This window comes from Albidovulum marisflavi, assembly GCF_025751435.1.
Taxonomy (GTDB): Bacteria; Pseudomonadota; Alphaproteobacteria; order Rhodobacterales; family Rhodobacteraceae; genus Albidovulum; species Albidovulum marisflavi.
Map to the genome: position 1 here is coordinate 1 of NZ_JAOWKY010000003.1, position 52944 is coordinate 52944.

Below are 52944 nucleotides of genomic sequence, written 5' to 3' on the forward strand. Positions count from 1 at the left end.
TGAAGTTCGAGGTCGAGCTGATCGCGCCGATCGCCATGGAAGAGAAGCTCCGCTTCGCCATCCGTGAAGGCGGCCGCACCGTCGGCGCCGGCGTCGTCTCCAAGATCATCGAGTAATCAAGACCGGGTTCGAAGCAGGCCGGGCATGAGGCCCGGTCTGCCTCTCAACCTTAAAAGAAGCCTGCGAGAGGCAAGACAATGACTGGTCAAAACATTCGCATCCGGCTCAAGGCCTTCGATTACCGCGTGCTGGACGCCAGCACCGCGGAAATCGTCAGCACGGCCAAGCGCACGGGCGCACAGGTGCGGGGCCCGATCCCGCTGCCCAACAAGATCGAGAAGTTCACGGTTCTCCGTGGTCCGCACATCGACAAGAAGTCGCGCGACCAGTGGGAGATCCGCACGCACAAGCGCCTTCTCGATATCGTCGATCCGACCCCGCAGACCGTGGACGCGCTGATGAAGCTCGATCTCGCTGCCGGCGTCGACGTCGAAATCAAGGTCTGAGGAGGGCACCAGAAATGTTGCGCTCTGGCGTTATCGCGAAAAAGCTGGGCATGACCCGGCTGTTCATGGAAGACGGCAAGCAGGTTCCTGTGACCGTTCTTCAACTCGACAATCTGCAGGTCGTTGCACAGCGCACGACCGAGAAGGACGGCTACACCGCCGTTCAGCTCGGCGCGGGCTCTGCCAAGGCCAAGCGGACCACGGCTGCGCAACGCGGCCACTTCGCCAAGGCGAACGTGGCACCCAAGCGCAAGATCGCCGAGTTCCGCGTGAGCCCGGAAAACCTGATCGAAGTCGGCGCCGAGATCTCGGCGGCCCACTATGCCGAAGGGCAGTTCGTGGACATCGCCGGCACCTCGATCGGTAAAGGCTTTGCCGGTGTCATGAAGCGTCACAACTTCGGCGGTCTGCGTGCCTCGCACGGCGTGTCAATCTCGCACCGCTCGCACGGCTCCACCGGTCAGTGCCAGGACCCCGGCAAGGTGTTCAAGGGCAAGAAGATGGCCGGTCACCTCGGTGCCGTCCGTGTGACCACGCAGAACATCCAGGTCGTCCGCACCGACGCCGACCGTGGCCTGATCATGGTCAAGGGGTCGGTTCCCGGTTCCAAGGGCGGCTGGGTGACGATCAAGGACGCGGTCAAGAAGCCGCTGCCGAAAGACCTGCCGACGCCGGCCGCGCTGAAAGCCGCCGCGTCCGCTGCTCCGGCCGAAGAAGCGCCCGCTGAAGGGGGTGAAGCATGAAACTCGATGTGATCAAGCTCGACGCCGGCAAGTCCGGATCGATCGATCTCGCGGATGAGATCTTCGGCCTCGAGCCGCGCGCCGACATCCTGCACCGCGTGGTGCGCTGGCAGCGGGCGAAAGCCCAGGCCGGCACGCACTCGGTTCTCGGCAAGTCGGACGTCAGCTACTCGACCAAGAAGATCTATCGCCAGAAAGGCACCGGCGGCGCCCGCCACGGTTCCCGCAAGGCGCCGACCTTCCGTCACGGTGGCACCTACAAGGGCCCGACCCCGCGCAGCCACGCCCACGACCTGCCCAAGAAGTTCCGGGCGCTTGGTCTGAAGCATGCGCTGTCGGCCAAGGCCGGCGCAGGTCAGCTCGTGATCCTCGACTCGCTCGACATGCAGGACGCCAAGACCAAGGTTCTCGCGAAGGCCGCGAAGGAGCTGGGTTGGAAGCGCGTCCTGATCATCGACGGCGCCGACATCAACGAGAACTTCGCCCGCGCTGCCGCGAACATCGAAGGCATCGACGTGCTGCCCTCGATCGGCGCCAACGTCTATGACATCCTCAAGCGTGACACGCTCGTGCTCACGAAGGCGGCTGTCGAAGCACTGGAGGCTCGTCTGAAATGAGCGTGAAGCCTGAACATTACGACGTGATCGTGAAGCCGGTCATCACGGAAAAAGCGACCCTTGCCTCGGAAAACGGGGCGGTGGTCTTCCGTGTGTCGAAAGACGCGACCAAGCCGCAGATCAAGGAAGCGGTCGAGGCCGTCTTCGGTGTCAAGGTCAAGGCGGTGAACACCACCGTGACCAAGGGCAAGACCAAGCGGTTCCGCGGTATCGCGGGCACCCGCTCGGACGTCAAGAAAGCCTATGTGACGCTCGAAGAGGGGAACACTATCGACGTCTCCTCTGGCCTCTGATAGAAGGCCCGCGAATCTCGCGGCCCCGGGCTTCCGGGGCCGTGACATTTTTTGAAGCTGGGGACCTACGGGGCCCTTAAATCGGAACGGACCGACAGGTCCAAAGCAACGGAAGACAGAGAGCATGGCACTCAAGTCGTATAAACCGACGACGCCTGGCCAGCGTGGACTGGTTCTGATCGACCGTTCGGAGCTTTGGAAAGGTCGCCCGGTCAAGTCCCTCACAGAGGGTCTGACCAAGTCGGGCGGCCGGAACAACACCGGACGGGTGACGGCGTGGCACAAGGGCGGTGGGGCGAAGCGCCTTTACCGCATCGTTGATTTCAAGCGCAACAAACTGGACGTCCCCGCGACGGTCGAGCGGATCGAATACGATCCCAACCGGACCGCGTTCATCGCGCTCGTCCGCTACACGGATGGCGAACAGGCCTACATCCTCGCGCCACAGCGCCTGGCCGTGGGTGACAGCGTCATCGCCGGCGCCAAGACCGACGTGAAGCCGGGCAACGCGATGCCGTTTTCGGGCATGCCGATCGGTACGATCGTTCACAACGTCGAGCTGAAGCCCGGCAAGGGTGGCCAGCTGGCGCGCGCCGCGGGCACCTACGCCCAGTTCGTCGGTCGTGACGGCGGTTACGCGCAGATCCGCCTGTCCTCGGGCGAGCTTCGCATGGTCCGCCAGGAATGCATGGCGACCGTTGGCGCGGTGTCGAACCCCGACAACTCGAACCAGAACCTGGGTAAAGCGGGTCGCAAGCGGCACATGGGCGTTCGCCCGACCGTCCGCGGCGTCGCGATGAACCCGATCGATCACCCGCACGGCGGTGGTGAAGGCCGCACCTCGGGTGGCCGTCATCCTGTCACCCCGTGGGGCAAGGGGACGAAGGGCAACAAGACCCGCAAGAACAAGTCGACCGACAAGTTCATCGTCCGCTCGCGCAACGCCAAGAAGGGTCGTTAATCCATGGCACGTTCTGTTTGGAAAGGCCCCTTCGTCGACGCCTATCTGCTGAAGAAAGCAGAAAAGGCGCAGGCTTCGGGCAAATCGGAAGTGATCAAGATCTGGTCGCGCCGCTCCACCATCCTGCCGCAGTTCGTCGGCCTCACCTTTGGGGTCTACAACGGGCAAAAACACATCCCGGTCAACGTGACCGAAGAAATGATCGGCCAGAAGTTCGGTGAATATTCGCCGACGCGGACCTATTACGGTCACGCCGCCGACAAGAAAGCCAAGAGGAAGTAAGCCATGGGTAAGGAAAAGAATCCGCGCCGCGTGGCGGACAACGAGGCCTTCGCCAAGTCGAAGATGCTTCGCACCTCGCCGCAGAAACTGAACCTCGTGGCTGCGCTGATCCGTGGCAAGAAGGTCGAAAAGGCCCTTTCGGACCTGACCTTCTCGAAGAAGCGGATCGCTGGCGACGTGAAGAAGTGCCTGCAATCCGCGATCGCGAACGCCGAGAACAACCACGGTCTCGACGTTGACAGCCTGATCGTCTCGGAAGCCTATGTCGGCAAGAACCTGACCATGAAGCGCGGCCATCCCCGTGCCCGCGGCCGGTTCGGCAAGATCGTGAAACCGTTCAGCGAGCTGACCATCAAGGTGCGGCAAGTCGAGGAGCAAGCGTAATGGGTCAGAAGGTCAATCCGATCGGCATGCGCCTCCAGGTCAACCGCACCTGGGACAGCCGCTGGTACGCCGACAGCAAGGACTACGGCAATCTGCTTCTTGAAGACCTCAAGATGCGCGACTTCATCCATGAAGAGTGCAAGCAGGCCGGAGTCAGCCGCGTGATCATCGAGCGCCCGCACAAGAAGTGCCGGGTGACCGTTCACACCGCCCGCCCGGGCGTGATCATCGGCAAGAAGGGCGCCGACATCGAGACGCTTCGCAAGAAGCTCGCGAACTTCACGTCGTCGGAACTGCACCTCAACATCGTCGAGGTTCGCAAGCCCGAACTGGACGCGATGCTGGTCGCGGAATCGATCGCCCAGCAGCTTGAGCGCCGGGTTTCGTTCCGTCGTGCGATGAAGCGCGCGGTTCAGAACGCGATGCGCATGGGTGCGCTCGGAATTCGGGTCAACGTTGCGGGCCGCCTTGGCGGCGCGGAAATCGCCCGGACCGAATGGTACCGCGAAGGCCGCGTGCCGCTGCATACGCTGCGCGCCGACATCGACTATGCGCTGGCCGAAGCCTCGACCCCGTACGGGATCATCGGTGTGAAGGTCTGGATCTTCAAGGGCGAGATCATGGAACATGATCCCCAGGCCCGTGATCGTCGTATGGCCGAGGCGCAGGACGGACCCGCACCGCGCGGACCCCGTCGTGACCGCGACGCTCGGTAAGGAGTAGATAAGATGCTGCAACCGAAACGGACAAAGTTCCGCAAACAGCACAAGGGCCGGATTCACGGCGAAGCCAAGGGTGGTTTCGAACTGAACTTCGGCGGCTTTGGCCTCAAGGCAACCGAGCCCGAGCGCATCACGGCGCGTCAGATCGAAGCGGCCCGCCGCGCGATCACGCGCCACATGAAGCGTCAGGGCCGGGTCTGGATCCGCGTCTTCCCGGACACCCCGGTTTCGTCGAAACCGACCGAGGTCCGGATGGGTAAGGGCAAGGGCTCCGTCGATTTCTGGGCGGCCAAGGTCAAACCGGGCCGGATCATGTTCGAGATCGACGGCGTGAACGAGGTCATCGCCCGCGAGGCGCTCCGCCTCGGCGCGATGAAGCTCCCGGTCAAGACCCGCGTCATCCAGCGCGAAGACTGGTAAGCCGCGACGGGATGCCCCCGATCCAAGAAATAGGCCCCCGCCGGAAACGGCGGGGGTTTTTCATTCACGATGCGAGACGAAGACACCACTCCCTTAAGCACCAGGAGGGAGACTGGAAGGCAGCGGAAGAATGGGCCGCTGGCATGGGCGAAAGCACATTCTGGGCCCTTCTGGCACATATCGACCGTCAGTTCGGCCAGAAGAGATGAGCCAGACAACCTTTTCCCTTGCCCCCATGCCGGCCCTCCCTTATAGGGACGCATCCTGCGATTCCGGGTGTCCCGGATTCGCTTGTTGTCGTTGACTCCACCGGACACAGGGTCACCCAAACGGGCCCTCTGGTGATGTTGAAAGGAAGAGGCGAATGAACGCCAAAGAACTAACCGGCAAATCGCCGGACCAGCTCCGTGACGAGCTGACCCAACTCAAGAAGGAAGCCTTCAACCTGCGCTTCCAGCAGGCCACCGGCCAGCTTGAGAACACCGCCCGCATGCGTGCCGTCCGCCGTGACGTCGCCCGCATCCAGACGGTCCTGAACGCCAAAGCCGCCGAAGCCGCGAAGTAAGAGGTCCAGATCCATGCCCAAACGCATCCTGCAAGGCGTCGTGACCTCGGACAAGAACGAGCAGACGATCACCGTTCTCGTCGAGCGCCGCTTCAAGCACCCGCTGCTCCAGAAAACCGTTCGTAAGTCCAAGAAGTACCGGGCGCACGACGCGGAGAACAAGTTCAAGATCGGTGACACCGTTCGCATCGAAGAGTGCGCGCCGATCTCGAAGACGAAACGTTGGACGGTTGTGACGGAAGCCTGAGGCTTAACCCCACAACCTCCTGCTGAACGAAACCCTGGGACCCAGGTCCCATAGGTCGGGAGAAACCAAATGATCCAGATGCAGACCAATCTGGATGTCGCTGACAACTCCGGCGCTCGCCGGGTGCAGTGCATCAAGGTTCTGGGTGGTTCCCACCGCCGCTACGCCAGCGTCGGCGACATCATCGTGGTGTCGGTCAAGGAAGCCATCCCGCGCGGTCGCGTGAAGAAAGGTGACGTCCGCAAGGCCGTCGTCGTGCGCACCGCCAAGGAAGTTCGTCGCGAAGATGGCACGTCCATCCGCTTCGACCGCAACGCCGCCGTCATCCTGAACAACCAGGGCGAGCCGGTCGGCACCCGTATCTTCGGGCCGGTCGTCCGCGAGCTGCGCGCGAAGAACTTCATGAAGATCATCTCGCTCGCGCCGGAGGTGCTGTGATGGCTGCGAAACTCCGTAAAGGCGACACCGTCGTCGTCCTTGCCGGCAAGGACAAGGGCAAGCAGGGCGAAATTCAGTCCGTCGATCCCAAGGCCAACAAGGCCGTGGTCGAGGGCGTGAACGTCGCGATCCGCCACACCCGCCAGACGCAGACCAGCCAGGGCGGCCGCCAGCCGAAGGCAATGCCGATCGACCTGTCGAACCTCGCGCTCATGGACAAGAACGGCAAGGCCACCCGCGTCGGCTTCCGTGAGGAAGACGGCAAGAAGGTGCGCTTCGCCAAGACCACCGGGGAGGCGATCTGATGCTTGACGCTCAAACCTATACCCCGCGCCTCAAGGCGCTTTACAAGGGGACGATCCGCGCCGCTCTGAAGGAGGAATTCTCCTACAAGAACGACATGCAGATCCCGAAGCTCGACAAGATCGTGCTGAACATGGGCGTCGGCGAAGCGGTCAAGGACACCAAGAAGGTGAAGAACGCGGCTGAAGAGCTGTCGCTCATCGCCGGTCAGAAGGCCGTCGTCACGAAGGCCAAGAAGTCGATCGCCGGCTTCCGCGTTCGTGAGGAAATGCCCCTTGGCACCAAGGTCACGCTTCGCGGCGACCGGATGTTCGAATTCCTCGACCGCCTGATCAACGTGGCGCTTCCGCGCGTCCGCGACTTCCGCGGCGTCAAGGGCTCCTCGTTCGACGGCCGTGGCAACTACGCGATGGGCCTGAAGGAACATATCGTGTTCCCCGAGATCGACTTCGACAAAGTCGACGAAGTTCTCGGCATGGACATCATCATCTGCACCACCGCGGCGACCGACGCGGAAGCGAAGGCACTGTTGAAGCACTTCAACATGCCCTTCAACAGCTGATCGCGGAGGAACGACGAATGGCAAAGAAATCCATGGTGAACCGCGAGGTCAAGCGCGCGAAGCTGGTGAAGCAGTACGCTTCCAAGCGCGCCGCACTCAAGGCGGTGATCGAAGACCAGTCCCGGCCGATGGAAGAGCGCTTCAAGGCGACTCTCAAACTGGCCGAACTGCCCCGCAACTCGTCGGCGACCCGGCTGCACAACCGCTGCCAGCTCACGGGCCGTCCGCACGCCTATTATCGCAAGCTCAAGCTCTCCCGTATCATGCTGCGCGACCTGGCCTCGATGGGCCAGATCCCCGGCATGGTAAAGTCGAGCTGGTAAGGAGGTCAGGATCATGTCGATGAACGATCCTCTCGGCGATATGCTGACCCGCATCCGGAACGCCCAGATGCGCGGCAAATCCACCGTTCGCACCCCGGCCTCCAAGCTGCGCGCTTGGGTTCTGGACGTGCTGAAGACCGAAGGCTACATCCGTGGCTACGAAGCTGTCACCGCCGTTGGCGGCCAGCCCGAGCTCGAGATCAGCCTGAAGTACTTCGAAGGCACCCCGGTTATCCGGGAGCTGAAGCGCGTTTCCAAGCCGGGCCGCCGCGTCTATGCCAGCGTGAAGGAGATCCCCTCCGTCCGCAACGGCCTGGGCGTATCCATCGTCTCCACGCCGAAGGGCGTGATGTCGGACGCAGCTGCACGGACTGCCAACGTTGGCGGCGAAGTGCTCTGCACCGTATTCTAAGGAGGGTTCGATGTCTCGTATTGGCAAGAAACCCGTCGCGGTTCCGGCCGGCGTCACCACCAACATCTCGGGCCAGAAGGTCGAGGTGAAGGGGCCGAAAGGCGCGCTGTCGTTCACCGCGACCGACGACGTGACCATCACGCTCGCCGACGGCGCCGTCACGGTCCAGCCGCGCGGCACCTCGAAGCGTGCGCGTCAGCAGTGGGGGATGTCCCGCTCGATGATCGAGAACCTGATGACCGGTGTCACCACCGGCTTCAAGAAGGAACTCGAGATCCAGGGCGTCGGCTACCGCGCTGCGATGCAGGGCAATGTTCTGAAGCTGTCGCTCGGCTACAGCCACGAAGTGAATTTCGAAGTGCCGCAGGGCGTGACCGTCACGACCCCGAAGCAGACCGAAATCGTGGTCGAGGGCATCGACGCCCAGCAGGTCGGTCAGGTCGCCGCGAACATCCGCGAATGGCGCGGTCCGGAGCCCTACAAGGGCAAGGGCATCCGCTACAAGGGCGAGTTCATCTTCCGCAAGGAAGGCAAGAAGAAGTAAGGACGCGAGAAATGGCAAACAGCAAACGGGAACTGTTCCTCAAGCGCCGCCTGCGCGTCCGGAACAAACTGCGGTCGATGGCCGACGGGCGTGCGCGCCTTTCGGTTCATCGTTCGAACAAGAACATCAGCGTTCAGCTGATCGACGACGTCAACGGTGTGACGCTCGCCTCGGCCTCCAGCCTCGAAAAGGATCTGGGCGTCGTCGGCAAGAACAACATCGAAGCGGCGAAGAAGATCGGTGCGGCGATTGCCGAGCGCGCCAAGAAAGCCGGTGTCGAAGAGTGCTACTTCGACCGCGGCGGCTTCCTGTTCCACGGGAAGATCAAGGCGCTTGCCGACGCGGCCCGCGAAGGTGGTCTGAAGTTCTGATCCAGGCGGGTGGCGTTCTGGGAAACAGGCGCGCCACCCCGATGATCCGGGTCCCCGATCCGTTCGGGGGCACCAGGATTGGCCCAACGGCGCTCTACCGCGCCACCATGCAAGGAATGCCTTATGGCAGAGAGAGAAAACCGCCGGGAGCGTCGCGAAGACCGTCGCGAGCGCGAGGAAACCCCGGAATTCGCCGATCGTCTCGTCGCGATCAACCGTGTGTCGAAAACGGTGAAGGGCGGCAAGCGCTTCGGTTTCGCAGCGCTCGTGGTGGTCGGTGACCAGCGCGGTCGCGTGGGCTTCGGCAAGGGCAAGGCCAAGGAAGTGCCGGAAGCAATCCGCAAGGCGACCGAACAGGCCAAGCGTTCGATGGTTCGCGTCCCGCTGCGCGACGGCCGCACGCTGCACCACGACATCGAAGGCCGCCACGGCGCCGGCAAGGTCGTGATGCGGACCGCCGTTCCGGGTACCGGGATCATCGCGGGCGGCCCGATGCGCGCCGTCTTCGAGATGCTGGGCGTTCAGGACGTCGTCGCCAAGTCGCTGGGTTCGCAGAACCCCTACAACATGATCCGCGCCACGATGGACGGTCTGAAGAAGGAAGCCAGCCCCCGCCTGGTCGCGCAGCGTCGCGGCAAGAAAGTGGCCGACATCCTGAAGAAGTCCGAGCCGGAAGCGGCCGAAGCGTAAGGAGCCTCTGACATGGCCAAGAAAACCATCGTCGTGAAGCAGATCGCTTCGCCCGCCCGTCGCCCGGACATCCAGCGCCAGACGCTGATCGGCCTCGGTCTGAACAAGATGCACAAGACCCGTGAACTTGAAGACACGCCCGCGGTCCGCGGCATGGTCAACAAGATCCCGCACCTGGTGCAGATCATCGAAGAGCGCGGCTAAGCGCCTTCAATCGATAGCGAAGCGCCCCGAGATAAATCTCGGGGCGTTTTCGTTTTGATCAACAAAGCCGAGGCATCGGTGGGTTTGTGTGCGGGAATCCCGGCCTCAGTTGCGGCATAAGAAAGATGGGCGTAGCCTTGATCCGGCTGTCGCCGTGCCTGCCTGCAACGGGCGCGGAGACCCATGAGGCCGCTTTCGGCAAGCGGCGCAAGTGCGGAGTGCTGGTGTGTTCGGGTTAGACAAAGTCCTCGGTCGCCTCGCGCGCGTCGATGCGGGCGAAGCGAAGATTTTTTGTATCGGCTTCAACAAGACGGGCACGACGTCACTTCACACGTTCTTCGGTCGCCTTGGCCTTTCGAGCGTCCACGACATCGTCTGGCCGATTGAATCCCATCGTAGCGAAGGGCGTGAGCATTTCGTCGAAGCCACCTGCTACACCGATGGGGAGAACGCCTCTTTCCAGAACCTTGAGATGTGGTTTCCCAAGGCGGTTTTCATCTTGAATACACGGGATGAAAAGCGATGGCTGCGCTCGCGTATCAAACATGCGATGCGCTTCGGTGTCCCGACGGGCGAGCCAGGCTGTACAGTGCTTGCCCAACTTGGACAGATGGGGCACGAATTTTTCGCCTGCCCCGAAATGGCGCTGGTGTCCTGGGTCGCGCAGAGACGTGTGTATGAGGCCGCGGCGCGTCAGCACTTTTCGGGGAAGCCGAATTTCCTGGAGCTGCGTGTCACCGAGGATCCGGACTGGCCGGCCAAATTGGAGAGCTTTCTGACCGCGAACCATGTGCCGCATCGCTCCAAGTTGCCGAAGGACGCCCCCGATACCAACAAGCGCGCGAGCAGTGAGGTCCCCGATCAGCAGGAACTGGCTGAGTACCTCGCGCTGGCGGATGAGGTGTTGAGGCGCATCGACGCGCTCGGAGCCGGAACGCGGGGCGCCACGCGGGAGTATTGCATGGCGTAGTCCGTCCCGCCGGCAAGCAGCCGAGGTCGCGCATCGCACTTTCGAATCATGGGGGGCATGGTAGCCTGAGGCCGCGTATGCAGGTGCGCAGGTTGCACCGCCGCTCTGGAGGGAGGTTCCATGGCACATAAGTACGAGGGCGGTTGCGCCCATGTTCACACGCACTCAGACCACGACCCGATCGACAACCATGAATGTCACTGCAACGTGTGCAAGTCGGTGACCGGGCAGCATACGACGCATGTCGCCTTCTTCAACCACGGCGACCTGAAGGTCGACCATCCCGAGAAGCTGAAGCGCGTGCCCTTCAACGCGACGAACCCGGACGGACCGCTTGAAATCTGCCTTTGCACAGAATGTGGGGGCGTCGTCATGCTGGATGACAAGCAGAAGCGCATCCGCGTCGCGGTGCCGAATATCATGGGCTATGATGCGTCGTTTCCGGCAGCGACCTACCACGCGTTCTGGGATGAAACCAAGGGCTACGACAAGCCCGACGATGGCCGCCCGGTCCACGCAGGCCTGCGCCCGGATTTCGTCTGGCCCTCGCCATCCTGAACCCGCGGCTCTCGGGACACCGGGCAGGAGGGCGGTGACTGCCGCCCTCTTGATCCTTTGGGGCCATGGGTCTATACGCCCCCGGTGGCCCAAGAGGCCCGATTCACGAGAACCAAGAAACGCCGTGTCCCTCCCGCATCGCTTCGGGGAGGTGCTCCGGCAAGGAGAAGCGACATGAAACTGCACGAACTCCGCGACAATCCCGGCGCGGCCAAGAAATCCAAGCGCGTTGCGCGTGGTCCCGGTTCCGGCAAGGGCAAGACTGCCGGCCGTGGTATCAAGGGTCAGAAATCCCGCTCGGGCGTTGCCATCGGCGGTTATGAAGGCGGCCAGATGCCGCTTTACCGGCGCCTGCCGAAGCGCGGCTTCAGCAAGCCGAACGCCAAGAAATTCGCGGTCGTGAACCTGGGCGTGATCCAGAAATTCGTCGAGGCCGGCAAGCTCGACGCCAAGACCGACATCACCGAAGACGTGCTGGTCGCGGCCGGTGTCGTCCGCCGCAAGCTTGACGGCGTCCGCGTTCTGGCAAAGGGCGATTTCTCGTCCAAGCTGAACATCGTCGTCACCGGCGCCTCGAAGGCAGCGGTGGACGCGGTGGCCAAGGCCGGCGGCGCGCTGACCGTCGCAACCGCGTCGGCGGCTGAATAAGCGGTTGTCGGCGGCGTGCGCGCCGCTTACATAGGCTTCAGTTTTCCAAGCGCCGCCGACCGGAAAACGGTTTGGCGGCGCTCTGCATGAAAGAGACTGCGAATGGCATCTGCTGCAGAGCAAATGGCTGCGAACCTCTCGTGGGGCGCACTCGGCAAGGCGACCGATCTTCGCCAGCGCATATTCTTCACGATCGGGCTTCTGATCGTCTACCGGCTGGGCACCTACATCCCGGTTCCCGGAATCGACGCAGATGCGCTGCGGAAATTCATGGAGGGCGCCTCTCAGGGCATCGGAGGCATGCTGCAGATGTTCACAGGCGGCGCACTTGGCCGCATGGGGATCTTCGCGCTTGGCATCATGCCCTACATCTCGGCCTCGATCATCGTTCAGCTGTTGGCCTCCATGGTTCCCGCGCTGGAGCAGTTGAAGAAGGAAGGCGAGCAGGGCCGCAAGAAGATCAACCAGTACACCCGCTACGGCACCGTGGCGCTGGCCACCTTCCAGGCCTTCGGTCTTGCCAAGAGCCTTGAGGCCGGCGACCTGGCCCACGATCCCGGCCTGTTCTTCGAAGCCGCCTGCGTGATCACGCTGGTCGGCGGTACGATGTTCCTGATGTGGCTGGGTGAACAGATCACCTCGCGCGGGGTCGGCAATGGCATTTCGCTGATCATCTTCGTCGGCATCGTCGCCAACATCCCCGAGGCGCTCGCACAGTTCCTGAGCCAGGGTCGCACCGGCAACATCTCGATCGCCCTGATCCTGGGCGTGTTCCTGATGGTGGTCGCCGTGATTACCTTCGTCGTCTTCATGGAACGCGCGCTGCGCAAGATCCACATCCAGTACCCGCGTCGCCAGGTCGGCATGAAGGTCTACGACGGACAATCGAGCCACCTGCCGATCAAGGTGAACCCCGCGGGCGTGATCCCTGCCATCTTCGCATCGTCGCTGCTGCTGCTGCCGACGACGATCTCGACCTTCTCGGGTTCGCAGACCGGACCGATCATGTCGACGATCCTGGCCTTCTTCGGTCCGGGACAGCCACTGTACCTTGCCTTCTTCACCGCGATGATCGTCTTCTTCGCCTACTTCTACACCGCGAACGTCTCGTTCAAATCCGATGACGTCGCCGAGAACCTGAAGAACCAGGGTGGCTTCGTTCCCGGCATCCGTCCGGGCAAGAAGACCGAAGAATATTTCGACTACGTCGTCAGCCGCATCCTGGTTGTGGGTTCGGGCTACCTCGCGCTTGTCTGCCTTCTGCCTGAAATCCTGCGCTCACAGCTTGCGATCCCGTTCTACTTCGGCGGGACCTCGGTTCTGATCGTGGTGTCGGTGACGATGGACACGATCAACCAGATCCAGTCGCATCTTCTGGCCCACCAGTACGAAGGCCTGATCGAAAAGTCGCAGCTTCGCGGCCGCAAGCGCAACGGCGCGAAGAAAGCGCCGACGCGCCGGTAAGGGGGATCCATGACCAATATCATCCTTCTGGGACCGCCGGGGGCGGGCAAGGGAACTCAGGCCCGCCGTCTGGTCGAAGGGCGCGGCATGGTGCAGCTGTCCACCGGCGACATGCTGCGCGAGGCGCGCACCAGCGGGACCGAGATGGGCAAGCGCGTCGCGGATATCATGGACCGGGGCGAGCTGGTGACCGATGAGATCGTCATCGGCCTGATCGAAGAAAAGCTGAACGGCGAAAACGGCGGCGGCTTCATCTTCGACGGCTTCCCGCGCACGCTGGCGCAGGCCGACGCGCTTGGCGCGCTGCTTGACCGTCACGGCATGAAGCTTGATGCCGTGATCGAGATGCAGGTCGATGACGCGGCGCTTGTTTCCCGCATCACCGCGCGGTCGACCTGCGCGAACTGCGGCGAGGTCTACAACGACGCGACCAAGCCCATTCCCGCCGACGGTGTCTGCACGAACTGCGGCGAAAAGGCCGAGTTCAAGCGCCGCGCCGACGACAACGAGGACAGCCTCAAGCAGCGTCTCATGGAATACTACAAGAAGACGTCCCCGCTGATCGGCTACTATTATGCCAAGGGCAAGCTGCGTACCGTGGACGGCTTGGCCGAGATTGACGCCGTTGCCCGGTCCATCGCGCAGGCGCTTGACTGACCATCCTCTCTTGACGGGCCGAACGAAACCCTCTAGGTCACGGCGTCCCGCAAGGGAATCGCATTGATTTTCTGGCCTTTCAACGGTCCGAATCAATGCGCACGAAACCGGTCCGACGCGTTGCGCCGGGCCATGTTGTGAAAAAAGGTTCTGGCAGCACGGAACCGCAACGAAAGGAAGAAACGCGTGGCACGTATCGCTGGCGTCAACATCCCGACGGGGAAACGCGTCCCCATCGCCCTTCAGTACATCCACGGCATCGGTGCCGACGTCGCGCGCAAGATCTGCGAAGCGGTGAAGATCGACGAAACCCGCCGTGTGAACGATCTTTCCGACGCCGAAGTGCTCGCCATCCGCGAACATATCGACGCGAACTACACGGTTGAAGGCGACCTTCGCCGTGAAGTTCAGATGAACATCAAGCGCCTGATGGATCTCGGTTGCTACCGCGGCCTGCGTCACCGCAAGAACCTGCCGGTTCGCGGTCAGCGCACCCACACCAACGCCCGCACCCGCAAGGGCCCGGCGAAACCGATCGCCGGCAAGAAGAAGTAAGGGGAGGGTTCAGATATGGCACGTGACAAGACCCGCATGAAGCGCAAGGAGCGCAAGAACATCGCCGCTGGTGTGGCGCATGTGAACTCCTCCTTCAACAACACCAAGATCCTGATTTCGGACGTCCAGGGCAACGCGATTGCCTGGTCTTCTGCCGGCACCATGGGCTTCAAGGGTTCGCGCAAGTCGACGCCCTACGCCGCCCAGATGGCCGCCGAAGACGCAGGCCGCAAGGCTCAGGAACACGGCGTGAAGACGCTCGAAGTTGAAGTTCAGGGCCCCGGTTCGGGCCGCGAGTCGGCGCTGCGCGCGCTGGCCGCCGTCGGCTTCAACATCACGTCCATCCGCGACGTGACGCCGATCGCGCACAATGGATGCCGTCCGCCGAAGCGTCGGCGCGTCTGACAAGATTTAGTGGCGGCCGGGGCCGGGCGAAACGCCCGGCCCCGGTCCGCTTTCGTGTTTTTCCTCGGGCGTTCCCGAAAATCGGACATGGTTCGGGAACAGGTATGGAGGCAAACCTCATGATCCACAAGAATTGGGACGAGCTGATCAAGCCGGCACAGCTTGACGTGCGGCCGGGCAATGATCCGCAGCGCCAGGCGACACTGGTCGCCGAACCGCTGGAACGTGGCTTCGGCCTGACGCTGGGCAACGCGCTGCGCCGCGTTCTGCTTTCGTCGCTGCAAGGCGCGGCGATCACCTCGGTTCAGATCGACAACGTCCTGCACGAGTTCTCCTCGATCGCCGGCGTCCGCGAGGACGTGACGGACGTCGTGCTGAACCTCAAGGGCGTCAGCCTGAAGATGGAAGTCGAAGGGCCGAAGCGCCTGACGATCTCCGCGAAGGGTCCCGGCATCGTCACCGCCGGTGACATCTCGGAATCGAATGGGATCGAGGTCCTGAACAAGGATCACGTGATCTGCCACCTTGACGACGGTGCGGACCTGTTCATGGAACTGACGGTCGAGACCGGCAAGGGCTATGTCGCCGCCGACAAGAACCGCCCCGAAGATGCGCCCATCGGTCTGATCCCGATCGACGCGATCTATTCGCCGGTCAAGAAGGTCAGCTACGAAGTCCAGCCCACCCGCGAGGGCCAGGTGCTTGACTACGACAAGCTGACGATGAAGGTCGAAACCGACGGTTCGCTGACGCCGGAAGACGCCGTGGCCTATGCCGCGCGCATCCTTCAGGACCAGCTGGGCATCTTCGTCAACTTCGAAGAGCCGGAATCGGCCCAGAAGGGCGCCGAGGACGACGGGCTGGAATTCAACCCGCTGCTTCTCAAGAAGGTGGACGAGTTGGAGCTTTCGGTCCGTTCGGCCAACTGCCTCAAGAACGACAACATCGTCTACATCGGCGATCTCATCCAGAAGACCGAAGCAGAGATGCTGCGCACGCCGAACTTCGGCCGCAAGTCGCTGAACGAGATCAAGGAAGTGCTGTCGGGCATGGGCCTGCACCTTGGCATGGAAGTCGAGGACTGGCCGCCAGAGAACATCGAGGACCTCGCCAAGCGGTTCGAAGACCAGTTCTGATTGACGATTGCGGGGGGCGTCGTGTAGACGGCCCCCGGAAATGCCCGCGCTGGCGGGGAATATCCGGGCGAAAGCCCCAAGGAGAGCGGAGCGAGGACCACGCCCGCCGGACAAAGCAAAACGCGATAGGAGATTGAAATGCGTCACGCTCGCGGCTACCGCCGTCTGAACCGTACTCATGAGCACCGCAAGGCGCTCTGGGCCAACATGGCCGGTTCGCTCATCGAACACGAACAGATCAAGACCACCCTTCCGAAGGCGAAGGAACTGCGTCCGATCGTTGAAAAGCTGATCACGCTTGCCAAGCGCGGTGATCTGCATGCCCGGCGTCAGGCAGCGGCGCAGCTCAAGCAGGATTCGCACGTCGCGCGCCTGTTCGAGATCCTCGGCCCGCGCTACAAGGACCGCCAGGGCGGCTACATCCGCATCATGAAAGCGGGCTTCCGCTATGGTGACATGGCCCCGATGGCGATCATCGAATTCGTTGACCGCGACACCAGCGCCAAGGGCGCGGCCGACAAGGCGCGCGTTGCCGCCGAAGAAGCCGTCGAGGATTGATTTCCGGCTGATGCCCCGGCCGTGCTTCGCCGTGGCCGGTGATTGAATAGTGAACCCCCGCGGTGATTTCCCCGCGGGGGTTTCGCGTTTGGCCCCATTCCCGAACAGTCGTGGCGCGCGCATCGCGCCTTGCTGGGCTCTGCTCTATTACTGCGCGCAAAAGAGGCAGAGCCGTGCCGCAGTCTCACGACGACTTCACTCTTTCGAAAGGACAAGCGAAAGCGGTTGACCCAAGGGAAGGGGACTTGTCTAAAAAGACATGTCTGCGAGTTGAAGGGGGTCCGCCATGCCGTTGCGGTCCGGCATAGAGTTGCAGCTTCACGAACTGTCCCTGATGTCGCCATTGGGCTACTCGGTGGCGCTGCACTTCCGGGCCGCGCTGCCGTTGCTTCTCCACCAGACTTATCCGGCGGATTGGGTCGCGCGCTACAACGAAGACTCTTTCGGGCTTCGGGATCCTTTGTTCGCCTGGGGCTATGGCACGATCGGCACCGCGCGCTGGAGCGAGATCCAGATGCCCGATCCGTTCGACATCCTGGGACAGGCACGGGACTTCGGCCTGATCTACGGTCTTGTGGTGTCTTGCGGGCCGGTCTCGTCCAGGACGGTCGCCTCGGCCAGCCGATCGGACCGGGAATTCTCGGATGCCGAGATCGAGTCATTCGCGCGCTTGATTCACACCCTGCACGACATGATTGAGCCGCCGACCAAGCTGACCAAGGCGCAAGCCGACGCGCTGCGGCTGATCGCCGAGGGGCATCGCTATGTGGCTGCGGCCGCCAAGCTCAACATTTCGGAAAGTGCGCTCAAGGCCCGTCTGAATTCTGCGCGGCAATCTCTTCTGGCGCGGACGACCGCCGAGGCTGTGCAGCGCGCGCGCGATTACCGGCTGATCTGAGATGTGCAAGGATCGGACACAATCACGCGCCCGCTGTCGCCGCGCGACCATGATCCGGCTGGGCACGGCCCGGGCCAGCCGAAGCGGCCTTCCGCTTGGTCGTGCGGCGAAGTAATCTGCGCCAATGGCCGATCTTTTCGACACAGCCGAGAAACCCCAGGACCGCCCCGGCGCACGGCCTTTGGCCGACCGTTTGCGGCCGCGGACGCTTGGCGAAGTCATAGGCCAGGAAAGGGTCCTTGGCCCCGATGGCCCGCTGGGCGCGATGCTGGGGGCGAAAAGCCTGTCGTCCCTGATCCTCTGGGGGCCGCCAGGGGTGGGCAAGACGACGATCGCGCGCCTGCTTGCCGACGCGACCGAGCTTGCATTCGTGCAGATCAGCGCAATCTTCACCGGCGTCCCCGAGTTGCGAAAGGTGTTCGAGGCGGCGCGCCTGCGTCACGGCCAGGGCCGCGGCACGCTGCTTTTCGTCGATGAGATCCACCGCTTCAACAAGGCGCAGCAGGACAGTTTCCTGCCGCATATGGAGGACGGTACGATCCTTCTTGTTGGGGCGACCACCGAAAACCCGTCGTTCGAGCTGAACGCCGCCTTGCTGAGCCGCGCCCAGGTCATCGTGCTTGAGCGCTTGTCGCTGACCGATCTGGAACGGCTTGTCCAGCGCGCGGAAATTGAACTGGGCCGTGCGCTTCCGCTGAAGGCCCCGGCGCGCGAGGCGCTGCTGGAAATGGCCGACGGGGACGGCCGCGCGCTTCTCAACCTCGTGGAACAGGTCGCGGCATGGAAGACGGCGCAGCCCCTGACGGCCGAGGCCCTGGCGCAGCGGCTGATGCGGCGCGCGACCAAGTACGACAAGTCGGGCGACGAGCATTACAACCTGATCTCGGCGCTGCACAAATCGGTCCGCGGCTCTGATCCGGACGCGGCGCTTTACTGGTACGCGCGGATGCTGGAAGGCGGAGAGGATCCGCGCTTTCTGGCGCGGCGCATCACCCGAATGGCGGTCGAGGATATCGGCCTTGCCGATCCGCAGGCACAGACCGTCTGTCTTCATGCCTGGGAAACATACGAGCGCCTGGGTAGCCCCGAAGGTGAACTGGCGCTGGCGCAGGCGGTCACCTATCTGGCGCTGGCCCCCAAGTCCAACGCAGGCTATGTCGCCTACAAGGCCGCCCGCGATGCGGCGCGACGCACCGGTTCGGAACCTCCGCCCAAACATATCCTGAACGCACCCACCCGGCTGATGCAGGATCAAGGATATGGCGCGGGCTACGCCTATGACCACGATGCGGAAGACGGCTTTTCCGGGCAGAACTACTTTCCCGGAACCATGCGCCGGCCCGTCTTTTACCAGCCGGTCGAGCGGGGCTACGAACGCGAATTGAAGAAGCGGGTGGAATGGTTCGCGAAGCTTCGGGACAAGCGGAATGGCTAGCGTTCGGCGCGGTTGGGTGGCCAAGCCGCCCAGGCCGCAACGAACCCGCGGCAATACCCCTTGCAGGTTGACATTGGCGCGGCCCGGCCACAGGAAGGCGGCATGATCCAGACCCTGATACAGGTCGCCCTTGGCGGCGCAATCGGCGCCTCGGCGCGCTACATGACGAATGTCGCCGCGATGCGGCTTGTTGGCCCGGGATTCCCCTGGGGAACCGTCGCCGTGAATGTTGTCGGCTCCTTTCTCATGGGCGCCATCGTCGTCATTCTGGCCCACAAGGACGCGACGCGGCTGGCGCCGTTCCTGATGACGGGCGTGCTGGGCGGCTATACGACGTTTTCCGCGTTTTCGCTTGACGCACTGACGATCTGGGAACGCGGTCAGACCATGATTTCAGTGGCCTACGTGGCAGCCTCCGTCGTCCTGTCGCTTGCGGCGATCGTCGCGGGCATGTCCGCAACACGGTGGGCATTCGCATGAGCGTGCAGATCCTGACTGTATCCGAAGACGAAGGCGAAAGCCGCCTGGACCGCTGGCTCAAGCGCCGCTTCCCCCATGTCACGCAAGGCGCGATCGAAAAGATGTGCCGCACGGGCCAGCTTCGGGTGGATGGCGGACGGGTCAAGGCCTCGACCAGGGTCGCTCCGGGCGCCGAGGTTCGGGTGCCGCCCTTGCCGCAGCCCGGCGCGCCGGTCGAACAGGTCCAGACCCCGGGTCTGCCAGAGGCAGACGTGCGCATGATCCAGGCGGCCGTGCTGTGGAAGGACGAACACATCATCGCGCTGAACAAGCCCCCGGGCCTGCCCTCGCAGGGCGGGTCGGGGCAGGGGCACCGCCATGTCGACGGTCTGACCGAGGCATTGAAGTTCGGCTACAAGGACCGCCCCAAGCTGGTCCACCGGCTGGACAAGGACACATCTGGCGTTCTTCTGATCGCGCGGACCGACCGCATTGCCAGGGCCTTGTCCGAGGCGTTCCGGTCGCGCACCACGCGCAAGATCTATTGGGCCGCGGTTGCGGGTGTGCCAAGCCCCCGTATGGGTACGATCCGCTTCGGCCTGGTGAAGGCCCCCGGTCACGGACGCGGCGGCGAGGGTGAAAAGATGATCGCCGTGCATCCCTCGAAGATCGATGAGACCGAAGGAGCAAAGCGCGCGACCACCGACTACGCCGTGATCGATGCGCTGGGGTCCCGGGCGGCTTGGGTGGCCTTGGTGCCGGTCACGGGCCGGACGCACCAATTGCGTGCGCACATGGCCGAGATCGGCCACCCGATCGCTGGCGATGGGAAATACGGCGGTTCGGGTCAGGAAAACCTGGGCGATGGCTGGGGCGCGCAGCTTGGCGGCGAGATCAGCCGAAAGCTGCATTTGCACGCCCGCTCGATCAGTTTCGACCATCCGATCACAGGCAAGCGCATCACGCTGACAGCGCCGCTGCCCGATCACATGAAACGGACGTGGAAAACGGTGGGCTGGGCCGAGGCCGACGCCCCGGCCGACCCGTTCGAGGATCAGGCATGAGCCCTGCCAGGCTCGTGGTCTTCGATGTCGACGGCACGCTGGTCGACAGTCAGGATCACATCGTCGCCGCGATGGCCCAAGCCTTTGCCGCAGTCGATCTGCCGCTGCCGCCCCGGCACCAGGTGCTGTCGATCGTCGGACTGTCGCTGGTCGAGGCGGTAACGGTGCTGTTGCCGCAGGCGACGCCAGCCGCGCGCGGCGCCGCAGTCGATGCCTACAAGTCGGCATTCGGCCAGTTGCGCGCAGGCCACCTGTCGCCGCTCTTTCCGGGCACGCTTGCCGCGCTTGACGCGCTTTGCACCCGCGACAAGGTGTTTCTTGGCATCGCGACGGGCAAGTCGCGCCGCGGTCTGACGCATGTTCTGGACGCCCATGGCCTGTCCGACCGGTTCGCGACCAGCCAGGTCGCGGACGATCATCCCTCGAAGCCGAACCCGTCGATGCTTTTGGCAGCGCTTGCCGAAACCGGCGTCGATCCGGCAGACGCGGTGATGCTGGGCGACACGACCTACGACGTCGAGATGGCGCGCGCGGCAGGAATGCCCGCGATCGGTGTCGGGTGGGGATACCACAAGCCGGACGCGCTTCTGGCGGCTGGAGCCTGCCGGGTGATCGATGGCTTCGAGGCGCTGAACCCCGCGCTTGACGATCTTTGGAGGCTGACATGAGCAGTTGGACCGCGAAAAGGTTTTGGACCGAGGCGACCGCCCGCCAGACCGAGGGTGGCTGGAGTGTCTGGTTGGATTCGCGCCAGGTGAAAACCCCGGCAAAGGCGCCGCTGGTCGTGCCCTGCGAGGCGCTGGCTTGCGCGATCGCGGCCGAGTGGCAGGACCAGGAAGGTGTGATCGACCCCCTGTCGATGCCGATGACGCGCGCGGCTAACGCGGCGATCGACAAGGTCGCGGTGCAGTTCGACGAGGTCGCCGGCCTGATCGCGGCCTACGGCGCCTCTGACCTGCTGTGCTACCGGGCCGAGGGGCCAGAGGCGCTTGCCAAGCGGCAGGCCGCAAGCTGGGATCCGCTTCTGGACTGGGCGACAGAGCATCTTGGCGCCCCCCTGCTCAGGACCCGCGGCGTCGTGCCAGTCGAGCAGCCGCAGGACAGCGTCCAGGCGCTTTCGGACGCGGTTCATCGGCTTTCGGCCTTCGAACTGACCGCGCTGCACGATTTCGTCGGGATATCGGGGTCGCTGGTGATCGGGCTGGCAGTCCTGCATGGCCGACTGACACCCGAAGAGGCTCTGGCAGTGAGTCGAATCGACGAAAACTGGCAGATCGAGCAGTGGGGTACGGACGAAGAGGCCGCGGAGGCCGCCGAAAAGCGGGCCCAGGCTTTCATGTCTGCGCATAATTTCCTTAAACTGATCGCCTCTCCCGCTTGAAGGATGTTTCCCGCGCACCTCCAAAGCGCCGGATCCCGGGTCAAAAACAGGCGCTAAGCTTGACGTGGCGGCGCTTTCACAGGAACGCGGCTTGACGGCGGTATGGGAATATTCTCAAACTTGGGCCGATGAGATCAACATCTCAGCAAAACGACCAAGCCGTAAGGCTGTAACAGAACCGCCCGCAGAGGGTGGATATTCAGGAAGAGGTAAGCATGAAGAAATCCGTTTTTCTCGGCACGCTGGCAGCGTCCGCGTTGCTGGCCGGTTTCGCATCGGCTGGTACGCTTGATGACGTGAAGGCCCGTGGCGAGCTCATCTGCGGCGTGAACGTGGGTCTGACCGGCTTTGGCGCCCCCGACGCCAGCGGCAATTACCAGGGCTTTGACGTGGCGATCTGCAAGGCTGTCGCCGCGGCCGTCCTTGGCGATCCGGCAAAGGTCAAGTATGTGCCGACCACGGGCGAGACGCGCTTCACGGCGCTGTCCTCGGGCGAGGTCGACATGCTGGCACGGAACTCCACCTGGACGTTCTCGCGCGACAACGATCTGAAGCTCGACTTCGTCGCGGTGAACTACTACGACGGCCAGGGCTTCATGGTGCACAAGGACCTTGGTGTTTCCTCGGCCAAGGAACTGGACGGCGCCACGATCTGCATCCAGACCGGTACGACGACCGAGTTGAACCTTGCCGACTTCTTCAAGGCGAACAACATCAGCTACACCCCGGTGACCGTGGCCGACGACTCGGAGGCTCAGCGCCAGTATCTGGCCGGCGCCTGTGATTCGTTCACGACCGACGCGTCGGGTCTTGCGGCGGTGCGCGCGACGATGCCGGATGCCGAAAACCATGTCATCCTGCCCGAGATCATCTCGAAGGAGCCGCTTGGGCCGGCCGTGCGCCATGGCGACAACAACTGGGGCGACGTCGTGCGCTGGAGCTTCTACGCGCTGGTCGCGGCAGAGGAAAAGGGCATCACCCAGGCCAATATCGAAGAAGTGGCTGCATCCACGCAGGACCCGGAAGTCAAGCGGATGCTTGGCCTCGAGGGTGATCTGGGCGCGATGATGGGCCTCGACAAGGACTGGGCCAAGCGCGCCATCGCCGCCAGCGGCAACTACGGCGAGATCTTCGCCGCCACCATCGGCGAGTCGACCTCGATCGGGCTCGCGCGCGGTCTGAACGCGCTCTACACGCAGGGCGGACTCCAGTACGCTCCGCCGTTCCGCTGATCGTCCCAAAGACGGGGCGCGCCGCAAGGCGCGCCCTTTTTCGTCAAGCGAAAAGAACGATTGGTCCAGCCGGGGCGACAGAACCCCGCGGACCGGAGCCCGGACCTGAAACCGGGCCATCGTCGGGGAGAATTAAATGGCTTATGTCGCAAGCACGCCGAAGGAGCCCTTTCGGCTGAGCATGCTCGTATACGACACGCGGTATCGTTCCTATACGATCCAGATTGTCGTTCTCTTGCTGTTCCTGGCTTTCCTGGCCTGGCTGCTGAACAACACGGTCGAGAACCTGGCCGCCAAGGACAAGGACATCAACTTCAGCTTCCTGTTCCAGCGTGCCGGTTACGATATCGACCAGCAGCTGATACCCTATACGAACGACAGCACGCATGGCCGTGCGTTGTTCGTGGGGCTTCTGAATACGCTGATCGTCGCGTTTTTCGGCTGTATCCTGGCCACGTTGATCGGCGTGTTTGCCGGTGTGCTGCGGCTGTCGCACAATTGGGTCGTGTCGCGGCTGATGACGGTTTACGTCGAAACCTTCCGCAACGTCCCCTTGCTGCTCTGGATCATCCTCGCCTTCGTCGTCTTTTCCGAAACGGCCCCGGCCCCTCGCGATTTCCGCGTGACCGAGGAAATGGCCGCTGCTGGCGAAGAACCCGCGGCGTCCAAGATCCTTTTCGATTCGGTCGCCTTCACGAACCGGGGTGCCAGCATTCCGCGACCCTATCTTGACCACTCGCTTGGCAGCTTCAGTGTGCTGGACGTTCCGATCAACCTGTCGGTCGTTGCGGCGCTGGCGCTGATCGCGGTCGGCGTCTGGATAAACCGACGGCTTGTCGTCCATGCCAGGTCCGTGCAGGAGGCGACCGGCGTACGGCCCACCATCTGGTGGAAAAGCCTGCTGATCCTGTTCGGCCCGATCATCGTCTTCCTCTATGCGCTGGGCTTTCACCTGGAGTATCCCGAGCTCAGGGGCTTCAACTTCCAGGGGGGCATCAATGTCGCGCATTCCTTCACGGCACTGCTGATCGCGCTTTCGCTTTATACCGGCGCCTTCATCGCCGAAGCCGTGCGCGCGGGCATCCTTGCCATCTCCAAGGGCCAGACCGAGGCAGCCTATGCGCTGGGCCTGCGTCCGGGGCGGACGATGCGACTGGTCGTGCTGCCCCAGGCGCTGCGTGTCATCGTGCCGCCTTTGATCAGCCAGTACCTGAACCTGACCAAGAACACGACGCTTGGCATGGCGATCAGCTATTTGGACCTCAAGGGCACGCTGGGCGGAATCACCTTGAACCAGACAGGGCGCGAGCTTGAATCGATGCTCCTGATGATGGCGATCTACCTGGTCCTGAGCCTGATCATCTCTTCCGGGATGAACGTCTACAACACAGCCATGAAGCTGAAGGAGCGCTGACATGACCCAGGCGACCTTCGTCCGAAAGGAAATGCTCGCACCGCAGGAGCCGCCGGTCTCTGAAAGGGGCGCCATCAAATGGGCGCGCGAGAATCTGTTTTCCTCCCCGCTGAATTCCCTGCTGACGGTGGTCGGCATCGTCGTGGTGTTCATGTTGATCAAGAGCGCACTTCCGTGGCTCTTGCACGGCGTCTGGAATGCCAGCTCGCTGCCCGAATGCCGGGAGATCATCGAAGCCCGATACGGCGAGGGGGCGACCGGTGCGTGCTGGGCCATGGTGCGCGAGCGCTGGCACCAATACCTTTACGGCTTCTATCCGCAAGAGCTGTTCTGGCGCCCGACACTGGCTTTCGCCCTGATGTTCGTGGCGCTGGCGCCGGTCCTGTATCTCGGGAACCGCACGGTCAACACAATCATGGCCGGGATCGTCACGGTTCTGACCACCTTGGCTCTGGTGGGCGTGGCGATGGCCTTCCCGCAAACCATCGCGGGGGCGGATGCCGGGTTCGGGGCGCTGCTGGTCGCTGTGGTACTGCTTGCCGCGCTGACTGCGGTCGCGTGGCTTGCCCCGCGCAAGCTGCTGATCTTCACGCTGCTTTATCCGGCGATCGGTTTCTACCTGCTTTGGGGCGGATCCATCTGGGGGCCGATCGGGACGCTGGCGGGCTTTGCCATCCTCGTCTTCGTCTACAGCCTGACCAAGGGCCAGTTGGGCGTTGTGGTCGCCACCGGCGCCGGCGTGGTCGCGGCCTCGGTCTGGTGGCTTGCCATCCAGTCCCACGTCACCGGGGCGCTGCATTCGATCGTTCCGATCGGCACGACCCATGTCGACTCGGATGAATTCGGCGGATTCCTTCTGGCCTTCGTTATCGGCGTGACCGCGATCGCGGCCTCGCTGCCGATGGGGATTCTTCTGGCGCTTGGCCGACGGTCGGACATGCCGCTGATCAAGGCGCTATCGGTGGGGTTCATCGAATTCATCCGCGGCGTGCCGCTAATCACGATGCTGTTCACCGCGTCCCTGCTGCTGCAGTACTTCCTGCCGCCGCGGACGAACTTCGACCTGATCCTGCGCGTCATCATCCTCGTCACCTTCTTCTCGGCGGCTTATATCGCCGAGGTGATCCGGGGCGGGCTTGCGGCTTTGCCGCGCGGCCAGTACGAGGCCGCCGACGCGCTTGGCCTGGATTACTGGCAGGCGCAGCGCCTGATCATCATGCCGCAGGCTCTGAAGATCTCGATCCCGGGGATCGTCTCCTCGTTCATCGGGCTCTTCAAGGACACGACGCTTGTCGCCCTTGTCGGTCTGCACGACCCGCTTCAGGGCGTGACCAAGGTCGTTCGTGCCGCGATCGAATGGAAGGGCATCTACTGGGAGCCCTACATCTTCGTCGGCCTCATCTTCTTCGCCTGCTGTTTCAGCATGTCGCGGTACTCGATGTACCTCGAACGCAAGCTGAAACGCGATCACCGTTAAGGAGGTTCCCATGTCGGACCCGCACGCCATCACCCGTGAGATCGACCGCAGCCACATGCAGGTGTCGGACGAGGTCGCGATCCAGATCAGCAGTATGAACAAGTGGTACGGCCAGTTCCACGTGCTGCGCGACATCAACATGACCGTGAACCGCGGCGAACGCATCGTGATCTGCGGCCCCTCGGGGTCGGGCAAGTCCACGCTTATCCGGTGCATCAACCGGCTTGAGGAACATCAGTCGGGCCACATCATCGTCGATGGAACCGAGCTGACTTCGGATCTCAAGAACATCGACAAGGTGCGCTCCGAGGTTGGGATGGTGTTCCAGCACTTCAACCTGTTCCCGCATCTGACGATCCTGGAAAACTGCACGCTGGCCCCGATCTGGGTTCGCAAGACCCCGCGCAAGGAGGCCGAGGAAACGGCCATGCACTACCTGTCCAAGGTCAAGATCCCGGAGCAGGCCCACAAGTATCCCGGTCAGCTTTCGGGTGGCCAGCAGCAGCGCGTGGCCATCGCCCGGTCACTTTGCATGAAGCCCCGGATCATGCTGTTCGACGAACCGACCTCGGCGCTGGACCCCGAGATGATCAAGGAAGTGCTCGACACCATGATCGAGCTTGCGGAAGAGGGGATGACGATGCTCTGCGTCACGCATGAAATGGGCTTCGCCCAGGCCGTGGCGAACCGCGTGATCTTCATGGACCAAGGCCAGATCGTCGAACAGAACGAGCCGAAGGAATTCTTCAACAATCCGAAATCGGATCGGACCAAGCTGTTCCTGAGCCAGATCCTCGGACACTGATTGCAAATGCCGGAAGGCAGGCCCCGGCCACAGGCCGGGGTCTTTGTTTCTTCAGTCCCGCCCGGATGGCACGAAGAAATCCAGAACCGACCCCTTTCCGGGTTCGACCTGTGACCAGGACGACGTGTCGAAATCGACGACCAGCGTGGCTGCGGTTGGATAGCGGTGGAAATCCGGGTCTACCGGCGCACGGGCGGGCAGCATTCCGGCAAATGCGGCGATGCCGGGGTTGTGTCCGATCAGCATGACACAATCGCCCGTGGCCTGGCGCAGGGCCTTGAGCATCGCATCTGGCCCCGCGTGGTAAAGGCCTTCATCGAACTCGACCTTGGGCGTGACCTCAAGCGGCGCTGCGGAAACCGTCGTCCAGGTTTCCCGCGTGCGCTTCGATGAGGAACACAAAACCTCTTCGGGTTCGTATCCCCGCGAATGCAGCCATTCGCCCAGCTCCAGCGCCGCGCGGCGGCCGCGTCGGTTAAGCGGCCGGTCGAAATCCTCAAGCCGGGGATCGTCCCAAGCCGATTTTGCGTGGCGCGTCAGAATGAGGCGGCGGTGCCCGGCTGGTGTCATCTGTGAAATTGCCTCATGTGATATGCTGATTGTTCCGGCAGCCTGCCATAGGCTTGCGACACCGGGCAAGCGCGACGAACCGCACAACCCAAAGAAAGGCAATCGTCGCCCTGTTCCTGGTCCAGCCAGGCATGGCAGCCCGGCAGGTCATAGCCCGCGCCCGTCAAGGCAAGGGCAGGGCACGCGGACAGGCAGGGCTTCGCTTCGCAGACATCACATGGATTCGCGGGAGGATCCGGGAGCTCCAGTTTCTCACCCAAGGCGAGAGCGCCGCGATAACTGACCCAAAGCCCGGCGCTGTCGTGAACCAGAAGGCGCACCGGAGAGGCCCAGGCCCGGCCCGACGATAGCGCCCAGCGAAAGAAGGGCGCGTAGGGCGGCCCGTCCGAGGGGAAGATCGCGCGTGCGCCCAGGTCCGCTGCAATCGACCCAAGCGCCCGCTTCGACCAGCGGTCGATGGGATCCGGATCCCCGTCCTGCCATTCCGGCTGTGACGTGAGGTGCGGCCAGAATCCGGGCTCCGCCGGGCCGAACAATAGAAGCGTGCCGGTGCCGGGCGGCGCGCTGTCATCCGGGCCGGGATGGAACGCACCGAATACCGCAAGCGAATGCGGTCTTGCCAGGTCGGCGATTGCTTGGAGCGTGCTCACTGCCCGCGCGGTTTCACCCGTGGCTTGGTCGATCGGATGATCGAGCCCGCGCCATGGTCGGTGAACAGCTCCAGCAGGCAGGCGTTCGGCACCCGCCCGTCCAGGATCACGACCGCGCGAACCCCGTCCTCAAGCGCTGCAAGCGCGGTTTCGGTCTTGGGGATCATGCCGCCCGCGATCACGCCCTTTTCGGTCAGGTCACGGACCTCTTGCGGGCTGAGCTGAGTCACGACGGACCCGCTTTCGTCCTTCACGCCGGACACGTCGGTCAGCAGCAGCAGGCGATCTGCCTTGAGCGCGCCCGCAATGGCGCCTGCCGCGGTGTCGCCGTTCACGTTGAAGGTTTCATTTTCGTTCTGCCCGGTGGCGACGGGCGCAACGACGGGGATCATCCCTGCACCGAACAGGTCGCGCAGGATCTGCACGTTCATCTCGACCGGGCGGCCGACGAAGCCAAGTTCGGGATCGTCCGCCTCGCAGACCATCAGGTCGTCGTCCTTGCCCGAAATGCCGACCGCGCGGCCGCCCTGATCGTTGATCGCCTGCACGATGCGCTTGTTGACCAGCCCCGACAGAACCATTTCGACCACCTCGACGGTGGCCTTGTCGGTGACGCGCTTGCCGCGCACGAACTCGGACTTGATGCCAAGCTTGTTCAGCAGGTCGTTGATCATCGGGCCGCCGCCATGCACGACGACCGGGTTCACGCCCACCTGGCGCATCAGGACGATGTCACGGGCGAATTCCGCCATCGCGTCCTCGTCCCCCATCGCGTTGCCGCCGAACTTCACCACGACCACCGCGCCCGCGTAGCGCTGAAGATAGGGAAGTGCCTCGGAAAGTGTCCGGGCGGTGGCGATCCAGTCACGGTTCATGTCTTGCTTTCTCATCGGGCATCCCATGGGCTTTGCTGCGTTTGTTAGCCCCTTGAGACGCCCCTGCCAAGTGTCTTGGGGGAGTTGCCTTTCCCCCGCGATTGCCTAGGTTGCCCAGAACAGAAGGGGAAAGCCATGGCCGAGCAGAAGACACTTTTGTTGACGGGTGCGTCGCGGGGGATCGGACATGCGACGGTAAAACGCTTCGCGCGAGAGGGTTGGCGCATCCTGACCTGTTCCCGCCATCCCTTCCCCGAAGGCTGTCCCTGGGGCGGCGGACGCGAGGATCACATCGAGATCGACCTGGCCGATCCGGCGGCGACCATGGCCGCCATCGAGGTCATTCGCGACAGGCTGGGCGGCAAGCTGCACGCCCTGGTCAACAACGCGGGAATTTCGCCCAAGGGGCCGGGTGGAAGCCGGTTGAACTCGATCGAAACGGACCTGCGCGACTGGGGCAAGGTGTTTCATGTCAACTTCTTTGCGCCGATCGTGCTGGCGCGTGGGCTGAAGGACGAGCTGTCCGCGACAAAAGGCGCGGTCGTCAACGTCACCTCGATCGCGGGCAGCCGCGTCCACCCCTTCGCCGGCGCAGCCTACGCGACCTCGAAGGCGGCGCTGAAGGCGCTGACGCGCGAGATGGCGCATGACTTCGGCCCCCTGGGTGTCCGCGTCAACGCCATCGCGCCGGGAGAGATTGAAACCTCGATCCTGTCGCCCGGAACCGAACGGATCGTCGAGGGATTGCCGCTGCGCAGGCTGGGCCAGCCGTCGGAGGTTGCCGACGTGATCTGGTTCCTGTGTTCGGACGCGTCGAGTTATGTCACCGGCACCGAGATCGAGGTGAATGCGGGCCAGCACGTCTGAACGCGGGACGGCCCCGGTCCGGCACAGGGGGGCTATTCGAGCGATGCGATCAGGGCGCGAAGGGTTTCGATCCCGTCGCCCTTCTCGGACGAGGTCAGGACGATTTCTGGATAGGCCGCCGGATGCTTGGCCAGGGCTTCGCGCACCTGGGCCAGTGCCTTTTCGCGGTCCTTGACCGAAACCTTGTCCGCCTTGGTCATCACCACCTGAAAGGTGACCGCGGATTTGTCGAGCAATGTCAGGATCTCGTCGTCCACGGCCTTGATGCCATGGCGCGTGTCGATCAGCACGAAGGCGCGGCGCAATGTCTGGCGGCCCGACAGGTAGTCCTTCAGCAGCGCCTGCCATTTCTTGACCACGGCCACCGGCGCCTCGGCGAAGCCATAGCCTGGCAGGTCGACCAGGTAGGGGCCGCCGGGTGTCGTGAAGTAGTTGATTTCCTGGGTCCGCCCCGGTGTGTTCGAGGCGCGGGCAAGGCTTCTGCGCCCGGTCAGCGCGTTGATCAGGCTCGACTTGCCGACGTTCGAACGTCCCGCGAAACAGACCTCGATCCGGTCTGCGGGCGGCAGGCCATCCATGGCCACGACGCCCTTAAGGAAGGCGACATCGCCCGCGAAAAGCTTGCGCCCGCGTTCGCGCGCGAAGTCGTCGGGTTCTGGGGCAAGCGGAAAGGCAAGCGTCATTGGATCGTGACCTCATCACCAAGGGTAATCGCGCCCGAGCGGGTCACGACGGCATAGGTGCCGAAATCTTGGTGACCCCATGCCGTCTTGAGCGCAGCAAGGGTATCGGCATCGGAGATGCCGGTATCGGGATCCACGGTCGTCGCCTTGCACCGGGTAATGCGTTGCCGGACCTCAAGCTCAGCTCCGCCGATCCGGAGTGTCTTGCCGATCAGGTCAAACTCGGCAAAGGGCGGCAGCCCGTCGATCCAGAGGTTACCGCGGAAGCGGTGCGGGGAAATTTCCCGTCCCATGCGGGCGGACAGTTCGCCCAAGGAAGACAGACTCAGGATCGAGATGAAGGGGTCCGGCCAGTCGGTCATCGCCTGGCCGGGGACGCGCCCCACGAAGGCGGGCGACGGACGGTCCGAAGGCCAGAGCGGCCGCAGCCAATCGATCAGCGCCGCCGCGTCGGCTGCGTCATCGGGCGCGATGGACAGCGGTGAGGCGTCCGGATGGGTCAGGGTTACGCGCCGGCTTTCGGTATCCGACGTGGTCCGGATCGCCATCAGCTTGTGGCCAACAACGCCGCGCAAGAAGTTCAGCTTCGGCGACCACTCGGTCAGCGCGCGGCCGAACTTGGCGGCCTCGTGCGCGACGGCCCATTCCCGGTCGAATGGCAGGGCGCGACCCTCTGTCAGGGTCGCGCCTTTGATCTCCTCGTATCCGATCGACTTGATCGGGTGGCGGCAGACAAGGGCGAGCCGCGCGGTCATTTGCCCGACTGGCCGCGCTTTATCCCGGCCTTGATGTTGCCGAAGATGTCGGGGCGTTTCCCGTGCATCGTCATGATCGTGTACTGCTGGATGAACGTGATCGTGTTGTTCGCGATCCAGTACAGCACAAGGCCCGACGCGAAGGATCCGAGCATGAACATGAAGATCCAGGGCATCCAGGCAAAGATCGCCGCCTGTGCCGGATCGGTCGGTGCCGGGTTCAGTTTCTGCTGGAACCACATCGAGATGCCCAGAAGAATCGGCAGCACGCCGAGCGAGAACATGAACAACAGCGAACCTTGTTCCGGCGTGGCCCAAGGCAGAAGGCCGAAAAGGTTCAGGATCGAGGTCGGATCGGGCGCCGAAAGGTCACGCAGCCAACCCACGAACGGGGCGTGGTAAAGCTCGATCGTGACGTAGATCACCTTGTAGAGGGAAAAGAAGATCGGGATCTGGAGAATGATCGGCAGGCAGCCCGAGGCTGGATTGACCTTTTCCTTCTTGTAAAGCGCCATCATGCCCTGCTGAAGCTTCTGGCGGTCGTCGCCCGCAGCTTCCTTCAGTTTTTCCATCTCGGGCTGCAATTCCTTCATCTTCGCCATCGAGATGTAGGATTTGCGCGCCAGCGGGAAGACCAGGGTCTTGATGACCAGGGTCAGCGCGATGATTGCCCAGCCCATGTTGCCGATCAGGCCGTGCAGCAGGTGCAGAAGCCAGAACATCGGCTTGGTGAGGAAGAAGAACCAGCCCCAGTCGATCGAGTCGATGAAGCCTGCGATCTTCGGACGGTCCGGGTCGGCGTTGATACCGGAAAGCTTGTCAAGCACGCCCGGATCGTTTTCGTAGCGCTTGATGGTTTCCCATTCCTTGGCGCCCGCGAACAGCATCGTCGTCGCTTCGGCCGTCGCCCCCGGCGCGACCTCGGTCACGGGAAGGCGGGTTTCGGCCTGGTAGATGTCATTGGACGCCGCATAGCGCACGACCGAGGTGAAGGCCTGACCCGGCGTCGGGATCAGGGTCGCCATCCAGTACTTGTCGGTGAAGCCGATCCAGCCGTTTTGCGCAACTTCGACAATGTCGGCATTGCCTTCGCCCTGCACGACGTCGAGTTCCGGGATGTCGTCGTACTTGATCTCTTGCAGCTTGCCATCGGACCCGCGGACGAGGCCTTCGTGCAGCACATAGATGCGCTGAGAATCCGGGATGCCATGGCGGGCGATGATGCCGTAGGGCGCCAGGCGGACGCTGGCCCCTGTGTTGTTTTCGACCGATTGGGTGATCGTGAACATGTAGTCGGCGTCGACCGAGATCGTGCGGTTGAAGACAAGGCCCGCGCCGTTGTCCCAGCTCAGCGTGATCGGCGTGTCGACCGTCAGCCGCGCGCCTTCCGGCGCGCTCCAGATGGTGCGGGCATCGGGTAGCAGTTCGGGATCGAGCCCGCCTGCCGCCTGCCAGCCGTAGACTGCGTAATAGGGCGTGGTCTGGTCTTGTCCGCCGATCGGCGCAAGCAGCCGGACGTCAGGGGAATCGGCCGCGAGCGTCTGCTTGTAGTCGCGCAGAAGAAGGTCATCGATCCGGCCGCCGGCCAGCGACAGCGAACCCTTGAGCCGCGGCGTGTCGATCTCGATTCTGGGCGCGGTCGCGGCGCTGACGGGCGCGGGTGCGGCTGTCGCTTCGGCCACGACGGGGGCGGTCACCTGTTCGGCCGCAACGACGTCGGCCGGCACCGTTTCCGGCTGCGGCATCGGCGGCGTGAAGAAGGTGTACCACACGAAAATGACCGCTGCCGAAAGCACGGTCGCGAGGATGAGGTTCTTGTTCTGATCGTCCATCAGGGACACACCGCCAGTCATTCCAGATCAGCGCCGGTTCAACAGAACGGGCGCTCAAAGGTCAAGCGGTTTCCTGCGAATGCCTGCGGCGCAAGGCGCTTTGCGGCGGGGATGGCCCGAAGAAGGTTCGTGTATCCCCGTTCGCGCCGGTCCGAGGTGCTCCATCTCGGCGCTGCTGCGGCCGATGCCGGGTTGCAAGCTGGTCGCCGCACACCTGCGCATCCGCGCGCGCGCGCCCAGGCGCTCAGTCCCCTGCGGGAAGCCTGGGAGGCGAGACTTGGTCTGTGCCCGCTCCGGTTTCCGCGCGTTCGCGGATGAGGCCCGCAAAATCGAACAGTGCGGGGTCAAGCAGGTGCGAGGGGCGCGCATTCATGAGCGCGCGGAACATGACCTGCCGGCGACCGGGGCTGCGCGCCTCCCATCCATCGAGGATCTGCTTGACCTGCTGGCGCTGAAGGCCGTCCTGGGACCCGCAGAGATCGCAGGGAATGATCGGGTAGTTCATGGCGCGGGCGAATCTTTCGCAATCCGCCTCGGCCACGAAGGCCAGTGGGCGGTAGACGAATAGATCCCCGTCCTCGTTCACCAGCTTCGGCGGCATCGTGGCCAGCCGTCCGCCGTGAAAGAGGTTCATGAAGAAGGTTTCAAGGATGTCGTCTCGATGATGGCCAAGCACGATGGCCGAACAGCCCTCTTCCCGCGCGATCCGATAGAGGTTGCCGCGACGAAGTCGCGAGCAGAGCGAACACATCGTGCCCCCCGGCGCGATCTTGTCGGTGACGATGGAGTAGGTGTCGGCGTATTCGATCCGATGCTCGACCCCCATCCGGGTCAGGAACTCGGGCAGCACCGTCGCCGGAAAGCCGGGCTGGCCCTGGTCGAGGTTGCAGGCCAGAAGGTCGACGGGCAGAAGGCCGCGCCACTTCAGCTCGTGCAGAACTGCCAGAAGGGTGTAGCTGTCCTTGCCGCCCGACAGGCAGACAAGCCAGCGCGCGCCCCGCTCGATCATGCCATAGGCCTCGATCGCCTCGCGCACCTCGCGCACGATGCGCTTGCGGAGCTTCTTGAACTCGGTCGAGTTCGGCGCCCCCGCGAACAACGGATGGATATCGTCAAGGTCGTCAAGCATGGGCGTCCCCTAGCGCGAAGTGGGCTTGCCGCCAAGGGGATTCGCCAGATCTCTTGCTTTACGCGGCGCGGCTGATACCTTTCCGGCAGGGGCGGAAGGAAGGAACAGCATGGCGAAGTCCGCACCGGAAGATGCCGCCGCGCTCAAGGCCGTGCGTGAGGCGGAAAAGGGGCTGGTCCGGCTTCAGAAAGAGCTGCGCAAGTCGATCAAGAAATTCACCAATGGCGAGTCGGATCGCCAGAAGATCAAGGCCGCGCAGTCAAAGATCCTCGATTTCATGGCCAGACAGAAGTCGACGCTCAAGCTGCAGCGGTCGGCGGCTTTCGACAAGCTGTCGGAAGAGGCCCAGGCCGGGTTGGTCTGGCTTGATGGTGTGACGAGCGATCTGAACAACCTTCTGGGACGGCTCGAGTTCTGCAAGCGGATGATGAAGCGCGACCCGGAGGGCGACCGCAAGATCCTGGTGAAGACGGTGCGCGACTTCCGGGCCGAGATCGGTCAGCCGCCGAAGGGGCTTGGCGTCCTTCTCAAGATGGTCAAGCAGGGGACAGAGGCTAGGCATCCGGCGGGCGCGCAGCTTGCCGCGCTGCCGATGATCATCCTGTTCTGGCTGATGGTCGAGACGATCGTGCGGGGCTTGCGCAAGCGCTAGTCTGGGACGTTGTCGACCCCCGATCCGCCCCATGGATGGCAGCGCAGGATGCGCCGGGCGGCAAGCCAGCTGCCCTTTAGCGCCCCGTGCTTTTGAAGCGCTTCCAGCGCATAGGCCGAACAGGTCGGATGGTAGCGGCAGCCATGACCCACCCACGGGCTGAACAGAAGCCGGTAGGCGCGGACCGGAAGCGCGACGATATGGGCAAGCGGGCTCATCTGTCCTTGCCGTGAACCTGGCCGAGCGCGCGGACCAGATCGCCAAGCAGAAGCTGGAAGTCGCGGTTGGCGGTGTCGTCGCGGCGCCCGACCAGCACATAGTCCCATCCGGGGCGCCCGTGAAGGGGAAGGGTCAGGCGGGCGGCCTCGCGCAGGCGCCGCTTGGCACGGTTGCGCGCGACGGCGTTGCCGACCTTCTTGGAACAGGTGAAGCCGACGCGGATCGTGCCGCCACCGGGTTCGTCCGATTTGCGCCTGCGCGCCTGCAGCAGGAAGGACTGGGTCCCCTGCCTGCGGGCCTGTGCCGCGCGCAGGAAATCCGCGCGCTTGGCCAGAACCTCCAGGCATGGCAAGGCCGCCGGTGAAATCGCCGTTTCGGGGACGTGCCCGTCAACGTGGTCCACCGGCGGCGCCATGCCGTGAATTCCGGTTGCTGGCCTCAGGCCGAAAGGACCTTGCGGCCCTTCGCGCGGCGTGCGTTCAGAATCTTGCGGCCACCTTTGGTCGCCATGCGCGCACGGAAGCCATGACGGCGGGCGCGGACGAGGTTCGACGGTTGGAAGGTGCGCTTCATCGCTTCAACTCCGGTAGGGGCGACCCAAACCCGCTAGGATTCGAGGGCCGCTGTCATTCGAAGCCCGGCTCATAGACGCGGTCGGACGCCAAGTCAACTCGCCTGCGGCATTTTTCCACCGTCAACATGCCGATAGGCGGGGATGATTTGCCTGCTATTCCCTGTTCTTTGGCGGCCGACTTTGCTAGCCATGAACTAAATCATCACGCGCCGGTTGTCAGCCGGGAAAGTTCGTATGTTTTTGAACACGCTGTCAGGCCGTTTCCTGCTGTTGACGATGGTCTTCGTCATGCTGGCCGAGGTTCTGATCTTCGTGCCTTCGGTGGCGCGTTTCCGTGAAGACTACATCCTGTCCCGACTTGAGCGGGCACAGATCGCGTCGCTTTCACTCCTTGCTGCCGGCGACATGATCGACCAGGCGGTCGAGCGCGAGCTGCTTGCCAACGCAGAGGTGTTCAACGTTGTCCTGCGTCGCGACGAGATCCGCCAGCTTGTCCTGTCGTCGCCCATTCCGGGGCCGATCGAACAGACCTTCGACCTTCGGCAGGCCCCGGCGTGGGAGCTGATCCGCGATGCCTTCGCCGTGCTCTTCGACCCTCGGGATCGCGTGATCCGCGTGATCGGCGATCCCGTGAAACAGGCGGGTCTGCTGATCGAGGCCACGATGGCGACCGCGCCCCTGCGCCAGGCGATGATCGACTACGGCCTGCGCATCCTGGGGCTGTCCGCGGTGATTTCCGCCCTGACGGCGGCGCTCCTGTTCTTCGCCGTCCGCCGGGTCCTGGTCACGCCGATCCGGCGCGTGGTGGACAGCATGCGCACCTATGCCGACGCGCCCGAGGACGCGCGCCGCGTGATCGAACCGCAATCGGACGTCGTCGAACTGCGCGAGGCCGAGGTCGCGCTTCAGATGATGCAGAAGCAACTGACCCAATCCCTTCGGCAGAAGGAACGGCTTGCCCAGTTGGGCGCCGCCGTCGCCAAGGTCAGCCATGACCTGCGCAACATCCTCACGACGGCTCAGCTGTTTGCCGACCGGATCGAGGAAAGCGCCGACCCCATGGTCAAGCGCGCGGTCCCCAAGCTTGTCGGCTCGATCAGCCGCGCTGTGGGCTTGTGCGAAACGACGCTTGCCTTCGGCAAAGCCGAAGAGCCGCCCCCCAGCGTCAGCCGGTTCGGACTGGCCGCCCTTGCCCAGGAGGTGGCTGAAACCGAGCGGCTGGCGGCGGGCGACAGCGCGGTCGAGATCGTGACCGACGTCGCGAACGACGTCGTCGTGCGCGCGGACCGCGATCAGTTGAACCGCGTCCTGACCAACCTCGTGCGCAACGCGCGGCAGGCCATCGATATGACGGGCCAGCCCGGAACCGTCGAGATCGCCATCGGCGAGACAGCGGATGGCTGGTGGGTCAGCGTGGGCGACACCGGACCCGGCCTGCCCGCGCGCGCGCGCGCCCATCTTTTCGAACCCTTCCAGGGCGGCGCCCGGAAGGGCGGAACCGGTCTTGGCCTTGCGATCGCAGCCGAACTGGTCAGGGGCCACGGCGGCAGGCTCGAGCTGGTCAGATCGGATGCCGAGGGCACGGTGTTCCGTCTGGTGGTTCCACGCGCGGCCCCTGCCGGCACGGCAGCGCGCGCTTCGTGACGATCATGCACGTCATGTCGTTTTCGCCCTTGCAATGCCCCGGCGGCATCGCTAAATCCCACTCCCACGCACCCGTAGCTCAGCTGGATAGAGCACCAGACTACGAATCTGGGGGTCAGGAGTTCGAATCTCTTCGGGTGCGCCACTTCCCACCAAATCGATCTGAAGCGCATGGGTTCCGCCCGCGATTTCGCGCGAGTCCTGCGCTAGACGTATGCCCCCTTCGGCGCAAAGCTTGAGGGATCGGCGCGCTTCCAGCGAAGCAGGTAACCAAAGCGGTCCTGCTCTTCGCGCAACAGGAAACCCTCGGGCAGATAGGGATAGACTTCATCGCCGGTGACCATGTCGCGGTCCGTTTCGCGCATGATCAGGTGATAGGGCAGGAAGCCCGATGGATGCTCCAGCCCCGCCGCACCTGTCAGCTCGCCAAGCGCCTTGAGCGTGTTCTTGTGGAAATTGACGACCCGCTGGGTCTTGTCGGTGACCACCAGCGCGCGGGCGCGCAGCGGATCCTGCGTCGACACGCCCACCGGACAGTGATTCGTATGGCAGGCCTGGGCCTGGATGCAGCCGATCGAAAACATGAACCCGCGGGCAGAGTTGGCCCAGTCGGCGCCCAGGGCAAAGGCCTTGGCGATGTCGAAGGCGGTGATCAGCTTGCCGGACGCGCCCAGCCGGATGCGGTCGCGCAACCCCGCGCCGCGCAGCGTGTTGTGGGTGAACGTCAACCCTTCAACCAGCGGCATCCCCATGTGATTGGCGAATTCCAGCGGCGCGGCGCCGGTTCCGCCCTCTTTCCCGTCGACCACGATGAAATCCGGCGTGACGCCGGTTTCCAGCATTGCCTTCACCATGCACATGAATTCGCGCCGGTGTCCGATGCAAAGCTTGAAGCCGACGGGCTTGCCCCTGGAAAGATCGCGCAGCTTCGCGATGAACTCCATGAAATCCAGTGGTGTCGAGAAGGCGCTGTGCCCGGGAGGAGATATGCAGTCGACCCCCATCGGAATGCCGCGCGCCTCGGCGATCTCCGGCGTGATTTTTGCTGCGGGCAGCATGCCGCCGTGGCCGGGCTTGGCGCCCTGGCTCAGCTTGACCTCGATCATCTTGACCTGGGGGTCGGCGGCCTGTTCAGCGAAACGATCGGGGTCGAAGCGCCCATCGCTGGTTCGGCAGCCGAAGTAACCGGATGCGATTTCCCAGATCAGATCGCCGCCGCCTTCGCGGTGATAGCGAGAGATCCCACCCTCGCCCGTGTCATGCGCGAAACCACCAGCCTTCGCGCCCTTGCTGAGCGCGAGAATCGCGTTCGCTGAAAGCGATCCGAAGCTCATGGCCGAAATGTTGTAGATCGACGCGTCATAGGGTTGCGTGCAATCGGGCCCGCCGATCGTCACGCGGAAATCGGTATTCGCGATGTGTTTGGGCTGGATCGAATGCGTGAGCCATTCGTATCCCGCCTCGTAAACGCGGGCGCGGGTACCGAAGGGGCGCTTGTCCTCGACGCCCTTGGCCCGCTGATAGACGATCGAGCGATCGTCGCGCGAAAACGGCAGTTCGTCGTGGTCGCTTTCGATCAGGTACTGACGGATTTCGGGGCGGATGCCTTCGAACATGAACCGCATATGCCCAAGGATCGGATAGTTCCTGAGGATCGCATGGCGGGTCTGAAGGACGTCGTGCACGCCGATGGCAGCAAGCGTCCCGAATACCCCTGCGCCGACCCAGGCCCAGGGATGGACCGCAGCCAGCGCAAGCGCCACGAGCGTAAGTGCGATGCTGCCAATGAAGAACGAGAACCGTTCAAGCGATCCCAACCCCATTCAGATGTCCTCCCAAGACATGATGGGGATCAGCTAGCACCCGGATGGCCGGGCAAGCAAGAAAGGCTTGCGCTGCCGCATGCGGAACCCTGGGGCCGCGCGCCATGGGCGGGCGCGGGCCTCGGCGCGGGCGCGGGGCTCCCTGTCTAGCCGGAAAGCTTGGCGTGCACCTCGGCAAGGTCGATATCTGCGGTCGGCATCTTGTTGGCAGGGTTCTCGAAATCGTACTTGAACAGCGCGAAGTCGCGTTTGTAGATCTCGTAGACCAGGTGCATCGACAGGTCGTCGAAATAGTCCTCGACGGGATGCGCGCGCTTGGGCCCATGCCCTTCGCTTTCGTTGAAGCGCGGGATGTCGGACAGGCTGACGGGGCAGGGCGTCTGGATGTTGTCCAGTACCACCTGCATTCCCTCGTTGAATTTCTCGGTCCAGATGATCTGGTCGTAGCGCCCGCCGTTCGCGATGAATGTGGCGACATGGCCCGACATCGACGACCAATGGATGTCAGGGTCCATCGGGCGGTGCCAGCGGATCGTGTCCCGCGCGAACAGGAGGAAGCGGCGAAAGCTCTTGATCTGGTCGAACTCGAACCCGCTTTCGGGTTTTCCGACCTCGATCCCATATTTCTGGATCAGCATCGGGACAAGCTTGCCGCGATAGCGCTTGCCGTTGCGCTGGATGCCGCAGATCTTGTCGAAGAACGACGACAGGATGCGCGTGTAAGGATTGCGGACGCAGGTGAAGGAGAACGACTTGTGCGCCAGCACGTTTGCCTCGATCGGTCCCTGGCTGTCGTCCTGCGCCCACTTGTGCAGCCCGGCGGTCGAATCGTGGATGTCGCCGTCGAAGAAGCGCCCGTGATCCGAATAGAACATGATCTGCCCGATCGTCGAACAGGCGCATTTGGGAACGACGCGATAGACCATGCTTTCGCTTTCGGTCATCCACGTGCCGGGGAAACCCATGAACCGCTTCCTTTCACTTCTGCCCTTTTGTGAGGCATATACCGAACAACGCTTTAAGAAACAGAAATAACCTCTGTCAATTCGATCGCTGATGAAGCTATTGAGCGAAGGGCAAACACTGTTCCAACCTTACCCGGTTCATGGCCAAGATCGCTTTCATTCTGCTTTGTCACAAGGATCCGGAGGGCGTGATCCGTCAGGCCAAGAGCCTTGCGGAGGCCGGGGACGTTGTCGCCATCCATTTCGATGGCCGCTCGGGCGCCGAGTCCTACAAGAAGATCCGCCAGGGACTGGATGGCGTCGCTGGCGTGACTTTCGCCGCGAGGCGGATCAAGTGCGGCTGGGGCGAATGGAGCCTTGTCGCCGCGACGCTCGAGGCGGTGAAGGCCGCGCGCGCGGCATTTCCGGATGCGACCTACTACTACATGATCTCTGGCGATTGCATGGCGATCAAGTCGGCCGAGTACGCACATGCCCTTCTTGATGCGGAAGACGTGGACTACATTGAAAGCTTCGACTTCTTCGAAAGCGGATGGATCAAGACCGGCATCCGCGAAGATCGCCTGATCTACCGGCACCTGTTCAACGAGCGAACGCACAAGCCGCTGTTCTACGCAAGCCTGAACCTTCAGCGGCGGCTGGGACTGGCGCGGGCCATCCCAAAGGGCCTTCGCATGATGATCGGCAGCCAATGGTGGTGCCTGCGGCGGGATACGATCGACAAGGTCTTGGCGTTCTGCCAAAGCCGTCCCGACGTCGTGCGCTTCTTCCGCACCACATGGATACCGGACGAAACATTCTTTCAGACGCTCGTGCGCCATCTGGTACCCGGAAACGAGATCCGGTCGCGTACGCTGACGTTCCTGACGTTTACCGACTATGGAATGCCGACGACCTTTCACAACGATCACTACGAATTCCTGCTGGCACAGGACAGCCTTTTCGCGCGCAAGATCAGCGCCGAGGCGCTTGGACTCCGGCGCCGCCTGGCGCGGCATTACCAGGGAAGCGACCGTGCGGATGAGGTCTGCGGAGGCGGGCGCCGGACGGTCGCGCTGATGACCGGACTGGGGCGCGAGGGCCGCCGCTTTGCCCCGCGGGCCTGGGAAGTTGGGGGCCGCATCGGCAAGGGGCGCGAACTGCTGATCGTCTCGTGCAAGAAATGGCACGTCGCCAAACGACTGGCCGCGGCAATCCGTGGCGCGACGGACCTGCCGACACTGGATTACGTCTTCGACGAGGCGGGGGCGGCAATGCCCGACCTCGGGGGCATCGAAAGCAGCCTCGCCAAGCGTTCACGCCACCGCCGCGCGGTCCTGCGGCTTGTCTTCGACCACTACCGGACCAATCGTCTGGCGATCTGTCTGGATCCTTCGAACCTGACTTTGGTCCAGGACTGCGCCACGGATGGTGCGCGGCTTCGCATCCTTGAGATCGGCGTGGATTTTTCCGACACTTATCTGGAAGGGCACGCCAGGCGCGTCGGACTCGCGGGCGACAGGACCCCGGCCAGCGCCATGGCGGCACTGGTCCCCGCGATCCGCCGGCAGTTCTCGCTTGAGAGCGAGCGGCTGGCCGAAACCAAAGGGGCCGAGTATCTGCGTCTGGACCCCGGCGACGGATTGCAGGAAAACGCGTCGACGCTTGCACGATTTCTTTCCATCCCCGAGGAAAGTGCGCGCAAGATCGCATCGGCGCAGCATCTATTCGACGATTGAGGAGCGATATGGCCTATAGCTACGACCCCCAGAACGTCTTCGCCCGCATCCTGCGCGGCGAGATCCCGAACAAGACCGTGCTGGAAACCGAGCATACGCTTGCCTTTCACGATATCGGGCCGCAGGCGCCGATCCACGTGCTCGTGATTCCCAAGGGACCCTATGTGAATTTCGACCATTTCGCCGCAGAGGCGAGCGCGGAAGAGATCGCCGATTTCACCCGCACCGCCGGCGAGGTCTGCCGGATCGTGGGCGCGGCGCCTGGAGAGGCCGGTGGCGGCTATCGCACTATCTCGAACGCGGGTGAAGCCGGAGTGCAGGAAGTGCCGCACTACCACATGCACATCCTTGGCGGCCGCGTTCTGGGGCGCATGCTGCAGCGCCACGACTGAGATCGGCCGCACGACAGGGGCGGCTTGCCGCCGCTCGCAGGATCGCTATCATGCCGCGCCGGAATTAAACGCCTGACGGAGCTCTGACCATGTCCTTTCCCGCCCCCGAAACCGAGGTTGTGAGCACCCGCAAAGTCGCCTGCGACGGTGGCGAAGGCGCCTTGGGCCACCCGCGGGTCTGGCTGACCATCCCGCAAGACGCGGGCTTCGTCGAATGCGGATACTGCGACAAGAAGTTCGTCCTCGGCGCCGACAACGTGCACGACGAACACTAGGGCTGAGTCGCGGCTGGGCACCGCCCGTCCGGCCGCCCCGACCGGATGGATGCGACCGTGTTCCGAGCCTACGCGTTTCTGATTGCCGCGATTGTCGCCGAGGTCATCGCGACGACCGCTCTTGCCAGGTCTGACAGCTTCACCCGCCTTTGGCCCAGCGTCGTGACGGTCGCGGGCTATGCCATCGCCTTCTGGTGCCTGTCCTTTCCGCTGCGCGTCATGCCAACGGGCGTGGTCTATGCGATCTGGTCCGGACTTGGCATCGTGCTGATCGCGATTGTCGCCTATTTCTGGGCGAAGCAGGCGCTTGACGGCGCCGCCATCGTCGGGCTTGGACTGATCATCGCCGGCGTGCTCGTGATCAATGTCTTCTCGAAGACCGTCGGCCACTGATCCGCGCGGCAGTTGCCGTTTCTAGCCGAATTTCAGGAACAGCCTGGCATAGGCGGGTTTCAGCTTTTCCGCCGCAGCGCGCAGCCGCGTTTCGTCGCCCGAACGCGCGGCGTCCAGAAGGTTCCGGACCGAGGTTTCGAAGTCGGCCGACAGGGTCGCGTATTCAGGATTTCCCGATGCCCCGACAGGGGGAGTCGCCAGCACGTCCCGAGCCAGGTAGGCCAGCACCGCCGCCTGTTCGCGGATCATTCCCATCATGTCGGCCTCCGTGTCGGACGGGTCCGCGGACAGAAAATGCTACATCGCCGCATGGTAGGCATTCATGCGGTCCGAGAAGGTCTCGATCCCGTTTCGGGCATGTAGCTCGCCGAACAGGTCACGAAGGCTTTCCAGCGTTTCGTGCGCCTCGGACAACTCGTGCGCCGCCACCTGATCGTTGGCGGTGCCGACAAGGGCGCGCGCCGTGTCGATGGTCGCGCCCCACAGATGATCGTCCTGATATTGCGGTGGCGGATCTTCGCCCCAGATTTCGGCCAGCGCCGCAAGCTGGTCGGACAGGTCGGTGACGGCGGTGAAGGATTCGGCATGCTCCCCGGCATTCGTCTGGAACAGAGCGATGCGGTAGATGCCGTACATCTCGCGAAAGGACGCCTCGAACTCTGCGACAGGACCCGCGTGAGCCGAGCTGGTTGCAAGCAGCGCGAACGCGGTTATGAGCGGGCCGAGACGTTTCATGGGGGTCCCCCGAAACATGTTCCTGTGCGCCGATCAGTAGGGTGAAAGGCCCGGCCTGTAAACAATCGGTCCGCGCCGGTCGCCTGCGGTCCCTGAAGGCGCCTGGACGCGCACAGGGTGGAACCGCCCGCCGGAACGTGACATTACTCCGACGACCGATGTGCAGGGTGGAGGGACGCGACATGAGCTTTGGCAAGGGTTGCCATCTGCACCTGATTGACGGGTCGGCCTTCATCTTCCGCGCCTACCATGCGCTGCCGCCGCTGACGCGCAAGTCCGACGGTCTGCCCATCGGCGCGGTTGCCGGCTTCTGCAACATGCTCTGGGGGCAGCTGACGCAGAACAAGGGCAAGACCGGTCCGACCCATATCGCGGTCGTCTTCGACTATTCCTCGAAGACCTTCCGCGACGACATCTACGACAAGTACAAGGCCAACCGCCCGGAACTGCCCGAGGACCTGCGCCCGCAGTTCCCGCTTACCCGCGATGCGACGCGGGCGTTCAACGTCGCCTGCCTCGAGATGGAAGGGTACGAGGCCGATGACATCATAGCGACCCTGGCGCGGCAGGCGACCGAGGCGGGCGGCGACGTCACCATCATCTCGTCCGACAAGGACCTGATGCAGCTGGTCGGCAACGGCGTCGTCATGTTCGACGCGATGAAGAACCGCACCATCGACCGCGACGAGGTGATCGAGAAATTCGGCGTCCCGCCAGAGCGGGTCGTGGACGTTCAGTCGCTGGCGGGCGACAGCGTGGACAACGTGCCGGGCGCGCCGGGCATCGGGGTCAAGACGGCGGCGCTTCTGATCAATGAATACGGGGATCTGGAAACGCTGCTTTCAAGGGCGGAAGAGATCAAGCAGCCCAAACGCCGTCAGGCGCTGATCGAGAATGCCGACCTGATCCGCGTGTCGAAGCGTCTGGTCACGCTTGATGCGCACGCCCCGGTGAAGGAAACGCTTGACGAACTCGAGGTGCGCGACCCCGAAGCCGGACCGCTGATGGATTTCCTGTCGCAGATGGAGTTCCGCACGCTGACGCGGCGCGTTGCCGACGCGCTCAAGGTCGAGCCGCCGGCCATGGCGGAAAACAGTCTGACGCCCGGGCACGTCGACCAGATGGCGGCGGCCGACGCCCCGCCTCAGCCCGAAACCGTTCCCTTTGTCCATGCCGACTACGAACATGTCCGCGACCGTGGCGCGCTTGACCGCTGGATCGCGGCGATCCGCGAGGCGGGACGGGTGGCCATCGACACTGAAACGACCAGCCTTGATGAAATGCGGGCGGAACTGGTCGGGATATCGCTGTCGGTGGTGGCGGGGCAGGCCTGCTACATCCCGCTGGGGCACCGTCAGGGTGGCGGCGACCTTTTCGCGGGCGACGCCCCGAGCGAAGGGCAGCTGCCCGCCGACGCAGTGCTGGCCGCGCTGAAGCCGTTGCTTGAGGACGGTTCCATCCTCAAGATCGGCCAGAACATGAAATACGACTGGAAGATCTTCGCCCGCCTCGGCATCCGCATAGCGCCCTTCGACGACACGATGCTGATGAGCTACGCGATGCACGCAGGCCAGCACAACCACGGCATGGACGGGCTGTCAGAGCGTTACCTTGGGCACAAGCCGATCGAGATCAAGTCGCTCCTTGGGTCCGGCAAGTCCGCGATCACGTTTGACCGGGTGCCGGTCGACGAGGCGGTGAAATACGCCGCCGAAGACGCCGACGTGACGGTCAGGCTGTGGCAGGCGTTCAAGCCCAACCTGCACCGGGCGGCGGTGACGACGGTCTACGAAACGCTCGAACGCCCGCTGGTGCCGGTGCTGGCCGACATGGAACTGGCGGGCATCCGCGTGGATCCGAACGTCCTGTCGCGCATGTCGAACGCCTTTGCCCAGAAGATGGCGGGGCTGGAGGCCGAGATCCATGAGCTTGCAGGCCAACCTTTCAACGTGGGCTCGCCCAAGCAACTGGGAGAGATCCTGTTCGACGCAATGGGCGTTCCGGGGGGCGAAAAGGGCAAGACCGGCGCCTATGCCACCGGCGCGGACGTGCTTGAGGACATCGCGGCCAATACCGATCTGGGGCGTCCGGCCGACCTGGCGGCACGCGTCCTGGACTGGCGTCAGCTGTCCAAGCTGAAATCGACCTATACGGATGCGCTGCAGAACCACATCAACCCGGAAACCGGACGGGTTCACACCAGCTATTCCATCGCCGGGGCGAACACCGGGCGGCTCGCCTCGACCGACCCGAACCTCCAGAACATCCCGATCCGCACCGAGGAGGGGCGCCGCATCCGCGAAGCCTTCGTGGCGGGGCCGGGGATGCGCCTTGTCAGCCTGGACTACAGCCAGATCGAACTGCGCATCCTTGCCCATGTCGCGGACATTCCGGCACTGAAGCAGGCTTTCCGCGACGGAATCGACATTCACGCGATGACGGCGAGCGAGATGTTCGGCGTGCCGCTCGACCAGATGACCCCTGAAGTGCGCCGCCGCGCCAAGGCGATCAACTTCGGCGTCATCTACGGCATCTCGGGCTTCGGCCTTGCGCGGAACCTGCGCATCCCCCGGGCCGAGGCGCAGGCGTTCATCGACACCTACTTCGAACGTTTCCCCGGGATCCGGGAATACATGGATCGAACGGTCGCCTTCGCTAAGGAAAACGGCTTCGTCCAGACCCTGTTTGGTCGCAAGATCCATACGCCCGAGATCAATTCAAAGGGGCCGACCGCAGGCTTCGCGCGCCGTGCGGCGATCAACGCGCCGATCCAGGGCGCCGCCGCCGACATCATCCGGCGCGCGATGATCCGGATGCCGCAGGCGATCCGAGGGCTGCCCGCGACGATGTTGCTGCAGGTCCATGACGAACTTCTGTTCGAGGTCGAAGAGGCCGCCGTTGACGACCTGATCTCCGCCGCGCGAGCGGCGATGGAGGGGGCTGCACACCCCGCGGTGCACCTGGATGTGCCGCTGGTCGCCGATGCGGGGCAGGGTGCGAACTGGGCAGAGGCGCATTGACCGACCTGCCAAGGGCGCCGAGACAAGGATAGGGGGGCCGGTTGCCGCACGATCACGCTCACGGGCATCGCCACCACCGGCAGGGTGACGACGGCAAGGGCGACTGGCAGGTCGCAGCCGCCGTCGCCGTCAACCTGTTCCTGACGGTCGCGCAGATCGTGGGCGGGATCGTCGCGGGTTCGGTCGCGCTTATCGCCGACGCGATTCACAATTTCTCGGACGCGCTGGCTCTGATCATCGCCTTCGCGGCGCGGCGGATCGCGCGCCTTCCCGCCAATCCGGACATGTCCTTCGGCTATGGCCGCGCAGAGGTCATCGCGGCGCTTGTGAACTACACGGTCCTGATCGTGATCTGCCTCTGGCTGGGATACAGCGCGGTCGAGCGCCTGATCGATCCGCCGCCCGTTCAGGGGATGATCGTCATGCTCCTTGCTGGCGTCGCGCTGGTCGTGGACCTTGCGACCGCGGCGCTGACCTATGGACCATCGCGCGACAGCATGAACATCCGCGCTGCCTTCCTGCACAACCTGTCGGATGCGGGCACGTCGGTTGCAGTGATCGTCAGCGGGTTCCTGGTGCTCTGGTACGACTGGCGGCTGGCCGATCCCCTGATTACGCTTGTGATTTCGGTCTGGATTCTATGGCAAAGCCTTGCCGAGATCGGGCCCGCCATTCGAATCCTCATGCTGGGGGCGCCCTCGGACCTGGACCCGCAGGAGATCCGCAAACGCATCGTCGGGATCGAAGGCGTCGCGGGGATGCACCATCTGCACCTGTGGCAGATCGACGAAGAGCGCAACTCACTCGAGGCGCATCTTGTCCTGGCCGAAGGGCAGGAGCCCCCGGTCGTGCTCAGGCGGGTCAAGGCGATGCTGGAAGACGACTTCGGGCTCAAGCACACCACGTTCGAGGTCGAGCGGAGCGGGGACACCTGCGCGGGCGGATCGTGCTAGGCGCGCCTAGCGGATCCATGCCAGCCCTTCGCCGGTCTCGGTTTCGGGCGCGTATTCGCCGCTGACCCAGCCCGTGTAGCCGTCCGAGTCCAGTCGGGAAAAGAACGCCGGATAGTCGATGTCCCCGCCTCGCGGTTCATGGCGGCCGGGAAAACCCGCGACCTGGACATGGCGGGCGCGGTGGCCGTGTGCCGTCCAGGAGCCCATCACGTCGCCGGTGATGCGGTGCGCGTGGTAGGCGTCGAACTGAAGCGCAAGGTTAGGGGCTGCGACCGCGTCCAGCACCCGCGCCGCGGTGTCGTAATCGGCCAGGAAGTATCCCGGCATGTCGAACCGATTGATCGGCTCGATCGTCAGGCTCTGCTGCGGGGCGCGGGCGGCCGCCCAGCGAAGGTTGTCGATGAACACCGCCTCGGCCTCAGGCCCTTCCGCGGGGCCGGCCATGATGTGGATATGCAGGGGCTTCAGGACCTGCGCGAAGCGCAGGGTTCGTTCGAAGTCGTGACGAAATCGATCCGAGAGCCCGGGAACGGCAGCAAAACCCTGTCGGCCGCCGGTCGCGTTCGGCGGGGGACAGTTCATCAGGACGAAGGTCAGATTGCAGACGACCAACTGGTCGCGCATGTCCTGTGTCGGACAGTCGTAGGGGAAAAGGACCTCGACCCCCTCGAAGCCGGCCTCTTTCGCGGCGGCGAACCGGTCCATGAAAGGTAATTCGCGGAACAGCCAGGTGAGGTTTGCGGCGAACTTCGGCACGTCAGGCAAGCTCGACCGATGGGATCACCGGGAAGAACCGGCCGCCGGACCACAGGCCGAACCAGCTTTCGCCGTCGTGGTCTTCGTGCGCGCCAAGCTCGATCAGCCGGTAGAAGGTCTTGCGGTCGATCAGAGCCTCGAGATTGGTGCGGACAAGGACATAGGGCGAAGGCTCCCCGGTTTCGGGATCGCGCGCGACACGGATCGGATGGCCGGGGCCTGCCGTCACCTCGTCCTCGACGTTGGTGATGAAGGTGATCGCCTGGTCCCGGCCTTTGCCGCTGGCGTTTGCGTCCACCGCGACGAAGGGCGCGTCGACCACCCTGATGCCAACCTTCTCGACCGGGGTGACAAGGAAGTAGTCATCCCCGTCCTTGCGGATGATCGAGGAAAAGAGCTTGACCAGCCCGTGCCGTCCGATCGGCGTCCCAAGATAGAACCAAGTCCCGTCGCGGCGGATTTCCATGTCCAGATCGCCGCAGAAGGGCGGGTTCCAAAGATGCACCGGCGGCGGCCCCTTTTTCCCGGCCGCCTTGGCGGCTGCGGCAAGGTTGTCCGCCGAGGGCTTCACGATCTGTTGTTCGGCTGGCGTTTTTGTCATTGGTGCCGCTTCCGATATCTGCGTTTATGGTGGGACTACCACGACGAAGGAGCGATTGTCATGACCGCTGGCGCCGATTTGATCGCCGAAATCGAGGACCTGGGCCGTCGGCTGGGGCAGGCGAAGGCCTCGATCAACCGCAGATTCATCGGTCAGGACCGGGTCGTCGACCTGACCCTGACCGCGCTTCTTTGCGGCGGCCATGGTCTGCTGGTCGGCCTGCCGGGGCTGGGCAAGACGATGCTGGTCGATACGCTGTCCACCGTCATGGGGCTGAAGTCCTCGCGCATCCAGTTCACCCCGGACCTGATGCCCGCCGACATCCTGGGTTCAGAGGTGCTTGAGACCGCTGCGGACGGCACGCGGGCGTTCCGCTTCATCGAGGGGCCGGTGTTCTGCCAGTTGCTCATGGCCGACGAGATCAACCGCGCCAGCCCCCGAACGCAGTCGGCGCTTTTGCAGGCGATGCAGGAACGGGAGGTCACGATTGCCGGCCAGCACCGCCCGCTCGGGCAGCCCTTTCATGTCCTGGCCACCCAGAACCCGATCGAGCAGGAGGGCACCTATCCGCTGCCCGAGGCGCAGCTGGACCGGTTCCTCTTGCAAATCGACGTCGAATATCCCGACCGCGTCACCGAGCGCGATATCCTGATCGCCACGACGGGGATCGAGATGGCCGAGTCCGAGCAGGTGTTCTCTGCCGACGATCTGGTAGCCGCGCAGCGGACCGTGCGCCGGATGCCGGTTGGGGAAAAGGTGGTGGATCTGATCCTGGACCTGGTTCGCGCCTGCCGCCCCGGAGAGCCCGAGGCGGGCGAGGCCGTGTCGGGTTCGGTGGCCTGGGGCCCGGGGCCGCGCGCCGCGCAAGCCCTCATGCTGGGTGTCAGGGCGCGCGCGCTGCTTGATGGCCGTCTCGCGCCGTCTGCCGAAGATGTCCTGGCGCTGGCGCGGCCCGTGCTGAACCACCGCATGGCGCTGTCCTTCGCGGCGCGGGCACGCGGCGAAAGCCTGGCCGATCTGATCGATGCGGTGGCGCGCGACGTCAGCCGGATCGAGGCGGCGGCATGATCCAGCCCGCGCCAGCGCGTCCCGCGGGCCTTCGGCGGAAGGCAGAGGCTCTGGCCTCGGCCCTGCCGCCGCTGCTGGCGGATGCGCGACACCTGGCGATGACGGTGCAGATGGGGGAACACGGCCGACGCCGCGCGGGGCTTGGGGACGAGTTCTGGCAGTTCCGCCCGGCGCACGCCGGGGACGAAGCGCGAACCATCGACTGGCGCCGCTCGGGCCGGGCCGATCAGCATTTCGTGCGCGAAAAGGAATGGCATGCCGCGCAGTCGGTCCATCTCTGGGTGGATGACGCGCGTTCGATGGAGTTCTCGGGTCACCGCGATCGCACAACCAAGGCCGACCGTGCGCGGCTGCTGGCGCTGGCCGTATCGGTCCTGCTGATCCGGGCGGGCGAACGCGTCGGCCTGGCGGATCCCGTCGCGCCGCCGCGTTCGGGCGAAGTGCAACTGGTGCGCCTTGCGCAGACCTTCACGGCCCCGGCAGGCGATGCCGACTACGGCGCGCCTGTCGCGCGGGCGATGCTGACCGGGTCGCGTGCGGTGTTCATGTCGGATTTCCTGGGCGATCCCGATGCGATCGAACGGGCGCTGACCCTGGCGGCCGATCGCGGGGTGCGTGGTGCGATCCTCCAGGTGCTTGACCCCGTCGAAGAGGCGTTTCCCTTCAATGGCCGCACGATCTTCGAAAGCATGACCGGTGCGATCCGGCATGAAACGCGCAGGGCTGCCGATCTGCGCGACCGCTACCGCGCCCGCCTGGCGGAACGCAAGGACCGGCTTGCCACGCTGGCGCGGCGCGTGGATTGGCAGTTTTCCACCCATCACACCGACCAGCCGGCGCAGGTGCCGCTGCTGTGGCTGTATCACGCGTTGGAACGGGTTCGGCGATGATGATGCTTGGACCCATTGGATTCACCGCACCCTGGCTTCTGGTCGGGCTTTTGGCGCTGCCGGTGCTTTGGATACTGCTGCGCGTGGTCCCGCCGGCTCCGATCCGCCGGCGATTCCCCGGCGTCGCTCTTCTTCTGGGGCTCAGGGACGAGGACCACGAAACAGACTGTACCCCCTGGTGGCTGCTGCTGATACGGATGCTGGCGATCGCGGCGCTGATCCTTGGTTTCGCGGGGCCGGTGCTGAACCCCGAGGTGCGGGAGCCCGGCAGCGGGCCGCTCCTGATCGTCGCCGACGGCAGCTGGGCGGATGCCCGCGACTGGCCGCGGCGCAAGGAGCGGATCACGGCGGTTCTGCAAGAGGCCGGGCGCAATGGCCGCGCGGCCGCGCTGACCGCCGTCACCCAAGATGCGCGCGATCTCGGTTTCCGGTCGGCGCGCGATGTCGCGTCGGGCTTGCCCGGTTTCGTCCCGGCCCCCTGGGAACCGGACGCCGCGGCCTACTCTGCGCTTGCGCAAGCGCTGCCAGAGGGCGCGTTCGACACCTTCTGGCTTTCTGACGGGCTGGCGCGCGACGGTCGGGAAACGTTGCTGCAAGCGCTGCGGGGCCGGGGCAACGTGACCGTCTTTGAAAGCCCGCGCGAGGTCTTTGCACTGCAGCCTACCGCCTACGGTGACGGCAAGGTGACGCTGGGCGTTCTGCGCGCGCATTCCGGCGGTGAGGCGACGGTCGAGGTCGTGGGCCTTGGCCTTGACCCGGCGGGGGTGGAACGGGAACTGGCCCGGCTCGAGGTGGCCTTCGGAACGGGCGAGGCCGCGGCCAAGGCGGTATTCGACCTGCCCGCAGAGCTGCGCAATCGGATCGCCCGTTTCGAGATCCTGGGGCAGCGGACCGCGGGTGCGGTCGCCCTGACCGATGATGCCATCCGCCGGCGCGAAGTGGCCCTGGTCGAGGGCGGCGCGGGGCGCGAGGGGCTGGAGCTTCTGTCGCCCGGTCACTACCTTCGCCAGGCGCTCGCGCCGACCGCCGACGTGATCGAGGGGACGGTCGAGGACATGATCCGCGCGGATCCCGACGTGATCATCCTGGCCGATGTCGCCAAGGTCGCGGCCTCTGAGCGATTGGCCGAATGGATCGAGAAGGGCGGGCTTCTGGTGCGCTTCGCCGGGCCACACATGGCCGCAGCCGACTGGACCGCCAGTGACGAGCCGCTTCTGCCGGTACAGCTGCGCAGCGGCGGGCGCAGCGTTGGCGGCGCACTGAGCTGGGGCGAGCCCAAGACCCTTGCCCCGTTCCCCCAAGGCTCGCCCTTCGCCGGGCTGGATATCCCGGACGAAGTGCGCGTGTCGTCCCAGGTCATCGCCGAACCTGGCCCCGAACTGGCGGCCCGCACGATCGCCGCGCTTGCCGACGGCACCCCGCTTGTCACCCGCAAGGCCCTGGGCCAGGGCTCGGTCGTGATGTTCCACGTCACGGCGAACGCCGAGTGGTCTGGCCTGCCGCTGTCCGGGCTCTTCGTTCAGATGCTTGAGCGTCTGGCAGTCTCGACCCGCCAGTCCGCGCCGGGTGCCGAGGACATGAAGGGCACGGTCTGGTCGGTGGAACGCGTCCTGGACGCCTTCGGCGCGCTTGAGGATGCGGGCGACCGTCCCGGAATTCCCGGAGAAGACCTCGCGGGCGCCCGTTCAAGCGCGCGCATCCTGCCCGGTCTCTATGCCTCGGGTGACCGCACGGTTGCCGTCAATGCGGTGGGTCCCGACCGGGCTCTGGCCCCTGCCACCTGGCCCGAGGACGTGACCGTCGAAGGGCTCTCGGACGCGCGTGAACTGCCGCTGTCGGGCTGGCTTCTGGCGGCTGGGCTTGGCCTGCTTTTCGCGGACGTCCTGGCCGCGCTTGCGCTGTCCGGCCGTCTGATCGGCGGCCGGGCGGGGGCCGCGGCCATCCTTGTCGCCGGACTGCTTCTTCATGCGCACCCGTCGCGGGCGGAAATGTCCGACGAACAGCTGGTCGATGCCGCCGGCAACGTCGTTCTGGCATATGTGCGAACCGGCGATGCCGAGGTCGATCGGGTGTCCGAGGCGGGATTGAGGGGGTTGTCCGATGTCCTCTTCTACCGCACGGCGGTCGAACCGAGCGCGCCCATGGGGGTCGATGTGGAAACCGACGAGCTGTCGGTCTTTACCTTGCTTTACTGGCCCGTCA

68 protein-coding genes and 1 tRNA gene (1 of these 69 only partly in view) are annotated in these 52944 nt (G+C 64.1%); 53 read left to right on the forward strand and 16 right to left on the reverse strand.

Going from position 1 to position 52944, the window contains the following annotated elements; all coding sequences use genetic code 11:
- From OEW28_RS11775 to OEW28_RS11970, 40 genes are all read left to right on the forward strand, one after another.
- Positions 1-116, forward strand: a 116-nt coding sequence (locus OEW28_RS11775) for an EF-Tu C-terminal domain-related protein (protein ID WP_263735356.1), incomplete at its 5' end; no start/stop codon positions are given.
- Positions 117-197: 81 nt separating this feature from the next.
- On the forward strand, positions 198-506 hold the full coding sequence (rpsJ, locus tag OEW28_RS11780) for a 30S ribosomal protein S10 (RefSeq protein ID WP_263734977.1): 309 nt from the start codon (positions 198-200) through the stop codon (positions 504-506).
- Between the two features lie 17 nt (positions 507-523).
- Positions 524-1249, forward strand: coding sequence for a 50S ribosomal protein L3 (rplC, locus tag OEW28_RS11785; RefSeq protein WP_263735358.1), 726 nt, complete (start codon positions 524-526; stop codon positions 1247-1249).
- A complete protein-coding gene (gene rplD, locus OEW28_RS11790) occupies positions 1246-1866 on the forward strand; it encodes a 50S ribosomal protein L4 (RefSeq protein WP_263734978.1) in 621 nt (206 codons plus the stop codon). The genes rplC and rplD overlap by 4 nt, the downstream gene beginning before the upstream one ends.
- Positions 1863-2159 (forward strand): 50S ribosomal protein L23, encoded by a 297-nt coding sequence (locus tag OEW28_RS11795; RefSeq protein WP_263734979.1) that lies wholly within the window; start codon positions 1863-1865, stop codon positions 2157-2159. Before rplD ends, OEW28_RS11795 begins: the two co-directional genes overlap by 4 nt.
- A 124-nt stretch (positions 2160-2283) precedes the next feature.
- Entirely contained in the window at positions 2284-3120 is an 837-nt protein-coding gene (rplB, locus tag OEW28_RS11800; RefSeq protein WP_263734980.1) for a 50S ribosomal protein L2, read from the forward strand.
- A 3-nt stretch (positions 3121-3123) separates the two neighbouring features.
- The gene (gene rpsS, locus OEW28_RS11805; RefSeq protein ID WP_263734981.1) at positions 3124-3402 is read left to right on the forward strand and encodes a 30S ribosomal protein S19; all 279 of its coding nucleotides are present in this window, start codon (positions 3124-3126) and stop codon (positions 3400-3402) included.
- 3 nt (positions 3403-3405) lie between these two features.
- Positions 3406-3786 (forward strand): 50S ribosomal protein L22, encoded by a 381-nt coding sequence (gene rplV / locus OEW28_RS11810; protein ID WP_263734982.1) that lies wholly within the window; start codon positions 3406-3408, stop codon positions 3784-3786.
- Positions 3786-4502: a 30S ribosomal protein S3 gene (rpsC, locus tag OEW28_RS11815; RefSeq protein WP_263734983.1), complete on the forward strand. Its 717-nt coding sequence runs from the start codon at positions 3786-3788 to the stop codon at positions 4500-4502. Before rplV ends, rpsC begins: the two co-directional genes overlap by 1 nt.
- A 12-nt stretch (positions 4503-4514) precedes the next feature.
- Positions 4515-4928 (forward strand): 50S ribosomal protein L16, encoded by a 414-nt coding sequence (rplP, locus tag OEW28_RS11820; protein ID WP_263722763.1) that lies wholly within the window; start codon positions 4515-4517, stop codon positions 4926-4928.
- 364 nt (positions 4929-5292) lie between these two features.
- A complete protein-coding gene (gene rpmC / locus OEW28_RS11825) occupies positions 5293-5493 on the forward strand; it encodes a 50S ribosomal protein L29 (RefSeq protein WP_263722460.1) in 201 nt (66 codons plus the stop codon).
- Positions 5494-5506: 13 nt separating this feature from the next.
- Positions 5507-5740: a 30S ribosomal protein S17 gene (rpsQ, locus tag OEW28_RS11830; protein ID WP_263722461.1), complete on the forward strand. Its 234-nt coding sequence runs from the start codon at positions 5507-5509 to the stop codon at positions 5738-5740.
- A 69-nt stretch (positions 5741-5809) separates the two neighbouring features.
- Positions 5810-6178: a 50S ribosomal protein L14 gene (gene rplN, locus OEW28_RS11835; RefSeq protein ID WP_035714274.1), complete on the forward strand. Its 369-nt coding sequence runs from the start codon at positions 5810-5812 to the stop codon at positions 6176-6178.
- Positions 6178-6483, forward strand: a complete 306-nt coding sequence (gene rplX, locus OEW28_RS11840) for a 50S ribosomal protein L24 (RefSeq protein WP_263722462.1) — start codon at positions 6178-6180, stop codon at positions 6481-6483. The genes rplN and rplX overlap by 1 nt, the downstream gene beginning before the upstream one ends.
- Positions 6483-7043, forward strand: coding sequence for a 50S ribosomal protein L5 (rplE, locus tag OEW28_RS11845; RefSeq protein ID WP_263734984.1), 561 nt, complete (start codon positions 6483-6485; stop codon positions 7041-7043). Before rplX ends, rplE begins: the two co-directional genes overlap by 1 nt.
- A 17-nt stretch (positions 7044-7060) precedes the next feature.
- A complete protein-coding gene (gene rpsN, locus OEW28_RS11850) occupies positions 7061-7366 on the forward strand; it encodes a 30S ribosomal protein S14 (RefSeq protein WP_263734985.1) in 306 nt (101 codons plus the stop codon).
- A 13-nt stretch (positions 7367-7379) separates the two neighbouring features.
- Complete coding sequence (gene rpsH / locus OEW28_RS11855; protein WP_263734986.1) at positions 7380-7778, forward strand: 30S ribosomal protein S8; 399 nt, start codon at positions 7380-7382, stop codon at positions 7776-7778.
- A gap of 10 nt (positions 7779-7788) precedes the next feature.
- Positions 7789-8322, forward strand: coding sequence for a 50S ribosomal protein L6 (gene rplF / locus OEW28_RS11860; protein WP_263734987.1), 534 nt, complete (start codon positions 7789-7791; stop codon positions 8320-8322).
- Between the two features lie 11 nt (positions 8323-8333).
- Entirely contained in the window at positions 8334-8693 is a 360-nt protein-coding gene (rplR, locus tag OEW28_RS11865) for a 50S ribosomal protein L18 (RefSeq protein WP_263734988.1), read from the forward strand.
- A gap of 123 nt (positions 8694-8816) precedes the next feature.
- The gene (gene rpsE, locus OEW28_RS11870; RefSeq protein WP_263734989.1) at positions 8817-9383 is read left to right on the forward strand and encodes a 30S ribosomal protein S5; all 567 of its coding nucleotides are present in this window, start codon (positions 8817-8819) and stop codon (positions 9381-9383) included.
- Positions 9384-9395: 12 nt separating this feature from the next.
- Positions 9396-9587 carry a 50S ribosomal protein L30 gene (rpmD, locus tag OEW28_RS11875; protein ID WP_263734990.1) on the forward strand — a complete coding sequence of 64 codons (192 nt, stop codon included), beginning with the start codon at positions 9396-9398 and terminating at the stop codon, positions 9585-9587.
- 226 nt (positions 9588-9813) lie between these two features.
- Positions 9814-10557 (forward strand): sulfotransferase, encoded by a 744-nt coding sequence (locus tag OEW28_RS11880; RefSeq protein ID WP_263734991.1) that lies wholly within the window; start codon positions 9814-9816, stop codon positions 10555-10557.
- A 120-nt stretch (positions 10558-10677) separates the two neighbouring features.
- Positions 10678-11115 carry a GFA family protein gene (locus OEW28_RS11885; protein ID WP_263734992.1) on the forward strand — a complete coding sequence of 146 codons (438 nt, stop codon included), beginning with the start codon at positions 10678-10680 and terminating at the stop codon, positions 11113-11115.
- A gap of 174 nt (positions 11116-11289) precedes the next feature.
- On the forward strand, positions 11290-11763 hold the full coding sequence (gene rplO / locus OEW28_RS11890) for a 50S ribosomal protein L15 (protein ID WP_263734994.1): 474 nt from the start codon (positions 11290-11292) through the stop codon (positions 11761-11763).
- Between the two features lie 102 nt (positions 11764-11865).
- Positions 11866-13227: a preprotein translocase subunit SecY gene (secY, locus tag OEW28_RS11895; RefSeq protein ID WP_263734995.1), complete on the forward strand. Its 1362-nt coding sequence runs from the start codon at positions 11866-11868 to the stop codon at positions 13225-13227.
- A gap of 9 nt (positions 13228-13236) precedes the next feature.
- Positions 13237-13884 (forward strand): adenylate kinase, encoded by a 648-nt coding sequence (locus OEW28_RS11900; protein ID WP_263734996.1) that lies wholly within the window; start codon positions 13237-13239, stop codon positions 13882-13884.
- 186 nt (positions 13885-14070) lie between these two features.
- Positions 14071-14439, forward strand: coding sequence for a 30S ribosomal protein S13 (gene rpsM, locus OEW28_RS11905; protein ID WP_263734997.1), 369 nt, complete (start codon positions 14071-14073; stop codon positions 14437-14439).
- Positions 14440-14454: 15 nt separating this feature from the next.
- Positions 14455-14844, forward strand: coding sequence for a 30S ribosomal protein S11 (rpsK, locus tag OEW28_RS11910; RefSeq protein WP_263722475.1), 390 nt, complete (start codon positions 14455-14457; stop codon positions 14842-14844).
- A gap of 119 nt (positions 14845-14963) precedes the next feature.
- Positions 14964-15980: a DNA-directed RNA polymerase subunit alpha gene (locus OEW28_RS11915; RefSeq protein ID WP_263734998.1), complete on the forward strand. Its 1017-nt coding sequence runs from the start codon at positions 14964-14966 to the stop codon at positions 15978-15980.
- Between the two features lie 138 nt (positions 15981-16118).
- The gene (gene rplQ, locus OEW28_RS11920; RefSeq protein WP_263734999.1) at positions 16119-16538 is read left to right on the forward strand and encodes a 50S ribosomal protein L17; all 420 of its coding nucleotides are present in this window, start codon (positions 16119-16121) and stop codon (positions 16536-16538) included.
- A gap of 286 nt (positions 16539-16824) precedes the next feature.
- A complete protein-coding gene (locus OEW28_RS11925; RefSeq protein ID WP_263735000.1) occupies positions 16825-17436 on the forward strand; it encodes an autoinducer binding domain-containing protein in 612 nt (203 codons plus the stop codon).
- Between the two features lie 124 nt (positions 17437-17560).
- On the forward strand, positions 17561-18871 hold the full coding sequence (locus OEW28_RS11930; RefSeq protein WP_263735001.1) for a replication-associated recombination protein A: 1311 nt from the start codon (positions 17561-17563) through the stop codon (positions 18869-18871).
- Positions 18872-18973: 102 nt separating this feature from the next.
- Complete coding sequence (gene crcB, locus OEW28_RS11935; protein ID WP_263735002.1) at positions 18974-19351, forward strand: fluoride efflux transporter CrcB; 378 nt, start codon at positions 18974-18976, stop codon at positions 19349-19351.
- Positions 19348-20394 (forward strand): RluA family pseudouridine synthase, encoded by a 1047-nt coding sequence (locus OEW28_RS11940; RefSeq protein ID WP_263735003.1) that lies wholly within the window; start codon positions 19348-19350, stop codon positions 20392-20394. The genes crcB and OEW28_RS11940 overlap by 4 nt, the downstream gene beginning before the upstream one ends.
- Positions 20391-21062: an HAD-IA family hydrolase gene (locus tag OEW28_RS11945; RefSeq protein WP_263735004.1), complete on the forward strand. Its 672-nt coding sequence runs from the start codon at positions 20391-20393 to the stop codon at positions 21060-21062. Before OEW28_RS11940 ends, OEW28_RS11945 begins: the two co-directional genes overlap by 4 nt.
- Complete coding sequence (locus OEW28_RS11950) at positions 21059-21775, forward strand: ATP12 family chaperone protein (RefSeq protein WP_263735005.1); 717 nt, start codon at positions 21059-21061, stop codon at positions 21773-21775. Before OEW28_RS11945 ends, OEW28_RS11950 begins: the two co-directional genes overlap by 4 nt.
- 215 nt (positions 21776-21990) lie before the next feature.
- Positions 21991-23007 carry an amino acid ABC transporter substrate-binding protein gene (locus OEW28_RS11955; RefSeq protein WP_263735006.1) on the forward strand — a complete coding sequence of 339 codons (1017 nt, stop codon included), beginning with the start codon at positions 21991-21993 and terminating at the stop codon, positions 23005-23007.
- Between the two features lie 136 nt (positions 23008-23143).
- A complete protein-coding gene (locus tag OEW28_RS11960; RefSeq protein ID WP_263735007.1) occupies positions 23144-24421 on the forward strand; it encodes an amino acid ABC transporter permease in 1278 nt (425 codons plus the stop codon).
- A gap of 1 nt (position 24422) precedes the next feature.
- The gene (locus tag OEW28_RS11965) at positions 24423-25898 is read left to right on the forward strand and encodes an amino acid ABC transporter permease (protein WP_263735008.1); all 1476 of its coding nucleotides are present in this window, start codon (positions 24423-24425) and stop codon (positions 25896-25898) included.
- Positions 25899-25908: 10 nt separating this feature from the next.
- Positions 25909-26703 (forward strand): amino acid ABC transporter ATP-binding protein, encoded by a 795-nt coding sequence (locus tag OEW28_RS11970; RefSeq protein ID WP_318527545.1) that lies wholly within the window; start codon positions 25909-25911, stop codon positions 26701-26703.
- A gap of 51 nt (positions 26704-26754) precedes the next feature.
- On the opposite strand, the gene OEW28_RS11975 is transcribed toward OEW28_RS11970, so the two are convergent.
- Genes OEW28_RS11975 through argB form a run of 3 tightly spaced genes read right to left on the reverse strand, consistent with a single transcriptional unit; the run spans position 26755 to position 28798 of the window.
- The gene (locus OEW28_RS11975) at positions 26755-27273 is read right to left on the reverse strand and encodes a SixA phosphatase family protein (RefSeq protein ID WP_263735009.1); all 519 of its coding nucleotides are present in this window, start codon (positions 27271-27273) and stop codon (positions 26755-26757) included.
- Positions 27270-27923, reverse strand: coding sequence for a ferredoxin (locus OEW28_RS11980; protein WP_263735010.1), 654 nt, complete (start codon positions 27921-27923; stop codon positions 27270-27272). Before OEW28_RS11980 ends, OEW28_RS11975 begins: the two co-directional genes overlap by 4 nt.
- Positions 27920-28798 (reverse strand): acetylglutamate kinase, encoded by an 879-nt coding sequence (argB, locus tag OEW28_RS11985; protein WP_263735361.1) that lies wholly within the window; start codon positions 28796-28798, stop codon positions 27920-27922. The genes OEW28_RS11980 and argB overlap by 4 nt, the downstream gene beginning before the upstream one ends.
- 135 nt (positions 28799-28933) lie before the next feature.
- On the opposite strand from argB, the gene OEW28_RS11990 reads away from it, so the two are divergent.
- Complete coding sequence (locus OEW28_RS11990) at positions 28934-29665, forward strand: SDR family NAD(P)-dependent oxidoreductase (RefSeq protein ID WP_263735011.1); 732 nt, start codon at positions 28934-28936, stop codon at positions 29663-29665.
- Between the two features lie 32 nt (positions 29666-29697).
- Here OEW28_RS11990 and yihA read toward each other — a convergent pair whose 3' ends face one another.
- From yihA to ttcA, 4 genes are all read right to left on the reverse strand, one after another.
- The gene (yihA, locus tag OEW28_RS11995; RefSeq protein WP_263735012.1) at positions 29698-30348 is read right to left on the reverse strand and encodes a ribosome biogenesis GTP-binding protein YihA/YsxC; all 651 of its coding nucleotides are present in this window, start codon (positions 30346-30348) and stop codon (positions 29698-29700) included.
- Complete coding sequence (locus tag OEW28_RS12000) at positions 30345-31103, reverse strand: MOSC domain-containing protein (RefSeq protein WP_263735013.1); 759 nt, start codon at positions 31101-31103, stop codon at positions 30345-30347. The genes yihA and OEW28_RS12000 overlap by 4 nt, the downstream gene beginning before the upstream one ends.
- Positions 31100-32935, reverse strand: a complete 1836-nt coding sequence (gene yidC, locus OEW28_RS12005; RefSeq protein WP_263735362.1) for a membrane protein insertase YidC — start codon at positions 32933-32935, stop codon at positions 31100-31102. The genes OEW28_RS12000 and yidC overlap by 4 nt, the downstream gene beginning before the upstream one ends.
- Before the next feature lie 244 nt (positions 32936-33179).
- Positions 33180-34064 (reverse strand): tRNA 2-thiocytidine(32) synthetase TtcA, encoded by an 885-nt coding sequence (gene ttcA / locus OEW28_RS12010; protein WP_263735014.1) that lies wholly within the window; start codon positions 34062-34064, stop codon positions 33180-33182.
- A 109-nt stretch (positions 34065-34173) separates the two neighbouring features.
- Between ttcA and OEW28_RS12015 the strand changes: the two genes are divergently transcribed.
- A complete protein-coding gene (locus OEW28_RS12015; RefSeq protein ID WP_263735015.1) occupies positions 34174-34716 on the forward strand; it encodes a hypothetical protein in 543 nt (180 codons plus the stop codon).
- Here the strand turns inward: OEW28_RS12015 and yidD are convergent.
- Genes yidD through rpmH form a run of 3 tightly spaced genes read right to left on the reverse strand, consistent with a single transcriptional unit; the run spans position 34713 to position 35508 of the window.
- Positions 34713-34934: a membrane protein insertion efficiency factor YidD gene (gene yidD, locus OEW28_RS12020; RefSeq protein WP_263735016.1), complete on the reverse strand. Its 222-nt coding sequence runs from the start codon at positions 34932-34934 to the stop codon at positions 34713-34715. The genes OEW28_RS12015 and yidD overlap by 4 nt on opposite strands.
- Complete coding sequence (gene rnpA / locus OEW28_RS12025) at positions 34931-35350, reverse strand: ribonuclease P protein component (protein WP_263735017.1); 420 nt, start codon at positions 35348-35350, stop codon at positions 34931-34933. The genes yidD and rnpA overlap by 4 nt, the downstream gene beginning before the upstream one ends.
- A gap of 23 nt (positions 35351-35373) precedes the next feature.
- Complete coding sequence (gene rpmH, locus OEW28_RS12030) at positions 35374-35508, reverse strand: 50S ribosomal protein L34 (protein ID WP_263722497.1); 135 nt, start codon at positions 35506-35508, stop codon at positions 35374-35376.
- Positions 35509-35743: 235 nt separating this feature from the next.
- On the opposite strand from rpmH, the gene OEW28_RS12035 reads away from it, so the two are divergent.
- Together OEW28_RS12035 and OEW28_RS12040 are read left to right on the forward strand one after the other, a co-directional pair.
- Positions 35744-37153: a sensor histidine kinase gene (locus OEW28_RS12035; RefSeq protein ID WP_263735018.1), complete on the forward strand. Its 1410-nt coding sequence runs from the start codon at positions 35744-35746 to the stop codon at positions 37151-37153.
- Positions 37154-37221: 68 nt separating this feature from the next.
- Positions 37222-37298 (forward strand) — tRNA-Arg (locus OEW28_RS12040).
- A gap of 61 nt (positions 37299-37359) precedes the next feature.
- Here OEW28_RS12040 and OEW28_RS12045 read toward each other — a convergent pair.
- Positions 37360-38976 carry an FMN-binding glutamate synthase family protein gene (locus OEW28_RS12045; protein ID WP_263735019.1) on the reverse strand — a complete coding sequence of 539 codons (1617 nt, stop codon included), beginning with the start codon at positions 38974-38976 and terminating at the stop codon, positions 37360-37362.
- Positions 38977-39122: 146 nt separating this feature from the next.
- Complete coding sequence (locus tag OEW28_RS12050; RefSeq protein ID WP_263735020.1) at positions 39123-39941, reverse strand: sulfotransferase family protein; 819 nt, start codon at positions 39939-39941, stop codon at positions 39123-39125.
- A 140-nt stretch (positions 39942-40081) separates the two neighbouring features.
- On the opposite strand from OEW28_RS12050, the gene OEW28_RS12055 reads away from it, so the two are divergent.
- The 4 genes from OEW28_RS12055 (at position 40082) to OEW28_RS12070 (ending at position 42719) form a co-directional block, all read left to right on the forward strand.
- Positions 40082-41659 (forward strand): beta-1,6-N-acetylglucosaminyltransferase, encoded by a 1578-nt coding sequence (locus tag OEW28_RS12055; protein WP_263735021.1) that lies wholly within the window; start codon positions 40082-40084, stop codon positions 41657-41659.
- Between the two features lie 8 nt (positions 41660-41667).
- Complete coding sequence (locus OEW28_RS12060) at positions 41668-42051, forward strand: HIT domain-containing protein (protein ID WP_263735022.1); 384 nt, start codon at positions 41668-41670, stop codon at positions 42049-42051.
- Positions 42052-42140: 89 nt separating this feature from the next.
- On the forward strand, positions 42141-42326 hold the full coding sequence (locus OEW28_RS12065; RefSeq protein ID WP_263735023.1) for a zinc-finger domain-containing protein: 186 nt from the start codon (positions 42141-42143) through the stop codon (positions 42324-42326).
- 45 nt (positions 42327-42371) lie between these two features.
- Positions 42372-42719: a DMT family transporter gene (locus OEW28_RS12070; RefSeq protein WP_263735024.1), complete on the forward strand. Its 348-nt coding sequence runs from the start codon at positions 42372-42374 to the stop codon at positions 42717-42719.
- A gap of 21 nt (positions 42720-42740) precedes the next feature.
- On the opposite strand, the gene OEW28_RS12075 is transcribed toward OEW28_RS12070, so the two are convergent.
- Together OEW28_RS12075 and OEW28_RS12080 are read right to left on the reverse strand one after the other, a co-directional pair.
- A complete protein-coding gene (locus OEW28_RS12075; protein WP_263735025.1) occupies positions 42741-42977 on the reverse strand; it encodes a hypothetical protein in 237 nt (78 codons plus the stop codon).
- A gap of 39 nt (positions 42978-43016) precedes the next feature.
- Entirely contained in the window at positions 43017-43454 is a 438-nt protein-coding gene (locus OEW28_RS12080) for a hypothetical protein (RefSeq protein ID WP_263735026.1), read from the reverse strand.
- A gap of 182 nt (positions 43455-43636) precedes the next feature.
- Between OEW28_RS12080 and polA the strand changes: the two genes are divergently transcribed.
- Together polA and OEW28_RS12090 are read left to right on the forward strand one after the other, a co-directional pair.
- Positions 43637-46474 (forward strand): DNA polymerase I, encoded by a 2838-nt coding sequence (polA, locus tag OEW28_RS12085; protein ID WP_263735027.1) that lies wholly within the window; start codon positions 43637-43639, stop codon positions 46472-46474.
- Positions 46475-46515: 41 nt separating this feature from the next.
- Complete coding sequence (locus OEW28_RS12090; protein ID WP_263735028.1) at positions 46516-47427, forward strand: cation diffusion facilitator family transporter; 912 nt, start codon at positions 46516-46518, stop codon at positions 47425-47427.
- A gap of 6 nt (positions 47428-47433) precedes the next feature.
- Here OEW28_RS12090 and OEW28_RS12095 read toward each other — a convergent pair whose 3' ends face one another.
- Entirely contained in the window at positions 47434-48132 is a 699-nt protein-coding gene (locus tag OEW28_RS12095; RefSeq protein ID WP_318527546.1) for a hydroxypyruvate isomerase family protein, read from the reverse strand.
- A 52-nt stretch (positions 48133-48184) separates the two neighbouring features.
- Positions 48185-48784: a DUF1285 domain-containing protein gene (locus OEW28_RS12100; RefSeq protein WP_263735030.1), complete on the reverse strand. Its 600-nt coding sequence runs from the start codon at positions 48782-48784 to the stop codon at positions 48185-48187.
- A 60-nt stretch (positions 48785-48844) separates the two neighbouring features.
- Between OEW28_RS12100 and OEW28_RS12105 the strand changes: the two genes are divergently transcribed.
- The 3 genes in view from OEW28_RS12105 to OEW28_RS12115 are tightly spaced (each overlapping or abutting the next) and all read left to right on the forward strand, a layout consistent with a single transcriptional unit that may run on beyond the window.
- Positions 48845-49852 (forward strand): AAA family ATPase, encoded by a 1008-nt coding sequence (locus OEW28_RS12105; protein WP_263735031.1) that lies wholly within the window; start codon positions 48845-48847, stop codon positions 49850-49852.
- Positions 49849-50742 (forward strand): DUF58 domain-containing protein, encoded by an 894-nt coding sequence (locus tag OEW28_RS12110; protein WP_263735032.1) that lies wholly within the window; start codon positions 49849-49851, stop codon positions 50740-50742. The genes OEW28_RS12105 and OEW28_RS12110 overlap by 4 nt, the downstream gene beginning before the upstream one ends.
- A protein-coding gene (locus tag OEW28_RS12115) for a DUF4159 domain-containing protein (RefSeq protein ID WP_263735363.1) crosses the window boundary here: on the forward strand, positions 50739-52944 show its 5' portion. The gene runs 548 nt beyond the window's last position; 2206 of the gene's 2754 nt are visible here — the first part of the coding sequence; it begins with the start codon at positions 50739-50741; its stop codon lies off the right edge, out of view. The genes OEW28_RS12110 and OEW28_RS12115 overlap by 4 nt, the downstream gene beginning before the upstream one ends.

Coding starts and splice junctions, on each gene's coding strand:
- rpsJ (WP_263734977.1), top strand. CDS start 198: ATGACTGGTCAAAACATTCGCATCCGGCTCAAGGCCTTCGATTACCGC.
- rplD (WP_263734978.1), top strand. CDS start 1,246: ATGAAACTCGATGTGATCAAGCTCGACGCCGGCAAGTCCGGATCGATC.
- OEW28_RS11795 (WP_263734979.1), top strand. CDS start 1,863: ATGAGCGTGAAGCCTGAACATTACGACGTGATCGTGAAGCCGGTCATC.
- rplB (WP_263734980.1), top strand. CDS start 2,284: ATGGCACTCAAGTCGTATAAACCGACGACGCCTGGCCAGCGTGGACTG.
- rpsS (WP_263734981.1), top strand. CDS start 3,124: ATGGCACGTTCTGTTTGGAAAGGCCCCTTCGTCGACGCCTATCTGCTG.
- rplV (WP_263734982.1), top strand. CDS start 3,406: ATGGGTAAGGAAAAGAATCCGCGCCGCGTGGCGGACAACGAGGCCTTC.
- rpsC (WP_263734983.1), top strand. CDS start 3,786: ATGGGTCAGAAGGTCAATCCGATCGGCATGCGCCTCCAGGTCAACCGC.
- rplP (WP_263722763.1), top strand. CDS start 4,515: ATGCTGCAACCGAAACGGACAAAGTTCCGCAAACAGCACAAGGGCCGG.
- rpmC (WP_263722460.1), top strand. CDS start 5,293: ATGAACGCCAAAGAACTAACCGGCAAATCGCCGGACCAGCTCCGTGAC.
- rpsQ (WP_263722461.1), top strand. CDS start 5,507: ATGCCCAAACGCATCCTGCAAGGCGTCGTGACCTCGGACAAGAACGAG.
- rplN (WP_035714274.1), top strand. CDS start 5,810: ATGATCCAGATGCAGACCAATCTGGATGTCGCTGACAACTCCGGCGCT.
- rplX (WP_263722462.1), top strand. CDS start 6,178: ATGGCTGCGAAACTCCGTAAAGGCGACACCGTCGTCGTCCTTGCCGGC.
- rplE (WP_263734984.1), top strand. CDS start 6,483: ATGCTTGACGCTCAAACCTATACCCCGCGCCTCAAGGCGCTTTACAAG.
- rpsN (WP_263734985.1), top strand. CDS start 7,061: ATGGCAAAGAAATCCATGGTGAACCGCGAGGTCAAGCGCGCGAAGCTG.
- rpsH (WP_263734986.1), top strand. CDS start 7,380: ATGTCGATGAACGATCCTCTCGGCGATATGCTGACCCGCATCCGGAAC.
- rplF (WP_263734987.1), top strand. CDS start 7,789: ATGTCTCGTATTGGCAAGAAACCCGTCGCGGTTCCGGCCGGCGTCACC.
- rplR (WP_263734988.1), top strand. CDS start 8,334: ATGGCAAACAGCAAACGGGAACTGTTCCTCAAGCGCCGCCTGCGCGTC.
- rpsE (WP_263734989.1), top strand. CDS start 8,817: ATGGCAGAGAGAGAAAACCGCCGGGAGCGTCGCGAAGACCGTCGCGAG.
- rpmD (WP_263734990.1), top strand. CDS start 9,396: ATGGCCAAGAAAACCATCGTCGTGAAGCAGATCGCTTCGCCCGCCCGT.
- OEW28_RS11885 (WP_263734992.1), top strand. CDS start 10,678: ATGGCACATAAGTACGAGGGCGGTTGCGCCCATGTTCACACGCACTCA.
- rplO (WP_263734994.1), top strand. CDS start 11,290: ATGAAACTGCACGAACTCCGCGACAATCCCGGCGCGGCCAAGAAATCC.
- secY (WP_263734995.1), top strand. CDS start 11,866: ATGGCATCTGCTGCAGAGCAAATGGCTGCGAACCTCTCGTGGGGCGCA.
- OEW28_RS11900 (WP_263734996.1), top strand. CDS start 13,237: ATGACCAATATCATCCTTCTGGGACCGCCGGGGGCGGGCAAGGGAACT.
- rpsK (WP_263722475.1), top strand. CDS start 14,455: ATGGCACGTGACAAGACCCGCATGAAGCGCAAGGAGCGCAAGAACATC.
- OEW28_RS11915 (WP_263734998.1), top strand. CDS start 14,964: ATGATCCACAAGAATTGGGACGAGCTGATCAAGCCGGCACAGCTTGAC.
- rplQ (WP_263734999.1), top strand. CDS start 16,119: ATGCGTCACGCTCGCGGCTACCGCCGTCTGAACCGTACTCATGAGCAC.
- OEW28_RS11925 (WP_263735000.1), top strand. CDS start 16,825: ATGCCGTTGCGGTCCGGCATAGAGTTGCAGCTTCACGAACTGTCCCTG.
- OEW28_RS11930 (WP_263735001.1), top strand. CDS start 17,561: ATGGCCGATCTTTTCGACACAGCCGAGAAACCCCAGGACCGCCCCGGC.
- crcB (WP_263735002.1), top strand. CDS start 18,974: ATGATCCAGACCCTGATACAGGTCGCCCTTGGCGGCGCAATCGGCGCC.
- OEW28_RS11940 (WP_263735003.1), top strand. CDS start 19,348: ATGAGCGTGCAGATCCTGACTGTATCCGAAGACGAAGGCGAAAGCCGC.
- OEW28_RS11945 (WP_263735004.1), top strand. CDS start 20,391: ATGAGCCCTGCCAGGCTCGTGGTCTTCGATGTCGACGGCACGCTGGTC.
- OEW28_RS11950 (WP_263735005.1), top strand. CDS start 21,059: ATGAGCAGTTGGACCGCGAAAAGGTTTTGGACCGAGGCGACCGCCCGC.
- OEW28_RS11955 (WP_263735006.1), top strand. CDS start 21,991: ATGAAGAAATCCGTTTTTCTCGGCACGCTGGCAGCGTCCGCGTTGCTG.
- OEW28_RS11960 (WP_263735007.1), top strand. CDS start 23,144: ATGGCTTATGTCGCAAGCACGCCGAAGGAGCCCTTTCGGCTGAGCATG.
- OEW28_RS11965 (WP_263735008.1), top strand. CDS start 24,423: ATGACCCAGGCGACCTTCGTCCGAAAGGAAATGCTCGCACCGCAGGAG.
- OEW28_RS11970 (WP_318527545.1), top strand. CDS start 25,909: ATGTCGGACCCGCACGCCATCACCCGTGAGATCGACCGCAGCCACATG.
- OEW28_RS11975 (WP_263735009.1), bottom strand. CDS start 27,273: ATGACACCAGCCGGGCACCGCCGCCTCATTCTGACGCGCCACGCAAAA.
- argB (WP_263735361.1), bottom strand. CDS start 28,798: ATGAACCGTGACTGGATCGCCACCGCCCGGACACTTTCCGAGGCACTT.
- OEW28_RS11990 (WP_263735011.1), top strand. CDS start 28,934: ATGGCCGAGCAGAAGACACTTTTGTTGACGGGTGCGTCGCGGGGGATC.
- yihA (WP_263735012.1), bottom strand. CDS start 30,348: ATGACGCTTGCCTTTCCGCTTGCCCCAGAACCCGACGACTTCGCGCGC.
- OEW28_RS12000 (WP_263735013.1), bottom strand. CDS start 31,103: ATGACCGCGCGGCTCGCCCTTGTCTGCCGCCACCCGATCAAGTCGATC.
- yidC (WP_263735362.1), bottom strand. CDS start 32,935: ATGGACGATCAGAACAAGAACCTCATCCTCGCGACCGTGCTTTCGGCA.
- ttcA (WP_263735014.1), bottom strand. CDS start 34,064: ATGCTTGACGACCTTGACGATATCCATCCGTTGTTCGCGGGGGCGCCG.
- OEW28_RS12015 (WP_263735015.1), top strand. CDS start 34,174: ATGGCGAAGTCCGCACCGGAAGATGCCGCCGCGCTCAAGGCCGTGCGT.
- yidD (WP_263735016.1), bottom strand. CDS start 34,934: ATGAGCCCGCTTGCCCATATCGTCGCGCTTCCGGTCCGCGCCTACCGG.
- rnpA (WP_263735017.1), bottom strand. CDS start 35,350: ATGGCGCCGCCGGTGGACCACGTTGACGGGCACGTCCCCGAAACGGCG.
- rpmH (WP_263722497.1), bottom strand. CDS start 35,508: ATGAAGCGCACCTTCCAACCGTCGAACCTCGTCCGCGCCCGCCGTCAT.
- OEW28_RS12035 (WP_263735018.1), top strand. CDS start 35,744: ATGTTTTTGAACACGCTGTCAGGCCGTTTCCTGCTGTTGACGATGGTC.
- OEW28_RS12045 (WP_263735019.1), bottom strand. CDS start 38,976: ATGGGGTTGGGATCGCTTGAACGGTTCTCGTTCTTCATTGGCAGCATC.
- OEW28_RS12050 (WP_263735020.1), bottom strand. CDS start 39,941: ATGGGTTTCCCCGGCACGTGGATGACCGAAAGCGAAAGCATGGTCTAT.
- OEW28_RS12055 (WP_263735021.1), top strand. CDS start 40,082: ATGGCCAAGATCGCTTTCATTCTGCTTTGTCACAAGGATCCGGAGGGC.
- OEW28_RS12060 (WP_263735022.1), top strand. CDS start 41,668: ATGGCCTATAGCTACGACCCCCAGAACGTCTTCGCCCGCATCCTGCGC.
- OEW28_RS12065 (WP_263735023.1), top strand. CDS start 42,141: ATGTCCTTTCCCGCCCCCGAAACCGAGGTTGTGAGCACCCGCAAAGTC.
- OEW28_RS12070 (WP_263735024.1), top strand. CDS start 42,372: ATGGATGCGACCGTGTTCCGAGCCTACGCGTTTCTGATTGCCGCGATT.
- OEW28_RS12075 (WP_263735025.1), bottom strand. CDS start 42,977: ATGATGGGAATGATCCGCGAACAGGCGGCGGTGCTGGCCTACCTGGCT.
- OEW28_RS12080 (WP_263735026.1), bottom strand. CDS start 43,454: ATGAAACGTCTCGGCCCGCTCATAACCGCGTTCGCGCTGCTTGCAACC.
- polA (WP_263735027.1), top strand. CDS start 43,637: ATGAGCTTTGGCAAGGGTTGCCATCTGCACCTGATTGACGGGTCGGCC.
- OEW28_RS12095 (WP_318527546.1), bottom strand. CDS start 48,132: ATGGACCGGTTCGCCGCCGCGAAAGAGGCCGGCTTCGAGGGGGTCGAG.
- OEW28_RS12100 (WP_263735030.1), bottom strand. CDS start 48,784: ATGACAAAAACGCCAGCCGAACAACAGATCGTGAAGCCCTCGGCGGAC.
- OEW28_RS12105 (WP_263735031.1), top strand. CDS start 48,845: ATGACCGCTGGCGCCGATTTGATCGCCGAAATCGAGGACCTGGGCCGT.
- OEW28_RS12110 (WP_263735032.1), top strand. CDS start 49,849: ATGATCCAGCCCGCGCCAGCGCGTCCCGCGGGCCTTCGGCGGAAGGCA.